The following is a 56,361-nucleotide window of genomic DNA, read 5'->3' on the forward strand; positions in this document are numbered from 1 at the left end:
ACTGCGTCCAGGACGCGAATGCGCAGATCGTGACTGTAGGCACGGGCCATGGCGATCTCCCTGACGAACCTTCAGGGATCAACGCTCACCTCGCCGCAACGACTCAGGGATCGTGGAAAACGCTCTAGCGCGCAACATCGAGGCCTTGCAGCAGCGGCGCGCGGCCGATGAGCGCCGGTCGAGCGCGGCGGACCGGATCGCTGAAACGATCACCCGCTTCACCGGCAGCATGCCCTTTGTCGTCTTGCACGTGGTGGTGTTCGGTCTCTGGACGCTGATCAACACCGGCCTCCTGCCGGTCCTACCGAGATGGGATGCGAGCTTCGTCATCCTCGGCACTTCCGCATCGGTGGAGGCGATCTTCCTCTCGACCTTCGTGCTGATCAGCCAGAACCGCATGGCGGCCGCAGCCGACAAGCGCGCCGACCTCGATCTGCATATCGGACTTCTGGCCGAGCATGAGGTCACGAAGCTGGTCACGCTGGTGTCGGCGATCACAGATCATCTCGGCATCGCCACGGAGGCGGACGCGGAGGTCGGCGAACTCAAGCAGGATGTCTCTCCCAACCTGGTCCTCGATACCATCGCGGAGACGCAGCCGGGCAGAACCTGATGTCCCGGCACCTCGTGGGTCGAGCCTTCAGACCAGGGCACCGGATTGCGCCGGCGCGGCCGCCCGGGCAGCGTCGGGCCCTGGAGTGGGCACTTCGACGGCGGGCGCCTGGACGACCTTAGCGCCCGCCTGCCGCTCGAGCGTCACGACGGTGCGGAAGGCAAGAACGATGCCGGCCAGACCGAACAGGACGGAGCCGGCACCGACCCCCGCGATCACGCCCTTTGGTCCGTAGTAATGCGCGCCGATCAGGGCCGGCGGCACGGTTCCCAACGTGGCGCGGCCCCAGTTCAGAGCGGTCGAATAGAACGGGAAACCGAGGTTGTTGAACGAGGCGTTCGCCAGGAACAGGAGCCCGGTAAAGAACCAGACACCGCCGCTCACGAGGCAGAAGAACCCGAACAGGTCGGCCGCGACGCCCTGAAGTTCGAAGAGCCTGATCAGAGGAGCCGCTCCCAGTGCCAAGGCGAGCCAGACCACCAGCACGTAAGCCGCCGTCACCAGGGTGCCGTCACGCAGAACGCCGCGCATCCGGTCGAAGCGTCCCGCGCCCCAGTTCTGGCCCAGGATCGGCCCGATCGACCCCGACATCGCGAACAAGCCACCGAAGGCCACCGGGGTCAGCCGGTCCACCACAACATTGCCGGCCACTGCGACGGCGCCGAACTGCGCCAGCGCATGGGCGATGAAGGCACTGGCCACGGAGGGCGCCAGGTTCGTCAAGACGGCGGGTAGGGCGATGCGCATGACGACGGGCGCATCCGCGATCACGTGGGCGAGGCGCGGCCGGGCGAGCATTCGATGCTGACGCACGCCCCAGAGGCCGATGATGGCGAAGGTCGCGCGCGCAAAGCAGGTCGTGATGGCCGCCCCGTCGACGCCGAGGCTCGCGCCAAAGATCAGCAGCGGGTCGAGGCCGGCGGTCACGATCGCCCCCCCGAGCGTGACGTACATGGCCTGACGCGCAGCGCCAACGGCGCGCAACAGGCCGGAAAACATCATGCCGGGTCCCATCAGCAGGTTCGACGGCAGCGTGATCCAGAGGAAGCGCGTCGCCACCGGCAGGGTCTCGGCATCGGCCCCGATCCAGCCCAGGAACATCGGCAGGAACGGCAGCATCCCGAGCACGAGAAGCCCCGACACGACGATGCCGTGGATGGTGCCAGAGGTCGCCAGCCGACGGGCGCCCTCTCCATCGTCGGCGCCGATTGCCCGTGAAACCAGGGCGCCGGCCGCAATCATCAGGCCGATATTGATGGCGATCGCGAAGAACTGGACGATGGTGGCAAAGCCGACGGCCGCCGTGAGGGTCGGATCACCGAGCTTGGAGACGTAGAGGAGAGACAGGAAGTCGACGACGAAGATTGCCATCAGTCCGACCGAACCGGTGGCGCTCATCGTCACGACATGGCGCAGGATCGAGCCTTCGACGAAGCGCGCCGAACCGCTTCGGGTCACTTCAGCCATCCGATCAGGCATCCGAGCGAACATCCTGGTGGACGTCGTGCACTTCGAGGGTGCGGGTGGCCGCCTCCCGCTTCTTCGAGCCGATGATATCGCGGGTCTCGGCGTTGAGCGCGCGTGACGGACGTTGAGGCTCGGTCAGCGGCTCCGGCTTGATCTCGGACACGCCGCGCGTCCAGATCGTCGTGTCCGGCAGGGTGCCGGCCTGTTGCAGCACGAGACGGGCGACGTCGCGCTTGCGAACATCCTCGGCCGTCGCGGCCGCAGCCTCGGCGCTGAGGCCGAGACCTTCCAGGGTCGCGCGTCCGAAGGCGAGAGCGGATTCGACCGTCTCACGCAGTTGGAAATCCACGTCTCGATTCATCAGTTCCACCGCATGCATGCGGTCATAGGCCCTGACGTAGGTCCGCACGGTCGCGAACTCCTCGTGGACGATGTCGATGATTTTCAGGGCCGCCTCGCCGTCGTCGACGCAGACGCAGAGGAGTTCGGCCCGGCCGATGCCGGCGGCACGCAGCACATCGAGGCGGGTTCCGTCGCCATAATAGATGCGGAAGCCGAAGCGCGATGCGCTGCGGATCTGTTCGACATCCTTGTCGATCACCGTGACGCTGATGCCCTCGGCCAGGAGAACCTGAGTCAGGATCTGACCGAACCGGCCGAAGCCCACGACGAGGACGCGGGCCTCGGTACTCTCGATGGCTTCCGGCATCGCCTCGGGGCCTTCGGGACGGCGGGCGAGCACGGTGTCGAGGGCCTTTGCGGCGACCGGACCGACCAGCATGGTGAGGGCGGCGAGCGCGACGGCGAAGCGCGTGCTGGCCGAATCGATCAGACCGAGTTCACCGCCTGCCGGGAGCAGCACGAAGGCGAATTCGCCCGCCGGCGCGAGGATCGCGCCCCCGCGCACAGCATCGAGCCAGGGTGAGCCGAACAGGCGGAACAGCCCCGCCACCAGCGCCACCTTCAGCAGAATCGCGCCGGCCGTCGCCCCGAGAAGGGTCGGCCATTCCGACTTCAACAGACCTCCGTCGATCGACATGCCCACGCTCATGAAGAACAGGCCGAGCAGCATGCCGCGGAACGGCTCGATGTCGGCCTCGAGCTGGTGCCGAAAATTCGACTCGGCGAGCAGCACGCCCGCCAGGAAGGCGCCCATCGCCATCGACAGCCCGACATGCTCCATCAGCATCGCGGTGCCGAGCACCACCAGGAGGGCCGCCGCCGTCATCACCTCGCGGGCGCCGCTGGCCGCCAGCAGGCCGAAGAACGGATTGAGGCCGTAGCGGCCGACCAGCACAACGGCGAGGATCGCAGCCCCGACGGTTCCGGTGGATTGCAGGGCCGAGAGGAGCCAACCATCGCCTCCGCCCATGCCCGAAGAGGCGAAGAGCGGCATCAGCGCCAGGATGGCGACGACCGAAATGTCCTGGAACAGCAGCACCGCGAAAGCGCGCCCACCATAGGGCGACCCCAGATCGCCTCGCTCCTCCAGCAATTGCAGCGCGACGGCCGTCGCCGACAGTGCGAGCGCGATGCCGATGAGCAGGCTGGCGGAGGGCTTCGCTCCCATGAGGATGCCGACACCTGCGAGCGCCGCCGAACAGACGAGCAGTTGCGTGGTGCCGAGCCCGAAGATGTCGCGGCGCATCGAGACGAGGCGCGAGATCTGCAGTTCGAGCCCGACGATGAAGAGCAGTAGCACGACGCCGAGTTCCGCAACGCTGGCGGCCGTCTCGGGCTCGGCAATGAGCGAGAAACCGAACGGGCCGATCACGACGCCGGCCACGAGGTAGCCCAGTACAGCGCTCTGCCCGATGAGGCGGAAGATCGGGACGCCGATGACCGCCGCCGACAGAAATGTCAGCACGGGTGGCAGGAAGCTGACATGGGTCGTGGCGCTTGCCATGGGAATCCGAGACTGGAGAAATCCGAGACTGGAGGAATCCAGGGCTGAAGGAGGCCAACCTCGATCAAACGTGATCCTGGAGTGCCGGGCAGGCCCGTCTTACCCACGGCCGGGCCATCCGTCACGTCCACGGGTATCCCGATGGCATCCGGGGCTGGGTCCAGCGGTGCGAATCATCACCTCACACCGTCCCGGCTGCTATGGGCAGAGTCGGTGCCACCACGCCTCTCAGCGATCGCGCGGAGACCGCGTCTCGAACGAAATGCGGCCACGGCCCCGTCGACGCTCCTCACGACGTCCGATCAGGAAGCTCGATGCATCACCTTCCAGCAGCAGCATTTCCGAATCCCACACGTCCTGGCGGATTAGGCCGATGTCCTTCAACTCTCGATCGGACATCACCGAGAGTTGTCGGACCACGCGGCGGTTGAGAGCGGCCCGTGACAGGCCCTCGGCGATGGCGGTCCTCAAACCAAGCACCCAAACCCTGCATCGCACCGCTGCCGCTCGGACCGCAGCTGAATGTCCGTAACGGATGATCGTCCCTTTCCTCTGGGTTGTGGTGATGGTGTCCATGATGCGCGTCCTCCTTGATGCGCGTGCAAAGCCGCCGCGCGTCAGTCGCGAGCGCCAATGCCGAACAGTGCGGCGACGGTCCTGGCGCCGACAGGGACAATCCAGTACAATCTGGTCAAATTGTCCGGGACAAGGAGCAGGACAGATGAAGGCCGTTCCGCAATCGGCACCGACGCTGGTCGAGACCGTCGCGGCCGTCATCACCGAGAGAATCGACGCGCGTCAGATCATGCCGGGGGCACGCCTCCCCTCCGTGCGAGCCTTCGCGGAAGCCATGGGTGTCTCCAAGTCCACGGTCGTCGAAGCCTATGACCGCCTCGGAGCCGAGGGGGCGATCGTCGCGCGTCGAGGCTCCGGTTTCTACGTGGCCGGAAAGTTGCGCCCGCTCTGCCTCAAGGCAGTGGGTCCGCAACTCGATCGTGCGGTCGACCCGCTGTGGATCACCCGGCAATCGATGCAGGCCGGCTCGGATCTGGTCATGCCGGGGTCGGGCTGGCTTCCCCCAGCCTGGATGCCTGATGAGGCAGTCCGTCGAGGCCTGCGACAGCTCGCACGCGGAGCCGAAACGAACCTCGTCGCACACGATCAGCCCCTCGGCTTTCCGCCCTTGCGCGCGCAGATCGCCCGGCGTCTGGCCGAGAAGGGGGTGGAGGCGGGCGCCGACCAGGTCGTGCTGGTCGATTCGGCAACGCAGGCCCTGGATCTGCTCTGCCGCTTCCTGCTTGAGCCGGGCGATACCGTGCTGGTCGATGACCCCTGCTACTTCAACTACCACGCCCTGCTTCGGGCACAGCGGGCGCGGATCCTGGGCGTGCCGCTGACGCCGAACGGCCCCGATTTGGCAGCCTTCGCGGCGCTGCTGGCCGAACACCGGCCGCGCTTCTACGTCATCAATTCCGCGCTCCAGAACCCCACCGGCTCGACCCTTTCCCCCGCTGTTGCGCACCGCATCCTCAAGCTTGCCGAAGCGCACGACACCCTCATCATCGAGGACGACATCTTCGGGGATTTCGAGAGTGAGCCGTCTCCGCGCCTTGCCGGGTTCGACGGGCTCGAGCGGGTGATCCAGATCGGCAGCTTCTCGAAGACCCTTTCCGCTGCCATCCGCTGCGGGTTCATCGCCCTGCGCGATGATTGGGTTGAGCCGCTCGTCGACCTGAAGCTCGCCATGAGCCTGGGCAACAGCCATCTGTCGGCGAGCCTGATGCATGGCCTCCTCACCGATGGGACCTATCGTCGGCACCTCGCAGACGTCCGGGAGAAGCTCGGACGGGCCATGGCGCCGGCCCTGCGGCAGCTGGAGGGCTGCGGCCTCAAGGCTTGGCTGGAGCCGTCAGGCGGGTTCTTCCTCTGGATGCGTCTGCCCGACGGCCTCGACTCGGCCGATGTCGCCCGGTGCGCCCTGGCACGCGGGCTCGTGCTCGCCCCGGGGGGAGCCTTCAGCCCGTCGTCGCTGAGCAACCGCTTCCTGCGCTTCAACGTGGCCCAGTGTGCCGATCCCCGGATGGTCCCCCTGCTGAAAGCAGCCTTGGCCGAATGCGCGGCCGTACGCCCCCTTCCGGCGACCCGAGGGCATGTTCCTGGCGCGTCCTCCGACGCTTGAACGCCATACGGACCCGCTTTCGTGGCACCGCAGGTGCCTGTCCGGGAGTTTTCCGCTATGACAGGTTGACAGGGGCGTCCCCGCCTCGCCACATCCCGGCTATCATGAGCGACGCGAATCTGACGACCTCCCCCGTTTCCGGCGAAGCGGTCAAGCCGCCCCTGGAGATCCTGCTTTGCGCACCACGTGGCTTCTGCGCCGGTGTGGTGCGGGCGATCGACGTGGTGGAGCGGGCGCTCGCCATATACGGACCTCCGGTCTACGTCCGTCATGAGATCGTCCACAACAAGTACGTGGTCGAGAGCCTGAAGCGGAAGGGCGCAGTGTTCGTGCGCGAGCTTGATGAGGTTCCCGACGGCTCCGCCCCGGTGATCTTTTCGGCCCATGGCGTGGCCAAGACCGTTCCTCACAACGCCGATTCCCGCGGTCTCACCACCATCGACGCGACCTGCCCGCTGGTGACCAAGGTCCACCGCGAGGCGGAAATCCATCACAAGCGCGGGCGCCATGTGCTGCTCGTCGGCCATTCCGGCCACCCCGAGGTCGTCGGGACCATGGGTCAGTTGCCGAAAGGCTCGATCACTCTGGTCGAGGATCTGGAGCAGATCGCGGCCCTCGAGCCGGAGAACCGCGACAACCTCGCCTGGGTGACGCAGACGACCCTGTCGGTTGACGACACCCATCACATCGTGGAAGCGCTCAAGAAGAAGTTCCCGACCATCACCGGGCCGCACAAGGACGACATCTGCTACGCGACCACCAATCGCCAGGAAGCGGTGAAGCAGGTGGCACCGCTGGTCGACGCCGTCATCGTGGTCGGTTCGTCGAACTCGTCGAACTCGCAGCGCCTGCGGGAGGTCGCCGAACGCGTCGGCTGCCCCATCACACGCCTGGTGTTGCGGGCCGAGGAGATCGACTGGCCTGCCTTCGAAGGCATTCGCAAGCTCGGCCTCACGGCTGGCGCTTCCGCACCAGAGGTGCTGGTCGAGGAAATCATCGACGCCTTCGCGGCCCGTTACACGGTCACGGTGGATACGGTGTCGACGGTCGTGGAGGACATGTCCTTCCCGCTGCCACGCGAGTTGCGCAGCGAAGCCGCCGAATAAGCCTCACGTCCATTTGGAAAATTGCCGTCAGCAAGGGCGCCATCTGGCGCCCTTGTCCTTTTCGTCCCTGAGAATTCAAGCGAAGCGCAGTGGCTGTCTACACAGAGGTCTCCGACGCGGCGCTGACCGCCTTCCTGGCCGCCTACGACATCGGCACCCTGCTGTCGTACAAGGGCATCGCCGAAGGAGTGGAGAACACCAACTACTTCCTACACACCACCGGCGGCACCTTCATTCTCACCCTCTACGAAAAGCGGGTGCGCGCCGACGATTTGCCGTTCTTCCTGAACCTGATGGAGCATCTCGCTGCGCGGGGCCTTGCCTGCCCGCAGCCGATCCGCGACCGGGCCGGGATCGCACTGGGAGAGCTTTGCGGCAAGCCGGCGGTGATCGTCACGTTTCTTGAGGGCGTATCGGTCAAGCGCCCCGGGATCGACCATTGCCGGGCCCTCGGCGGAGCGCTTGCGGGTCTGCACGCCGCCGGCGCCGACTTTGGCATGCGTCGCGCCAACAATCTCTCAGTGGAAGCCTGGGAGCCGCTGTTTCATCTGGCGGAGCCAGAGGCAGATAGAGTCTCGCCGGGCCTCGGCGAGCGCATCGCCGGCGACCTTGCCATCCTTGAGGCCGGCTGGCCCTCGGGACTGCCCTCCGGGGTGATCCATGCCGACTTGTTCACCGACAATGTCTTTTTCATCGGCGACGATCTGTCGGGCCTGATCGATTTCTATTTCGCCTGCACCGACGCGTTCGCGTACGATCTCGCGATCTGCCTGAATGCTTGGTGCTTCGACGCAGACGGCACGTTCCATCGCGAGATGGGCGCGGCGCTGATCGCGGGCTACGAGGCGGTGCGTCCGCTGACCCCCGCAGAGGTCGAAGCCTTGCCGATCCTGTGCCGGGGTGCCGCCCTGCGTTTCCTGCTCACCCGCCTCGTCGACTGGCTCAACGTGCCGCCGGGAGCCCTGGTTCAGCCGAAGGACCCGCTGGAATACGACCGCCGGCTGACCTTCCACCGGAGCATCACGCACGCGCGGGATTACGGTTGGGGCGGGGTGGCCTCGGCCTGACGACACCGACGGCTCACTGCCCCACCACCCTGAGCCCGCCACATGGGGCACAGGATGGTGCGGAATCGTCGGGCGTCAGAGAGGTGCCCGGAGGCGAAGGATCTTCAGATTACCTTGAGCAGGGCATCGACGCCCGAGATCTCGGTCTTGGCCGGGGAATCCTCCACGTTCAGGATGCGGACGACGCCGTCATCGACGAGCATGGCGTAGCGCTTCGAACGAGGCCCAAGGCCGAAACCGGCGCCATCCATGTCCAGGCCGATGGCCTTGGCGAACTCGGCGTTGCCGTCCGCGAGAAACTCGAGGCTCTCTGCACCGCTGGCCTTCTGCCAGGCGTCGAGAACGAACACGTCGTTGACGGAGGTGATTGCGATCGCGTCGATGCCCCGTGCCTTGATCTCCGCCTGCTTCTCGACAAAACCGGGCAGATGGTTGCGGTGACAGCTGGGCGTGAAGGCGCCCGGGACGCCGACGAGAACAACGCGGCGCCCCTTGAAGAGGTCATCGGTGGTCTTGGCTTCCGGTCCGTCCGTGCCGCTCACACGAAACGTCACCTGGGGGAGGTGGTCGCCAACCTGAATGGTCATCCGTCGTCTCCTGAAGATCGCTGGGGCACCCGAACCATCGGGACCCTGGTCGTGCCACGCATTCCGGCCGTGCGGAACCCGTTGCCCCGCCGCGCAGGCCCGCTTCGCACCGCGCTCGAGCCCCACGAAAAACCGTCTAGCTCGCAGGAGTTAGCGTGTCGAGGTGCAGATCTGTTGCGTCGAGTGCGGCCGGCCTCGGACGTGACCCGGTGGCCCATCCGACACGGCTGCGCCCTGGACAAAGCCGCCATGCGGCGTAGCATGCCGGCATGCAGACGCCTCGACCCCGTGCGGGTGATCCCGCCTATCTCGACGGTCAGTTCCTGGTAGCGATGCCGGGGCTTACGGACTCGCGGTTCGCGCGTTCGGTCATCTACCTGTGCGCCCATTCGGCCGATGGAGCGATGGGGATCATCCTGAACAAGGCGGTATCCGACCTCAATATGCCGGACCTGCTGATTCAGCTCGACATCGCCAGCGAAACCGACGCCATCCGCCTTCGTGAGCGCGTCGGGCACATGCCCGTCCTGATGGGTGGCCCGGTCGATGCCAAGCGCGGCTTCGTCCTCCACACCGATGATTTCCACATCGATCAATCGACATTGATCATCGATGACGGGATCTGCCTGACTGCGACCGTCGACATCTTGCGGGCGATCGCGGCGGGCGATGGTCCCGCAAGCGCGGTCCTGGCCCTCGGTTATGCCGGGTGGCAGGCTGGCCAACTGGAGGATGAGATCCTGGCCAACGGATGGCTGGTTTGCCCGGCCGATCCCGACATGATCTTCCATACGGCGCTCGACGCCAAATATGAGCGTACTCTTCGCAACAACGGCATCGACCTCGCGATGCTCTCCGTCAGCGCGGGCCATAGCTGAGCTAAGCCAAGTTTTATGGCTCGACGAAGGGTGCTCCACCGGAGTCGGGGTTCATGCCTTCCACCGGGGGCTTACGGCGCGGGCGGGGTGGGGCCGCCGAGGCGCTCGGTGCCGCCGTGCCGATCGTGACGCCAAGACGGGTGGCGAGGGCGAGCGCCCGCGCTTCGGTGAAGCGTAGATTGCAGAAACCGTGCGTGCCCTCTCGGGCGTACGTCCGGCACATCTGCTCGCGATCCGAGGAAAAGGCGGCCTGCTCCGTCACCACCGGACGCAGATCCGAGCCCCGGAGACGCTGGCTCATCAGCTTGTAGTTTTCTCGTACCGCCCGATCGGCTCCGCCGCGCGCAGCCTCGAACTCGCCGGCCCGTGGAAGCAAGGTCGCGGCGGCAGGCCCCCAGAGGCCGTTCGGGGTCGTGGCGCAATCGTCTGCCGCAAAGGTGCAATTCGGCCCGGAGAGCGACCGAACCAGCACGGCGCCGTCGAGCACCTCGAAGCGCAGGGGGCACTCCCCACCCGTTATTTCAAAGCGGCTGACACCCTCCGGACGTCCTTCGGAGGAGACCGCGATCGACGCGCCGCCGTTCAGGGGAACCTTACAGGTCTCGACCGGCTGCGAAATCTTGTTGCCGGGCAGGGTGATCCGGGCCGTCGTGCCACCGCCTGCCTTTTCCAGCCTGAGGCTTCCATTGAGGCCATTGAGCTGCAGGTCCTGACCCATCACGCTCTCCTCCGATGGAGCCTTGAGCACCACGGGCTGCCGCGGCGCCGGAGGGGCACGAGGGATATCGGCGGCTGGCGGCGGCGCTTCGCCCGGCGCTCCCGGCGGCGGAGCCCCGGGTGCGGTGGGAACCCCACGCGGCGGTACCGGAGGCTTGGCAGCACGCCCGATACCGAACAACTCCTCGAAGAACGACTGAGCGGATGTCGGTTGAGGCATCAACGCCAGCACCGGCAGAAGGAGAAGCACGCGGGTCAGACGCATCGAGACTTTCGGGCCTATGGCAGGGGAGGTACAGGACTGCGCAGCCAAGCATGTTTACCTCATGCTTACCATGCGTGAACCGCCCAGCCACGGCGGCGACGACACTTTAGCACTGAGCGGATCCTAGTCTGAAGCCGTGGCACGATCCGATCCGCAGCGTGAGCGAACGGCAGACACGACACCTTGGAAACTCCAAGGCGCTGAGACGGGTAACGCGTTTTGCCGGGATCGGATGCACCTCGTCGCGGCACTTCGCCTTGCGGCCCTGAGGCACCCTTCTTATATCGGCCGAGACGCGGGATTAAGACCCGGCTCCGCACCGTTCCGGGGCGCGAACCGGTGCCCGAACCCGTTCTCATACATTCAGTTTCGCACAGCCATGGGCCGAGCTGCTTCGGGGCTCGGCGGTCTGCTTGACCAAACGACAACAGAGGGATCCCACCATGGGTAAGGTTATCGGTATCGACCTCGGCACCACCAATTCCTGCGTGGCCGTCATGGAGGGCACGCAGCCCAAGGTCGTCGAGAATTCGGAAGGTGCGCGGACCACGCCGTCCATCGTTGCCTTCACCGACGAGGGCGAGCGACTCGTCGGCCAGCCGGCCAAGCGCCAGGCGGTTACGAACCCCGAGCGCACCTTCTTCGCCATCAAGCGTCTCGTCGGTCGTACGTATGACGACCCGATGACGCAGAAGGACAAGGGCCTGGTTCCCTACTCGATCGTGCGCGGCGACAACGGCGACGCCTGGGTCGAGGCGGACGGCAAGAAATACTCGCCGTCGCAGATCTCGGCCTTCACCCTTCAGAAGATGAAGGAGACGGCAGAGGCACACCTCGGGCAGCCCGTGACCCAGGCCGTGATCACCGTACCGGCCTACTTCAACGATGCCCAGCGTCAGGCCACCAAGGATGCCGGCAAGATCGCTGGTCTCGAAGTGCTGCGTATCATCAACGAGCCCACCGCGGCGGCCCTTGCGTACGGCCTGGACAAGAAGAAGGCCGGCACCATCGCGGTCTACGATCTGGGCGGTGGCACCTTCGACGTCTCGATCCTTGAGATCGGCGACGGCGTGTTCGAGGTGAAGTCCACCAATGGCGACACCTTCCTCGGCGGAGAAGACTTCGACAACCGCGTGGTCGAGTACCTGTCGGCGGAGTTCAAGCGTGAACAGGGCATTGACCTGACCAAGGACAAGCTCGCGCTTCAGCGCCTGAAGGAGGCGGCCGAAAAGGCGAAGATCGAGTTGTCTTCGGCGACGCAAACCGAGATCAACCTGCCCTACATCACGGCCGACGCTTCGGGACCGAAGCATCTCGCGCTGAAGCTCAGCCGCGCCAAGTTCGAGTCGCTCGTGGACGATCTCGTCCAGCGGACGATCGAACCGTGCCGCAAGGCGCTGAAGGATGCGGGTGTTTCGGCGTCCGAGATCGATGAAGTCGTTCTCGTCGGCGGCATGATCCGCATGCCGAAGATCCAGGAAGTCGTGAAGTCGTTCTTTGGCAAGGAGCCCCACAAGGGCGTCAATCCGGACGAGGTCGTGGCGATCGGTGCTGCCGTCCAGGCCGGCGTGCTTCAGGGCGACGTCAAGGATGTGCTGCTCCTCGATGTCACGCCGCTGTCGCTCGGCATCGAGACCCTTGGCGGCGTCTTCACCCGCCTGATCGACCGCAACACCACGATCCCGACGAAGAAGTCCCAGACCTTCTCGACGGCCGAGGACAATCAGAACGCGGTCACGATCCGGGTCTTCCAGGGCGAGCGCGAGATGGCGGCCGACAACAAACTGCTCGGCCAGTTCGACCTGATGGGCATTCCCCCGGCGCCGCGCGGCATGCCGCAAATCGAGGTGACATTCGACATCGACGCCAACGGCATCGTCAACGTGACGGCCAAGGACAAGGCGACGAACAAGGAGCATCAGATCCGGATCCAGGCCTCGGGCGGCCTGTCGGATGCCGACATCGAGCGGATGGTGAAGGACGCCGAAGCAAACGCCGAGGCCGACAAGAAGCGCCGAGAACTGGTTGAGGTGAAGAACCAGGGTGAGAGCCTCGTCCATGCCACCGAGAAATCGGTGAAAGAATATGGCGACAAGGTCTCGTCCGACGACAAGGGTGCCATCGAGACTGCGATCACCGCTTTGCGGACCGCTCTTGAGGGCGAGGACGTCGAGGTCATCAAGGCGCGAACCACCGATGTGATGCAGGCTTCGATGAAGCTCGGCGAGGCAATGTACGCCGCCAACCAGGCCGGTGAGGCGGGTGCCGCACCGGGCGCCGACGAGGCGAAGAAGGACGACGTCATCGATGCCGACTTCCAAGAAGTCGATGACAAGGACCAGAAGAAGCGGGCATAACGCCTGCATCTGAAAGCGGGGCCGGAGCGATCCGGCCCCGTGTCATGTCTGGGTCCCTTCCACGTGTGCGATGGGGTCGGGACAGCGCTCCTGCAATCATGAAGACGGCGCGGTCCCGTTGGATCGGCGCGCCGGGGGACTTTGAGGACGGGAATGTCGAAGCGGGACTATTACGAGATTCTGGGCGTCTCCAAGACCGCAACCGACGGCGAGATGAAGATCGCCTTCCGTAAACTTGCCATGACCTACCACCCGGACCGCAATCCCGGGAATTCGGAGGCCGAGCTCAAGTTCAAGGAACTCAACGAAGCCTATCAGTGCCTTTCGGACGGCCAAAAACGCGCAGCCTACGACCGTTTCGGCCATGCGGCTTTCCAGCAGGGCGGCGGGGGAGGACCCGGGTTCGGCAACGAATTCGGCGACTTCATGTCGGATATCTTCGACAATTTCTTCGGCGACGGTCGCGCGGCTCCGGGAGCTGGACGTGGCGGCACACGCAGTGGCCCCGCCCGGGAGCGGGGCGCCGATCTTCGGTACAATCTCGAGATTTCCTTGGAGGAAGCCTTCAGCGGCAAGGCCGAGACCATCAAGATGGCGACGTCGGTCACCTGTGAGGTCTGCTCCGGGTCCGGTGCCAAGGCGGGCTCGAAGCCGCGCCCCTGTCAGACCTGTGGTGGATACGGCCGCGTGCGCGCGGCGCAAGGCTTCTTCGCGATCGAACGCACCTGTCCGAATTGCCATGGGCGCGGCGAGGTGATCGACGATCCCTGCACGGCCTGCAGTGGGGCGGGTCGCGTCACACGGGAGCGCACGCTCTCTATCAATGTGCCGGCTGGTGTCGATGATGGACTGCGGATCCGCCTTGCCGGGGAGGGCGAGACCGGCCTGCGAGGCGGACCGGCAGGCGACCTTTACGTTTTCCTGTCGATCAAGCCGCACGAGTTCTTCCAGCGGGATGGGGCGGACCTGTTCTGCCGCGTGCCGATCTCGATGGTGACCGCCGCCCTTTCCGGCGAGATCACCGTTCCGGTGATCGACGGCTCGCAGACGCAGGTTCGGATCCCGGCGGGTACCCAGACGGCGAAGCAGTTCCGCATCAAGGCTAAGGGCATGCCGGTGCTTCGCTCACGCGATGTTGGAGATCTCTACATTCAGGTTTTTGTCGAGACGCCGCAGAACCTCTCCAAGCGCCAGCGTGAACTTCTCCAGGAATTCGATCAAACTGCGTCGGATGAGAACCATCCGGAGAGTGCAGGCTTCTTTTCGAAGGTTAAGGACTTTTTCGACGGACTTGGCGGTACTGCCCGTACTTGAGTCATCACAAACCTGCGGATCAAATTGACGCGGCCCCGGTTATCGGATGTGGCGTGCCGGCATCGCCACCCCAATCGTTGTGTGCGCCGGGGCCTGTTCCATGGATGCGAGCTTGACTGCCGAAGAGCTTCGTCGTCTAGCCTTTCCCTCCCACCCGTGATCTGAGGACATAGGGTCTTGCCGCCGCTACGCCGCCCCAGCGCAAAAGCCGACCTCGCCTCCGGTGCCAACCGTACGCGACGGGACCCGCTGGAGGACGAGGCGCGATTTCTACGCTCCTGGTTCGAGCGACCGCTCGTCACCGGAGCCGTGACCCCCTCGGGCAAGATGCTCGCGCGGACCATGGCGTCCTATGTCGACCCGCGCGTTACCGGTCCGGTAATCGAACTCGGTCCCGGTACGGGTCCGGTGACGGAAGCCCTGATCCGCCGCGGCATCGAACAGGAGCGTCTGATCCTGGTCGAGTACAATCCCGATTTCTGCAAGCTTCTCCAGAAACGCTTCCCGCGCGCGACGATCGTCCGTGGTGACGCTTACAACATCCGCGAGACCCTCGGCGCGATGCTGTCGGACAAAGCTGCAGCGATGGTCTCAAGCCTGCCGCTGTTCACAAAACCCCTGGAGCAACGCCTCGATCTGCTCAACGCTGCTCACGCGATGATGCACGCCAGTGCGCCGTTCGTACAATTCACCTACGCTGTGGTGCCGCCCATCCCGGCACGCTGCGATGCCGGCACCTACACGGCGAGCCGATCGAATCGGGTCTGGCTCAACCTGCCGCCTGCCCGCGTCTGGGTCTACCGCCGCCCCTGACCCATACGCCCGGAAGATCAAATCCGAACGGGAGCTGAAGGGCGAGCTGGGGCTGGGTTCAGGGCTTTCCCTCTATCTCCGAGGTGAGAGCGGGAGGCGCCCGCTCGTTCGAGATAGGATCCGACCATGACCACATCCCCCATGGGATCGATGCGGGCCGTCAAGGCCTCAATCGTGGTGGCTGCCCTCGCGTGCGGCCTCGCGGCCGGAAGTCCGGCCACCGCCATGCCTGCGTTCGCACCCCCTGCCGCTTCGGAGCCGGCTGCGATCACCACCGTTCAGTACTGGGGTGGGCATGGTGGATGGGGACATCACCGTCACCATGATCGCTACGATGGCGGTCACGAGCGGGGACGCCATCGCGGATGGGGGCACCGCCGTCATGGCTGGGATCATCACGGTGGCTGGGATGAGCGCCGCGGCTGGCATGAGCGCCGGCACCACCGTCGTGGGCATGGCCGTTACGAGTACTAAAAGCGGCGATACCAGCTCCCGACGACTGTGCCTCGTAGAAATCCGGACGTCGTCATTCGGCGATCCGCTCGAGGATGGCGTCGGGCCCTGACCTCGGGGCCGGATCGATGCGGTAGGCTGCGGACACGGCGATTTCTGACCGGTCCGCGGCGGTCGCATCGGGCGCATGGATCATTGCGAGCACCTCGCCCCGCTCCACTCGCGCACCGACCCGAGGAAGCCGGGTCAGACCGACCCGAGGGTCGATATCATCCTGGGGGCGAGTTCGCCCCCCCCCGAGCCCGATGACGGCCAGCCCCAACTCGCGGGTGGCCACCGCGGTCACAAACCCACTCGTAGGCGCCGCGATGGTCCGGATGACAGGAGCCACCGGCAGATGGCGCCCCGGACTCTCGATAAGATCGCTCGGGCCTCCAAGCGCGGCGACCATCCGACCGAAGGTTTCGGTCGCACGGCCGGAAGCCAGGGCTTTCTCCAGGGCCGTTACGGCGTCTTTGATATCAGCACGCAGTCCGCCGATCACCAGCATTTCGGCGGCCAGTGCCATGGTGACAGCGTGGAACGTAGGCTCCCGTGATTGTCCGGTGAGATACTCCAGGATGTAGGCGACCTCCAGGGCATTTCCGGCGGAGGAGGCGAGGGGCGAATCCATATCGGTGATCAGCGCCACCGTGGGCAGGCCGGCGCCGTTGGCGACGGCGACGATGCTGCGCGCGAGTCCTTGTGCCTCGGAACGCTGAGCCATGAAGGCTCCCGAGCCGGTCTTCACATCCATCACCAGACCATCGAGGCCAGCCGCAAGCTTCTTCGAAAGGATGGAGGCGGTGATGAGGTCGAGGGACTCGACCGTGCCGGTGACGTCGCGGATGGCGTAGAGCCGACGATCCGCGGGAGCCAGGTCGGCGGTCTGCCCGATGATGGCGCAGCCGACCTCCGCGGTGACACGCCGAAAGCGGTCGAGATCGGGCGTCACATCGTAGCCCGGGATGCTCGCGAGCTTGTCGAGGGTGCCACCGGTGTGGCCGAGACCGCGACCTGAGATCATGGGCACATAGCCGCCGCAAGCCGCCACCATCGGCGCAAGCGCGAGGCTGACGGCATCCCCGACGCCCCCAGACGAGTGCTTGTCGAGAACGGGTCCGGGCAGCTTCCAGTGCAGAACCGTGCCCGAGCGGGTCATGGCTTGGGTCAGGGCGACGCGCTCCGCCCGCGAAAGCCCCCGGAAAAACACCGCCATGGCGAAGGCCGCCGCCTGTCCCTCGGTGACCCGCCCGTCGGTCAGGCCGGCGATGAAGTCGGCAATGTCTTCGGACGGGAGTTCGCCACCATCGCGCTTCGCCCGGATCAGTTCCTGCGGCAGCCTCATCGGGCCGGCTCTCCGCACGCCGACATCAGTGCGGCGTGCAGACTGCTGGCGCCGAGACGGACAGTGCGGGGCGAGACCCAGGCGGGCCCCATGATACGATCGGCGAGCGCGAGATAGCGACCGGCATCGGCGACGCTGCGCAATCCGCCCGAGACCTTGAGCCCGACAGAGCGCCCATCTGCCCGGTCCCGGATGGCGAGAAGCATCGCTTCGGCCGCTTCGGGTGTCGCAGATATCGGGCACTTACCTGTTGATGTCTTGAGGAAATCCGCGCCGGACTCGATGGCGAGGCGACTGGCTGCGGAGATCGCCGTCGATGTCGCCAGCTCGCCGCTCTCGAGGATCACCTTGAGCAGTCGGTCGCCATCGCAGACCTCGCGGATGGCGCCGAGCATCGACCGGCATATCCCGGTCTCGCCAGCGAGGAAGCTGCGATAGGGCAGCACGAGGTCGATCTCGTGCGCGCCGTCCGCCAGGGCCTCCGTCGTGTCGTCCACCGCCCGCTCGATATCGTCGCCACCGGCGGGAAAGTTGATGACGGTGGCGATCCGCACCGGGCTGCCGGCGAGAAGCCGGGCGGCCCGGCTCACGTAATGCGGCCAGACGCAGATGGCGGCGACCCGGCTCGCGCGAGCGTCTCGGCAGAGCGTGTCGATGGCGGCTTCGGAGCAGGACTCGCTGAGATCGGTGAGGTCGAGCAGCGGCAGGGCTCGCCGGGCGATGGCGGCATCGTCGGTCATGAGGGCGTCCTTGCGGGCAGGCGGGCCACGAAGGCCGCGACGAGGCGGGCGAGGTCGTCGCCGGCATCAGCGGCGACCGCCTTGGTCTCGGCATGGTGGGGATTGCCGGCGCCGATGCCGGCGCCGAGGTTGGTCACCACCGAAACGGCGGCGACGGGCAGACCGTAGAAGCGGGCCAGAATGACCTCCGGCGCCGTCGACATGCCGACGAGATCGGCGCCGAGGCGCCCGGCCATGCGGATTTCGGCTGGCGTCTCGAAGCTCGGGCCGGAGAACCAGGCGTAGATCCCGGTGTGGAGTACCAGGCCGGATTCTGCTGCTGCGGCAAGGAGATGGCTCCGGAGCGACGCGTCGTAGGCCTCGACCATGGGCACGAAGCGGCCGTCGCTCGGCTCGCCGATGAGGGGGTTGAGGCCCGACAGATTGATGTGGTCGGTGAGCGCGACGAGGCTGCCGGGACCGACCTCGGGCCGCAGCGAACCGGCCGCGTTGGTGAGAAGAAGGGCTTCTGCGCCAAGCAGTTGGGCGACGGCGAGGGGCACCCGCATGATGGCGGCGTCACCCGCCTCGTAGGCGTGCGCGCGGCCCTCGAAGACCAGAACCCGGCGGCCGGCGAGGCGGCCGGCATGCAGGCGGCCGCCGTGGCCGCTCACCCCGAGCGCCGGAAAGCCCGGAATCTGCGCGTAGGATACCGAGAGTGTTTCGTCGAGGTCACACACCCAGGCACCGAGTCCGGTCCCGGTCACGATCGCACAGGCGAACGGACCGCCGAACCCCTGGGCGCGAAGCAGGCCGGCGGCGGCCTCGACGGTCGGCTCGGGCTCACCCATGATCGAGACTCTCGGCAGAGACGAGATTTTCGGGCGAGACAGGATTCTCGGGTGAGGCGAGATTCTCGGGTGAAGCGAGGTTCTCGGGTGAAGCGAGATTCTGGGGTGAGACGAGATTCTTGGGTGAGCCAAGATTCTCGGGGCCAAACGATTCGGGCAGCAGCGTCCCGAGGGTGAAGGCCGCGCGGATACCCTCGGCATCGGCGACGTGGACCAGAACCGCCGGTCCGGCGAATTCGCGGATGCGCTGGCGGCAGGCGCCGCAGGGTGTCACGAGGCCGGGGCCCGGACCGAGCACCAGGAGTTCGGCGATGGCGCGACCGCCCGCTGCCACCATGGCGGCAATGGCGCCGGCCTCGGCGCAGGTCCCGACCGGATAGGCGGCGTTCTCGACGTTGCAGCCGACATGGACGGCGCCCGAGTCGTCGCGCAGGGCCGCACCGACGGGGAAGCGCGAGTAGGGCGCGTAGGCCCTGGCCTGCGCGGCCCGGGCGGCGTCGAACAGGCGGGCGAGATCCGGGTTCATGAGAGCAGGACGCGGAGCGGCATCCTGAGACTTAAGGCACCAAGTCGCGGGTCTGTCGAGGGTCGGGCGTCATCGACACCGGGCCGCCGCGCTCCTAAGACGGGGCCAGTGGGCGAATGGGCCGGGAGGCGGCAGGATCATGTTGGGACGTTTCGAGCGCGGAGCCTCCGGCGAGGCGGTGGTGGAGTACGGCGACGGCACCATGCGGGTGGTCAAGCCCGGCAGCTTCGTGCGCTGCGCGGTGACCGGCGAGCCGATCGCCCTCGACGCTCTGCGCTACTGGAGCGCCACCCTGCAGGAGGCCTATGCCAGCCCCGAGGCCGCGATGAAGCGCCTCGCCCAGACCGGGCGGCCGGCTTGACGGCGCGGTCGCCTTCGGCCCGCCAGCGGGTGCGGGGGTGACCGATTCGCCCGGTTGCCGAGCCCCAGCAACCCCGTGATCACGGACGGTCTGCGTCGAGCCCCCATCGCTTCAGGCGGATGGCGTGTGAAGCTCGGCCGCGACGAGGTCGATGAACCGCCGCACCTTGGAGGCCAGATGGCGGCGGCTGGGGTAGAGGGCACAGATCGGGATGGGTGGGGCGGCATAGTCTGAGAGAACGACGCGCAGGCGGTCGTTCGCGATGTCCTCGTCGACGACGTAGCTCGGCAGGTAGGCGAGGCCGGCTCCGGACAAAGCGGCATCGCGCAAGGCCTCGCCGCTATCGAGCGCGAGCCGCGCACGGGGCCGGATCGCGATCGTCTTGCCCTCGGCGACGAAACGCCAGGCCCGGTGCCGCCCGGCGCTGAGATAGCTCAGGCAGGTCTGCTCGGTCAGGTCGTCCGGGTGCCGGGGCAGCGGCCGCGTGGACAGGTAGCCCGGGCTTGCCACGACGAGGTCCTGCTGACGCGTCAACGTCCTGGCGATCAGGGTCTTGGCGATCAGGCTGCCGTTCTCGCGCGGATCACCGATCCGGATCGCCAGATCGTAGCCGTCGTCGATGATGTCGTTGACCCGGTCGGTGAGACTGACCTCCGCACGCAGCTTCGGCCACGCCGCCAGGAACCGGTTGAGCACGGGCAGAACCACCACCCGTCCGAAGGTCTCCGGGGCCGTGAGGCGGAGGATGCCCTGCGGTTCGCCGCCCCCCTCGGCCAGCGACAGTTCCGCATCCTCGAGATCCGAGAGGATCTGCGTACACCGATCGAGGAAGAGGCGGCCGTCGTCCGTCAGGGCGAGGCTTCGCGTCGTGCGATGGAACAGCCGCACGCCGAGGCGGCTTTCGAGGCGCCCGACGCTCTTGGCGATCCCGGATCGCGTCATCGACCGGAGGCGCGCCGCGGCGACGAAGCTTCCGGCCTCGGCCGCGGCGACGAAAGCTGCGATGTCGCCGACATGCCCGAATGACATCCGCGCCGTTCCATCCCCGCAGTGTTGACGCCCATTCGCCAATCGCCGGCGTATACCGGCCATTCGACGCAATTGACAGCACTTGCGACAAGACTTGCAACAGCACTGGACGGGTGTCTCATGGCCTTCAACGATCTCGTGACCCATCGGCTCGCACAATGGGCCGGCAGCCTGCAGGACCTTGGACCGGTCATCCTCGGCGAGACCCGGGGCGCGACGCTGGAGGAGATCCGTCGCGCCTACATCGACACGATGGCGCAGCATCCGACGCCCGAGGGCGTTCGGATCGAACCCGTCGATATGGGCGGCGTCCCGGGCACCCTGGTAACGCCGGACGACGTCGTCGGCGACCGCGTGCTGTTCTACATCCACGGCGGGGCCTACATCGTCGGAGGACCGGGCGGATATCACGGCCTGGCCGGCGCCTTCGCCAAGGCGATGAAGGCCCGCGTCTACCTGCCGGATTACCGGCTGGCTCCCGAGCATCCCTTCCCGACCCCGATCGACGATACCTTCTCGGCCTATCGCTGGCTGATCGACCAGGGCCAGGACCCGCGTTCGGTCACCGTCGCGGGAGATTCGGCGGGTGGCGCCATGGTGGTCACCGTGATGGTCATGGCGCGCAACGCGGGCGTGCCGTTGCCGGCTGGCGGGGCCGCCCTCTCCCCATGGGCGAACCTGGAGCATACCGGCGCCTCGATGTTCAACCGCGAGGGCCTCGATCCGCTGAACACCAAGGCGGGTCTCGACCTGATGGCACGGACCTTCCTCGGCGGGGCCTTGCCGAACAGCCCGGAGGCTTCGCCGGTCTTCGCCGACGTTCGCGGATTACCACCGATCCTGGTGCAGATCGGCGAGGCCGAACTGATGCTCAGCGACGCCATCCGGCTCGCCAACCATCTCGGCGAGAACCGCGTCCGGGTCTCCCTGGAGATCTGGCCGAACATGTTCCACGTCTGGCACATGTTCCAGGCCGAGCTGGCCGAGGGCCGGGCAGCGATCGGGAACGCCGCCACCTTCCTCGAACAGGCGATCGCCTCGGCGCAGGCCGGATCGTGACCTGACGGTCGAAGGGGCGGGATCGCGTGCCCGCTTCTCTCGCGGGTCGAAGGGCCTAATCTTCGATCGGTCGTGAAGACGCGGATCGACCGTGAACCGTCCCCGAATCTGGCGTTTTGCTTTGTCGGGTCGGGATAACGAGTTTCCGCCGATCCCCGACACATTCTAGCCCGAGGCTCGGCCGAGCAGCGAGCGCAGCTGCGCGAGGAGCGGCGCTTCGTCGGCGAAGGCGAGGGTGACGGGCAGGATGGCGACGCGGGCGGCGAACGGGGCCTCGAGGCGGACGTGGTCCTTCTCGGTGGTGACGAGGTCGGCGCCGAGGCGTCGCGCCTCCGCCGTCAGCGCCGCCGCGTCGGCAGCGGCGTAGGGGTGGTGATCCGCAAAGGCGCGCCGGCCGACGAGGGTGGCGCCGGCCTCGGCGAGGCTCGAAAAGAACTTGCCGGGGCGCCCGATGCCCGCGAAGGCGAGGACGCGCCGACCCGCGAAATCGGCCCCCGGGATCAGGCGGGCGCGGTGGACCGGCAGCCCGCGCGCCCGCGCCGCCTCGGCCACGACCGCGCCGCGCGGGCCGTCGCCGATCAGCACGATCCCGTGGACGTGGCGCCACTGGCGCGACAACGGAACCCGCAGGGGGCCGGCCGGGAAAGGCCGGCCGTTGCCGAGCCCGGCTCCGGCATCGACCACGGCGAGCGACAGGGTCTTGGCCAGGCTCGGGTTCTGGAGGCCGTCATCCATCACGATGACGTCGGCGCCCTCCGCCACGCACAGGCGGGCGCCGGCCGGGCGATCGCGCGACAGGATGGTGGGAGCGGACCGCGCCAGCAGGCGAGGCTCGTCACCGGTCTCGGCCACGGTCTGCATCGTCGGATCGACCCGGATGGGACCGGCGAGGCGTCCGCCATAGCCTCGGGTCAGGAAGGCCGGGCGGGCGCCGAGGTCGCGCAGCAGGGTCGCCAGCGCCAGCGCGGTCGGCGTCTTGCCGGCGCCCCCCAGAGTGAAGTTGCCGATGCACAGGACGGGGCAGGGCGCGGCGGCACCGGGGCGATCCATGCGGGCGGCGGTGTGGCGGCCGTAGAGGGCGCCGAGGGGCGCCAGCAGACGGGCCGCCGGGTGGCCGGGCCGCGCGTCCCAGAAGGCGGGGGGCCGCATCAGTCCGGGCTCACGAGGCGGTCATCGCCGTCAGGGTCATCTGGGCGATGAAGGGGTCGAGCACCGACAGGGTGCGGGCGACCGCGCCCTCGAAGGGCTGGAGTGCGGCGGCGCCGGCCTGGTTCAGCGCCGCAATACGGGGCCGGTCGCCCAGCAGGTCGTCCAGGGTGACGGCGAGGTCGTCGGCATCCAGCACCAGCAGGGCGCCGCCGGCGCCGTCGAGGGCGCGGTAGACCTGGGTGAAGTTGTGGACGTGCGGCCCATGCAGCACAGCGGCACACAGGCGGGTCGGCTCGATCGGGTTCTGCCCGCCATGCGGCACCAGGGAGCCGCCGAGATAGACGATGCGGCTGAGCCGATAGAACAGGCCGAGTTCGCCCAGCGTGTCGGCGACGTAGAGGTCGACGCCCCCGTGCGGGCGCCCGCCCTGCGAGCGCCGGGCGCTGCGCAGACCTTCGGCGCCGGCGCAATCGGCCACGTCGCCGCCACGGTGGGGATGGCGCGGCACGACGATGGTGAGGAGACGGGGCCAGCGCGCCCGCAGGCGGGCATGGGCGCGGGCCGCCATCGCGTCCTCGCCCGGATGGGTGCTGGCCGCGACCCAGACGGGCCGGTCGCCGATGAGATCGCGCAGGTGGGCGAGTTGCTGCCCGTCCGCCGGGGGCACCTCGGAATCGTATTTGAGATTGCCGGCGATCTCGACCCGCGGGGCACCGAGGCGGCGGAAGCGGTCGGCATCCTCGTCGGTCTGGGCGAGGCAGATCGCGATGCGGGCCAGGAGCGCCTCGGCGGTGCGCGGCGTGCGCGCCCAACCCTGGAACGAGCGCTCCGACAGCCGCGCATTGACCAGAAGCAGCGGGATGCCGCGCCGGTGCAGGGATAGGATGGTGTTCGGCCAGATCTCGGATTCGGCGATCAGCGCCAGATCGGGGCGCCAATGGGCGAGGAAGCGCTCGACCCAGCGCGGCGCATCGAGGGGCATGTACTGGTGTACGGCCCCGGCCGGCAGGCGGCGCCCGATCAGGTCGGCCGCGCTGCGCGTGCCCGTCGTGACCAGGACCGAGAAGCCGCGCGCGATCATGCCGTCGACGAGGCCGACCAGGGACAACGCCTCGCCGACGCTCGCCCCGTGCATCCAGACCAGACGCCCGAGGGGGCGGGCCCGGCCCGGCAGGCCGCGCCGCTCGGCGAGGCGGCCGCCATCCTCCTTGCCCCGGCGGGCGCGCCAGCCGAGCAGGCCCACCAGCGCCGGCTCGCCGAGATAGAGGCCGTAGCGGTAGGCCCCGAGGAGCGCCGTGAGGGGCGGGGCCTTCGCCATCGCCTTCATGCGGGCGTCCCGGCGCGGGGTTCGGCCGCGCCCCGGTCCGGATGGGTGACGCGGTCCAGATGGGTCACGCGATCATGGGGTCCGACGCGGTCGGGGCGGCCGACCAGGGTGTAGGCGCGGTCATGAACCCGGTTCATCTCGGCCTCCAGCTGCCGGCGCAGTGTTTCGAGGACATCGGGCGCGACGTCGCGGGGCACGACGATCGGGTCTCCGAACACCATCGCGCCGCGGCCCAAGGGCAGGCCGAGGCAGGCCCGGTCCCAGCTGTTGAAGCGCCAGTGCCGGCTCGTCACCACCGCCACGGGAATGATCGGCCGGCCGGAGAAGCGCGCCAGGGTGAGGATGCCGGCATCGGCGCGGCGCGAGACCTTCGGCACGTCGGCGCTGAAGGCGACCGATTCGCCGTCCTTCAAGGCCCGCAGCATGGCGCGCAGGCCCTCGGCCCCGCCCTTCGCCTTGGCGTCCCGCAGCACGCGGCCGCGCGCGCCCGAGGCCCGGATGACCCGCACGCCCATCCGGGTGAGCGCGATGGCGTTGATGTTGCCGTCGGCCGACCGGGAAATGATGGTGGCGATCCGGTCGTGCGGCCGGCGCATGAACGAGATCATCGTGTGCTGGCCGTGCCACATGCCGGCGATGAAGGGGCTGTGCCCGTCGAGCCAGGCATCGGGGCCGGCCGGCTCCACGGTGAAGCGGTTGGTGCGGCGGACCAGGCGCAGGTAGCCGCCGGCGAGGATGCCGAGGGCCTGCTGAACCGCCGGCGCGCGGCCGATGCGTTTGACGAGGCTCATCACTTCGCTTTCGCGGCGCCGAGGGGCCGGTCGCGGAGCCGTCCCGCGCCTTGCGGCGACGACCGGGACGGACGGGCAGCCGGCTGTCTAGCTCCGATCGCCGGACCGGTGCAACGCCGCGGGAAGGCCGAAACCTCCGCTTCGGGTGACAGAAAGGGGCATCCGGCGCTTGTTTGGAGCCGTTCCAATCCATAGATTGGAATCGATCTAAACAGGTCGCGAGGCCGGAGAGGATGCACGCGATGACGATGTCACAGGCCCACGGAGTCGCGGGATCGGCGGCGCCGCTCGACCCCGCAGCGGCCGAAGCGCACCGGGCTTTCGTGCTGCGCTACGTCCAGCCGGGCCTCGCCGGGCTGATCGACGGCTCGGTCTCGACCCTGGCGCCGATCTTCGCCGCCGCCTTCGCGACCCACAGCAACGGGGCGACCTTCCTGGTGGGGCTCGCCGCCTCGATCGGGGCCGGCATCAGCATGGGCTTCACCGAGGCGCTCTCGGATGACGGGCAGATCACCGGGCGGGGCACGCCGTGGATGCGCGGCCTCGTCTGCGGGGTGATGACCACGCTCGGCGGTCTCGGCCACACGCTGCCCTACGCGATCCCGGACCGGTGGCCGAACGCCTTCGGCTTCGCCACCGCCCTGGCGATCGTCGTGGTGGTGGTGGAGCTGCTGGCGATCGCGGCCATCCGCACCCGCTACATGGCGACGCCGTTCTGGCGCGCGGCGATGCAGGTGGTTCTCGGCGGCGCCCTGGTGCTGCTGACTGGGATCGCCATCGGCAGCGCGTGAGCGTTGGGGCGAGAGCCTTGGGGGCAAGAGTCTCGGGGGCGAGCAAAGCCGTGAGCCCCGGGGGCGGGTGGCGAATCGCCCCGCGAGGGTTGACCCTCGGGGTCGGATGAGGCGATGCGGAACCCCGAAATCCCGATCATCGATCGTGCACCGGGGGATGATGTTCCGCCTCGCCCACCTGACCGACCCCCATGTGGGGCCGCTGACGCGCCCGCGCCTGCGCCAGCTCCTCAGCAAGCGCGCCACCGGCTACGTGAACTGGCAGCGCGGCCGCAAGGACGCGCACGACATGGAGGTGCTGGCCGCCCTGGTGGCCGACCTCCAGGCTCAGGCGCACGACCACATCGCCTGCACCGGCGACCTGTGCAACATCGGTCTGCCGAGCGAATGGTCGACCGCCAAGGTCTTCCTCGAGGCGCTCGGCACGCCGGACGCGGTGAGCTTCGTGCCGGGCAACCACGACGCCTACGTGCGCGGCTCCCTCGAAGGGCTGCTCCTCGCCTGCGGGGCCTGGACCACGGGCGACGACGGCACGCATGGGCATTTCCCCTACCTGCGCCGGCGCGGGCCTGTCGCGCTGATCGGATTGTCCTCGGCGGTTCCGACCAAGCCCCTGATGGCGAGCGGGCGCCTCGGGCCGCAGCAGATCGCCGCGACCGAGGCCCTGCTTCGGGCGCTCGGGGCCGAGCCCGAGCCCCCCTTTCGCGTGGTGATGATCCACCATCCGTCGCATCCCGGCGGCACCTCGTCCGGGCGGGAATTGAAGGATGCGGGCGCGTTCACCGCCATGGTGGCACATGCGGGGGCGGAGTTGATCCTGCACGGGCACAACCACGTCCGCAGCGTGGCGTTCGTGGCGGGGCCGGGGGGCCGGTCGATCCCGGTGGTGGGCGCCGCCTCGGCCTCGGCTCGGGGCGATGCGCGGCACCACCGCGCGAGCTACCACCTCTATACGATTACCCGCGCGGCGGCGGGCTACACCGTCGCCGGCATGGAGCGGGGCCTGACCGAGGCCGGCACCATCGCGGATCTCGGACCCCTGGCACTGGCCCGGGCCTGAGGCGCCCGGTGCCGGGTCGAGGGGGCGTCAGGCGTCTTCCAGCACCGGCTCCTCGGCCAGATTCTCCCGGTAGCGCTCCGCCTGGAGGAGCGTCAGACCGCTCACCAGCACGGCCTCGCCGCGATAGACCGTGTAGGTGCCGTCATGGGTCGGCTTCACGCGAATCACGTTGGACATGGCTGTCACCTTGTCGAAGGAGGTTAATCGCGAGTTGATTTGGAACGAGCCGGAACCTTAATCCGCCGTTCAGACTACGCAAGTGATTGGCCGGAGATATTCAGTATTTCGATCCCGCATCGCAGCGACGACGCCTGGGGAAAGTCATCCGCGGGCGAAAACCGCAACGTCCTCAACGAACCGCTACGCTTGCACCGCAGCACCGATGGCGGGGGATGACGGACTCGCCGATCGTGCGGCTGGCTCTGCCCGGGTTGCGTGGGTCCGGAAGCGATTCGCGGATCCGCCTCGTCGACGGAGGAACCGCCTCTACCGGCCGAGGGTGGATTCGAGGAAGTCGCTGATCTTGCGCAGGTAGGCCTGGAGCCCTTCGACCTCCGCCTCGGCCTTGCGCACTTGGCGCCGGGCCTCGTGGGCGGCCTGTTCGGCCTCGCGGCGCGCCATCTCGGCCTCGCGCGCCCGAAGCTGGGCCTCGCGCGCCAGCAGCTCCGATTCCATGGCCTGACGCCGCCACTCGGCCGCCTCGGCGCGGGCCTGGGTCAATTCGACCTCCCGTTCGGCCCGCTCCCGGTGGGTGAGGGCGATCAGGTCCCGGGCCTGGGCCGAGATGCTGTCCACGCGCCGATGCAGGAGCCGGATGGTCTCCATGCTGCGCTCGACCAGCCGCAGGGTGGTGGCGCCGAGAACCGAGCTTGGGGGCGCCGCCTCGTAGGGCACCAGCGCCTGCGAGCGCGACAAGTCCCGAACGCCCTCGCGCGCGGCCTCCTGCGCGAGCGCAGGGGCCAGGGCAGGAGCGAGAGACTGGGCGTCGGCGTCCTGAAGGACGACCATCGGGGCGAGCACGGTGCCCATCAGCGGCGATCGAGCAGGGGAGGCGGCTGCGGACATGGTGGCACGGACCCGTTTTCGGGAGGGTCGAGCGCGCGGGGCGGGGTGGCCTGGCGCGGTTCAACGGGAGCCGGTCGGGACCGGACCGGGGCGAACAGGATCAGGCGGCGGAACTCGTGGCCTGCGCCGCCGGCGGGGCGGCCTTTCGGGTGAAGCCCTCCACCACGGCATCGTGCAGGCGCGCCAGCCATTCCTCGGCCTCCTCGGCCCGGCGCTCCGCCTGCTCGGCCCGGGATTGGGCGGCGGCGACCTGCGCTTCGAGAGCCGAGGCCCGCTCCAGGGCGCGCGCCACGGTGCGCTCGAGCTCCTGTTCCAGTTCGGCCGCCCGCTCCTCGCTGATGCGGATCGCGGCCGTCGCCTCGTGGATGAGATCGAGGGAGGCGGACCAGTCCCGTCGCGGGCCAGCCTCGGCGCCGGGCGTCACGTCCCGCATCGCACCGGGCTTCGCCGGCTCCGTGGGCTGAGCCGGTTCGGGCGTGCCGGCCGGACGATGCGGCGTCGGCAGGCTGCGCATCAGCCAGGCCCCGGCGGAAGACGTCTCTCGGTCGCGTAGCGCGGTCTCGGACATGGCTGCTTTCCTGCGCGGGGTGTGCTCGCGCGGCATCGCGGTGGGGTGGAGGAACGGGTCGAGCGGGAGATCCGCCCGGCCGATCGACCGGCGGGCTTACTTCTCGGACGGGGGCGTGAACGGTCGGACGTTGCTGACCTCGGCGGGGGCAGAGGCTTGGGTTTGCGCCTGAGTTTGGGCAGGCGCCGATTCGGATCGCGCCCCGGCCTCCTCTCCGGCGAAGTTGCGGGCGGAGCGCCGCAGGGCCTCGTGCTGCTTCTGAAGCGAGACCCGGCTCTCGCGGGCGATGTCGAGCGCGCCCTGGGCCAGCTTCCGCTCGGAGCGCTCGTGCTGCAGCTCCTCGATGAGACGATGATTGACGGTCTCGAAATCGGCCCGCTCGACCTCCTGGCGATGGACCAGATGGTCGATCCGGTCGGACAGGCTGGAGACGCGGCCGAGCGCCTGTTCGAGGGCCGCATCCTTGGCCGCCATCGCCTTGGTCAGCATCTCGCAGCGATGCTCGAATTCCGAGCGGGCGCGCTGCATCTCGAGGAAGCGCTCGGTCTGGCGGGCGAGATCCGCCTGGGCGCTCTCCAGGCGGCGGTCGAGGGTCACCCGCTCGATCAGGGCCTCCTTGAGCCCGCGCTCGGCCGAGCGGCCGGCCTCGTCGCGCTCGCGCAGCTGGTTGCGCAGCTGCGCCAGCATCTGCTCGGTGCTGGCGAGGCGGCTCGTGCTCGCCTCCGCCCGCATGGCGAGGCTCGCGCGCTCGGTGCGATGATTGGCGACCTCGGCCTCGTACTGGGCCTCGGCTTTCTGCGCGGCGGTGACCTCGGCGGCGAGCTGCTGCTCGACGTTGCGCAGGGCGATGCGGCCGGCTTCGGCCTGCGTCTCGAAGTCCTGCGCTCGTGCGGTCAGCTCGGCCAGCTGGGCGGCCTGGGCCTCGCTGAGGGTCTGGAGCCGCAGATTGTCCCGATCGAGGGCGTGGCGGCTTTCGCGCAGGTCCTGCAACTCGCTGTCCGAGCGGGCCAGCGCCTGATCGAGGGCCTTGGCCTCGCCTCGCAAGGCCTTGCTCTCGCCCTGGAGGGCGCGGGTCTGCTCGGTCTCGGCAAACAGGCGCCGCTCCAGGTTCTCGACCTGCAGGGTCTTGTCGCGCAGGGCGAGGCGCACTTCCTCCGCCGCGGCGTCGCGGGCCTGGAGGCTGGTTTCGAGGTGGTGCAGCTGGATCTTGGCGGCCGACACGTCGTTCGTGGCCACGGCGAGCCGGCCCGTCGCATCGGCGAGGTCGCGCCGCAGGGTCGCGGCATTGGCCTGCTCGACGCCCAGCAGCGTCTCCAGCTCGGCCGTCCGGACCTTGGCCCGGGGCAATTCCTCGGTGATCGCCACGATCGGCACCAGGAGGGCCGAGAAATCCGATTGCAGCGACTTCAGGTCGTCGAGCCGCTCGGACATCTCCGCCACGCGGAAACGCAGGCTCTCGTTGTGCTGTCCCAACGAATCCAGCGAAAGGTCCTCGACATGAGGTTCAGGCTCTGAATTGTCGACTTCCTCACCGACCCGCAGAAAGGGTGTCGTGAGTATTGGAGCGCGCAACATCGCATCCGTCTGCTCGGGAGACTGCGTCTTGGTCTCACCGGCGGTAAACTTACGGAGCGAGATCCAGCTCATTTCTGTCGTCCATCCCCATCGCGGATCTGCCACGACATAAGGTGATCAAAGTTGTAATTTGCCAGCGCTGTCAATCACGTCAAACCGGATGCGTTAGCAAAATTTTAACGTATGGCTTTTGTGGCGCATGAGGCGCTCGAAGCGCGAACGCTCGGATCGACTTCGTCGATACCAGCGCGAATCTGCCACCCCGCGGGCGAATGCGCAGCGCGGGCGTCGAACATCCAGCGGCGCGCGACGGTGCGGGGCTGGGTCCAGGGCTGGGTCCGGGGCCGGGTCCGCCGCGACGGCGGGGCAGGATTTCGACCCGTCCCCGGCGTCATCGATGGGGCCGGGATCACGCAAGCGTGATGCGTCCACGGGGTGACCCGGGGCGGCCGCAGCGCAGGCCCGGCGGGCACACCGGGTCAGGCTTCGTCGGACTCGGGGTCGGTCGGGCCTGGGAGCGGGGCTGCAAGGCGGCTGAAGTCTCCCCAGGCCTCGCGTGCCGCACGCCAGTCGTTCAGGTTGTCGAGGGGCAGTCGGACCTCCACCACGAGGTCGTCGTCCAGCAGACCCGGAACGATGTCGGTGGTGGCGCCCGGGAAGGTGGCGACGACGATGGCCTGGATACGCCCGAGGCGCGCCATCTGGTCCGCCGTCGGCTCGACGATGATGTGTTTGATGACCCGGATCATGCCCGCTCATCGCACGAGGGAGACGAGGCCGTCAGCCGGACAGCTTGTCCTAGTGGCCGGACGTCTGCTTCGCCGCGTGCCGGCGCAGGTCGAGCCTCATCGCGGCGCGGACGACAAGAGAACCATCAGGGGAAAGTTGTTGGCGCGCCCACGGGGAATCGAACCCCGGTCTGATCCGTGAGAGGGACCTGTCCTAACCGCTAGACGATGGGCGCGGATCGGAGGGAGGGGCGCGGTCATCGCTGCTGCGATCCGTGCTTCCCGGCCGATGGGCGATCGTATAGCGAGGGTCGCGCGACGCCACAAGGGCCGAAATCGCCTCCGCGTCGCCCAAGCGACATTTTGAACCTCGGAAACGCCGCTTGTCGGGAAAGGAACACCTCGTGTCGGGACAGGAACACCTCGGGCCGGGACAGGACCCGGTTTCGGGACAGGACGTGCTGGATCTCGAAGCCGAGGATCTGGATCACGACGCCCTCGATCAGGACTCCCTCGATCAGGACGCAACCGGCGAGCGCCGCGCGACGATCGCGGAACGCCGCGCGACGATCGGGGAGGAGGCCGCGACCGAGCGCCTCGACCGCGCCCTGGCGCGGATCTTCCCCGACGTCTCGCGCTCGCGCCTGCAGGATCTCGTCAAGGCCGGGCAGGTCCGCCGCAACGGCGCCGTCAGCCTGGACCCGTCCGTCAAGGTCGGCCCCGGCACCGAACTCGCCGTGACCATCCCCGAGGCGGTGGCGCCGGAGCCGCGCGCCGAATCCCTCGACCTCGTCATCGTGTACGAGGACGACGACCTCATCGTCATCGACAAGCCGGCGGGCCTCGTCGTCCACCCGGCGCCCGGCCATGAATCCGGGACCCTGGTGAACGGGCTCATCGCCCATTGCGGCGACAGCCTGTCGGGCATCGGCGGCGTGCGCCGGCCGGGCATCGTCCATCGCCTCGACAAGGACACCAGCGGCCTGCTGGTGGTGGCCAAGAACGACCTCGCCCATGCGGGGCTGACGGCGCAGTTCGCCGATCACGGCCGCACCGGCCCGCTCGAGCGGGCCTATCTGGCCCTGGCCTGGGGCGTGCCCGAGCCGCGCGTCGGGACCATCGAGTCGAATCTCGCCCGCAGCGTCCGCAATCGCGAGAAGATCGCGGTGGTGCGCGGGGAGGGCGGTCGCCACGCCATCACGCATTACCGGGTGGAGACGGTTCTGGGCACCGAGGCCCCGGTGGCGCTGGTGCGCTGCATGCTGGAGACGGGGCGCACCCATCAGATCCGCGTGCATCTGAGCCACCGGGGCCATCCGCTCCTGGGCGATACGGTCTATGGGGGTGCCTTCAAGACCAAGGCGAGCCGGCTCACGCCGGAGGCGCGCCTGGCCCTCGACACTCTGGGCCGGCAGGCCCTGCATGCCAGCGTGCTGGGATTCGCCCATCCGCGCACCGGCGAGACCCTGCATTTCGAGAGCCCGCTGCCGCCCGACATGACCGACCTGATCGCGCAATTGAGCGCAAAACGCTGAGCTTCGGCCCGTAGCGGCATGGCCACAGTCAAGCCGGTGCGGGCGTGCGCCAGGACACGGCGGGCTGCGGCCATTCGTGTCATCACAGACCCAACCGAGGTCCCGCGCGTTAAAGACGAACTCGCCCTGCGCGTCGCCTTCCCGAATCCCCCGGTTTCCCGCTAGACTAGGGAATCGGACGGTCGGCTCAAGGGAGCGGCGGTTCGCCCGGACCGCCCCGCTGGGGGTCCTTTCAAGGAGGTAAGATCATGGCCGGCGCATTGCCAGTGCTCGCCACCGAGGGTGGCCTCTCCCGCTACCTCGACGAGATCCGCAAGTTCCCGATGCTCGAGCCGAACGAGGAGTTCACGCTCGCCAAGAACTGGCGCGAGAAGGGCGACCGGAACGCCGCGCATCGTCTGGTGACGTCCCATCTCCGCCTCGTGGCCAAGATCGCCATGGGCTATCGCGGCTACGGGCTGCCGATCGGCGAAGTCGTGTCCGAGGGCAATGTCGGCCTGATGCAGGCGGTCAAGCGCTTCGAGCCCGACAAGGGCTTCCGTCTGGCCACCTACGCCATGTGGTGGATCAAGGCGGCGATCCAGGAATACATCCTGCGCTCGTGGTCGCTCGTGAAGATGGGCACCACCGCCAACCAGAAGAAGCTGTTCTTCAACCTGCGCAAGGCCAAGGGCCGCATCTCGGCGCTCGACGAGGGTGACCTCAAGCCGGATCAGGTCGCCCAGATCGCCGTCAAGCTCGGTGTGCCCGAGCAGGAGGTGATCGACATGAACCGGCGCCTGTCGGGCGACACCTCCCTCAACGCGCCCCTGCGCGAGGAGGGCGAGGGCGAGTGGCAGGACTGGCTGGTGGATAACAGCCCGAGCCAGGAGACCGTGCTGGCGCGCGAGGAGGAGGGGCAGAACCGCCTCTCGGCCCTGCGCGACGCGCTCTCGGTGCTCAACCCGCGGGAGCGCCGGATCTTCGAGGCCCGTCGCCTCGCCGACGATCCGATCACCCTGGAGGACCTGTCCGGCGAGTTCGGCGTCTCGCGCGAGCGCGTCCGCCAGATCGAGGTCCGGGCTTTCGAGAAGATTCAGGAAGCGGTCAAGCGCAACCTGGCGACCCGCGAAGCTCCCCGGGCCGAGTTGCACGCCTGAGGCGGTCCCCGCCGTCGCATGGACTTCGAAAAAGGCCCCCGTCAGCGATGCCGGGGGCCTTTCTCAATTCCAACGGTTGATGGAGCGGCATCAGGCTCCGCGCCCGGCCAACCCTAGCGCCACTGGTCGAAGGCGTTCTGCAGCACCTGGGTGCCGGCGGTCCCCTTCTCGAAGGCCACGATCCCGCGCGGACCGGAGGCGAACTTGAGGGTGATGTCGAACCAGTTCTTGTGCAGCAGGATGTCGGTGTTGCGCTCGATGTCGTTGGGCAGCGACGAGAGCCCGATCAGGAACAGGTTTTCGCGGACCCGGACCGGCAGACCAGAGACCGGGGAGCCGCGCGTACCCTCCTCGTCCTTGCCCTGGAGCAGGCCGATATCCTGCACGTTGTGGCGCGCGCCGGCCGGGCCGCTCGGCGTGAAGGCGAGTTCGATGGTGTGGGAGGCCGGCAGGGTCGCGTCGAGGTTGCGCCGCAGGGTCATCGCCAGGGTGAGGCCCGCATCCGGAAACTCGGCCGTGGCCCTCACGACGGTCTCCAACGGCTGGCCCTGCTCGCCCGGCACGGTGTCGAGGCGCCAGACCACCCGGCCCTGGGTCGCGTTGGGCGCCGCATTGGCGCCGCCGCCGACATTCTCCTCGTAGAGCACCGCCCGCTGGGTCACCGCGAGGTCCGGCTGGGCCTGCGACGGGGCGGCGGGCGTCGGTGCCGTGGGAACGGTCGCCGGGCGACGGGCCGGCGCGGCGCGCTCGGCCGGCGCCGCATCGCCGCCGACGCGGTCGGCGAACTTGGAATCCGCGCCGTCCTGGGCCCCGTCCTGCTGCTCGGTGGCGATCGGCTGGAGGTCGGCCGGCTTGTCGCGCAGGAGGAAGGCGGCGACCGCGATGAGACCGATCACCGCGATCAGGATGCTGCCCACCAGCACGTTGCGCAGGAGGCGGGAGCGGCCGGTGCGCGGACCGATCACCGCGATGCGGGGCCGCTGGCGCTGGCCGTTCCCGTCGACCATCAGGGTGTCGGCGGAGGCCTCCTCGGAACCGGGCGTCGGCTCGGTCCCCTCGGTGTCGGCGTCAGGCCCCAGGAAGGGCGGCGTCTTGGACTTGCGCGGCTGGATGCGGACGGGGGGCGGCACCACGTCCGGCGCGGCCGATCCCGCGCCGGGCGGCGGCGCGGGCAGGAGCGGCTCCGGCGGGGAACTCGGCGCGACCTCGGGGGACGGTTCCGGTGCGCGCGCGGCTGGCGGGCTCAAGGGCAGGCCGAGATTCGGCGGCGGAGCGGGCGGCAGGGTCGCCGCCGGCGGCGCCGGCTCGGAAGATCTTACCTGAGAAGGCCTTGCCTGGGGAGGACGTGGCTCCGGCGGGGACGCTTCCGGCAACGACGCTTCCGGGAGATCGCTCGCATCGTTGGCCGGGCTCGGCAGGAAGGGCTCCGGTTCCGGGGTCGGCGGTTCCGGCTCGGGCGGTGCCGACGCGACGCCGCCATGGTCGCGCTCCAGCCGCAGGATCGCCGCCTCAAGGGCATTGCGCTCCAGGTCGATGTCGTCCTCGGACAGGGGCGGATCGAGGGAGCGGAGCTGCCCGATCAGGGCCCCGCGCGCCCGCTCGTAAACCGCCTGGCGCAGGGCCAGGGAGCGGTCGGGCATGGCGTCAAGCGCCCGTGCGAGCAGTGGATAATAGTCGGCCATCGTGCCTCAGATCCGCCTTCTCGCCGGCGGCCGGCCGGCCGCGTCGTCCGGCTCTCCCCCGATCGGAGGGACGCCGCGCGGCCGAACGGCCATCGAGACCGCATCATCCCCACGCGATCGCCCGTGCATCAAGCGGAAACCGCCTCAATCCTCGAAGGGGTTGTGCATGAGGATGGTGTCGTTGCGCTCCGGCGAGGTCGAGAGCAGCGCCACCGGTGCGCCGATCAGCTCCTCGATCCGGCGCACGTACTTGATTGCCTGGGCCGGCAGGTCGGCCCAGGAGCGGGCGCCGGCCGTGGTGCCCGACCAGCCCTCGATGGTCTCGTAGATCGGCTCGACCTTGGCCTGGGCCGCCTGGTTGGCGGGGAGATGGTCGACCACCTGCCCGTCGAGGCAGTAGCCGGTGCAGACCTTGATGGTCTCGAACCCGTCGAGGATGTCGAGCTTGGTCAGGGCGATGCCGTCGATGCCGGAGGTCCGCACGGTCTGGCGCACCAGCACCGCATCGAACCAGCCGCAGCGCCGCTTGCGTCCGGTGTTGACGCCGAACTCGCGGCCCTTAGCGCCGATGGTCTCGCCGATCTCGTCGAAGAGCTCGGTGGGGAAGGGGCCTTCGCCGACGCGGGTGGTGTAGGCCTTGGCGATGCCCAGCACGTAGCCGATGGCCGAGGGACCCATGCCGGAGCCCGTCGCGGCCTGGGCGGCGACGATGTTCGACGAGGTCACGAACGGATAGGTGCCGTGGTCGACATCCAGGAGGGCGCCCTGGGCGCCCTCGAACAGGATGCGCTTGCCGGCACGGCGCTCGTCGTCGAGGAGCTTCCACACCGTGTCGGCGTAGGGCAGGATCGTCGGCGCGATCGCCTTCAGCTCGGAGAGCAGCGCGCCCGCATCGACCTCGGCGATGCCGAGGCCCCGGCGCAGGGCGTTGTGGTGGGTCAGCACCCGCTCGATCTTGGCCTCGAGGGTGTGCTCGTCGGCGAGATCGACCACCCGGATGGCCCGGCGGCCGACCTTGTCCTCGTAGGCGGGGCCGATGCCGCGCTTCGTGGTGCCGATCTTGAGACCCGCGTTGGAGGTCTCGCGGAAATGGTCGAGCTCGCGGTGCAGCGGCAGGATCAGGGTGGCGTTGTCGGCGATGCGCAGGGTGCGGGGCGAGATCTCGACGCCCTGGGCCTGGAGCCGGGCGATCTCGTCCACGAGGTGCCAGGGATCGACCACGACGCCGTTGCCGATCACCGAGAGCTTGCCGCCGCGGACCACGCCGGAAGGCAGCAGCGCCAGCTTGTAGGTCACACCGTCGACCACGAGGGTGTGGCCGGCATTGTGACCGCCCTGGAAGCGGACCACCACGTCGGCCTGCTCGGAGAGCCAGTCGACGATCTTGCCCTTGCCTTCGTCACCCCACTGGGCGCCTACGACGACGACGTTTGCCATTCACTCAAGACCTGTGCGTGCCCGCGCGAAAGCGGCCCGACCTGTCGGGCGGACCGTTTTCGCTGTCCTCGGGTCTTTCCGCGATCCGTGGGCGGAAATCAAGCAAGCCGCCCGTTCCTGCTTGGATAGGCGGGCTTAAATAGGCGGCTCGGATAGGCGGCTGGGACGGACGGGTATGACCGCTCAGCGCGCCTCGGTGCCGGGCTGGCGGCCCGGCAGGTCACCGGGCTTGATCACCGGCATGCCGCCGGGATTCGGATCGGGCGGCGTCACCACCATGCCGGGGGCCGCGTTGCCGGGCGGCTTGATCACGCCGTCGCTCTTCTCGAGGCGATCGCTGAGGGTGCCCTTGTCCCCCGACCCGTTGGTGCCGGGGGCGTTCTGCCCCGAGGACTCATCGGATGGCCGGATCTTGTCCGGGATGGTCTGGTTTGGCGGCGGCAGGGCCGGGTCGGTGTCGCGGCCCTTCAGGGGCGCGTCGGGGGACTGGGCGAAGGCAGCGCCGGCGATCAGGCCGAAGCCGACCGCGAGGGTGAGGATCGAGCGCATAGGATCTCCCTGTCTCGGATGCGAGGTTCGAGGGAGAACAGAGCCGGGCACGGAAGCGTTCCTGCCGTATCGGTCCTGTGATGGGAGGATGATCCTGTGCGGAGGCGAATGCCTCTCGGAGCCGATGCAAAGGTTCGAACGATCATCCGCGTCCCTCTCGCCGCTGCGGGAGAGGGTGGCCCGCGAAGCGGGTTGGGTGCGGGGAAGCACCGGATCCGGAGAGGTCGCCCCCTCTCCCGGTCGCTCCGCGACCACCCTCCCTCGCATTGGGGGAGGGCCCCGACCACGCCTCGAAGGGAACGGTCAGGCGCTCTCGCGCGCCATGGCGAGATAGAGTTCGCGCAGGCGCCGGGTGTGCGGGCCGGGGCGGCCCTCGCCGACCGCGTGGCCATCGATCGAGACCACCGGCATCACGAAGGCCGAGGCGCTGGTATAGAAGGCTTCTGCCGCCGACAGGGCCTCGGAGACGCTGAACAGGCGTTCCTCCAGGGCGAGGCCGGCCTCCTCGGCGAGCCGCAGCACCGCCTTGCGGGTGATGCCGGGCAGGAGTGCGGTGGAGAGCGGGCGGGTGACCAGGGCGCCGCCCTTGGTGACGATGAAGGCCGTCGAGGACGAGCCCTCGGTGACGGCGTCGTCCTCGACCATCCAGGCCTCGGCGACCCCGGCGGCGGCGGCCTGCTGCTTGGCCAGCACCTGGGCCAGCAGGGCCACCGACTTGATGTCGCGGCGCTTCCAGCGCAGGTCCGGCACCGTGATGATCTTGGCGCCGGTCTCGGCCAGGGGGTTGGCCGCCACGGTCTTGGCCTGCGTGAACATCATCACGGTGGGCGCGGTGCCGGCCGGCGGATAGGCGAAGTCGCGCTCGTACACGCCGCGCGTCACCTGCATGTAGACCAGCCCCTCGGCGAGGCCGTTGCGGGCGACGAGATCGGTCTGCAGGCCGATCCATTCGGCCATCGTGTGCGGGTTGGCGATGTCGATCTCACCCAACGAGCGGTCGAGGCGGGCCAGATGCGCCTCGTTGTCGACGAGGCGCCCGTCGAGCACCGCCGAGACCTCGTAGATTCCATCGGCGAAGAGGAAGCCCCGGTCCATGATCGGCACGCGCGCCTCGGCGAAGGGCAGGAAGGCGCCGTTGAGGTAGACGATGCGGGCTTGGGACACGGGCTGACCTCTTCTGACCGGAACTACGGGTCTTCGTTGGGACGCACGAACCGTGCGCGGGCGGGGATCAGGCGGCCCCGAACACCCGCGAAAAGATCGTGTCCACGTGCTTGAAGTGATAGCCGAGATCGAAGCATTCCTCGATCTGCTGCTGGGTCAGCGCCGCGGTGACGTCGGCATCGGCCTTGAGGAGCGTGAGAAAGTCGCCCTCGCCGCGCCAGACCGGCATCGCGTTGCGCTGCACCAGGCGGTAGGCATCCTCGCGCGAGACCCCGGCCTGGGTCAGGGCCAGCAGCACCCGCTGCGAGTGGACGAGGCCGCCGAGCTTGTCGAGGTTGCGCTGCATGGTCTCGGGGTAGATCAGCAGCTTGTCGATGACGCCGGTGAGGCGCGCCAGCGCGAAATCGAGGGTCACGGTGGCGTCCGGGCCGATCATGCGCTCCACCGAGGAGTGCGAGATGTCGCGCTCGTGCCAGAGGGCGACGTTCTCCATGGCGGGCAGGGCGTAGCTGCGCACCATGCGGGCCAGACCCGTGAGGTTTTCAGTGAGCACCGGGTTGCGCTTGTGCGGCATCGCCGAGGAGCCCTTCTGCCCCTCCGAGAAGAACTCCTCCGCTTCCAGAACCTCGGTGCGCTGGAGATGGCGGACCTCGATCGACAGACGCTCCACCGAGGAGGCGACGACGCCCAGGATGGCGAAGAACATGGCGTGGCGGTCGCGCGGAATGACCTGGGTCGAGACCGGCTCCGGCGTCAGGCCCATGGCCTTGGCGACGTATTCCTCCACGCGCGGGTCGATGTTGGCGAAGGTGCCGACGGCGCCCGAGATGGCGCAGGTGGCGATTTCCTCCCGCGCGGCGACGAGGCGGGCGCGGTTGCGCTCGAACTCGGCGTAGGCCTGGGCCAGCTTGAGACCGAAGGTGACCGGCTCGGCGTGGATACCGTGCGAGCGGCCGATGGTCGGTGTCATCCGGTGCTCGAAAGCCCGGCGCTTCAGGGCGGCGAGCAGGGCATCGACGTCCTTGATCAGCAGGTCGGCGGCGCGCACGAGCTGCACGTTGAGGCAGGTGTCGAGCACGTCCGACGAGGTCATGCCCTGGTGGACGAAGCGCGCCTCGGGTCCGACGATCTCGGCCAGATGCGTCAGGAACGCGATGACGTCGTGCTTGGTCACCGCCTCGATGGCGTCGATGCGGGCCACGTCGAAGACCGCGTCGCGGCCCTTCTCCCAGATGGTGTCGGCGGCCTCCTTCGGAACCACGCCGAGTTCGGCCAGCGCCGTGGTGGCGTGGGCCTCGATCTCGAACCAGATCCGGAAACGCGATTCGGGCGACCAGATCGCGGTCATCTCGGGGCGGCTGTAGCGGGGGATCATGCGGGCGCCTCGGTCAACGCGTCGGAACCGGCCGTGTGACGGGCCGTGTGAAGGGCAACGGGATCAGGCGCGCCTAGCATGGGCGGCGACCGCGCTCAACGCACGCCCCCGGCCGGCGCCGACGCCGTCCCGCACGAAGCGCAACGCCTGCGACCTACCGCAGTGCAGCATTTTGGCATCAGGCGGCGGCTTTCGGGACGGAGCTGGACTCACTCCAGGAACCTGATCCTAGAGGTATTTGTCTTTTGTTGCACGCGCTTACGCGGAAGATCCCGACACCACTCTGGACCAACTCCAGACTATACCAGTCTCATACGACTGGTGAGCGTCGGTTCGTTGCAATACAGAATCGTACAGAACCAATACAAGCCCGTCCCGCGGCGGACGTTGCTTGTCTTGATTCGTATCGCTCCTGCACCGACGAGACCGCCCATGCCGCGCACATCCGATGGCTTCCGCCGCATCGCCGTCTGGCGCGCGGTGCTTCTCGGCGCCGTGGCCTTGGACAACACCGCCCTCGGCACGGCGGCGCTGGCACAGGAACACGCCGTCGCTCTCGACCAGATCCACGTCGAGGGGAGCCCCGGCACCACCGTCAGTTACCTGACCACCCGGATGCGGACCGCGACGAAGACCGACACGCCCCTGCTCGATACCCCGCAATCGGTCACGGTCGTCACCCAGCAGCAGATCCGCGACCAGGGCATCCAGAGCATCGCGGATGCGATCCGCTACGTCCCGGGGGTGGTGGCGCACCAGGGCGAGGGCAACCGCGACGACGTGGTGATCCGGGGGCAACGCTCGAATGCCGATTTCTTCGTCAACGGCATCCGCGACGACGCCCAGTATTTCCGCGATCTCTACAACGTTCAGCGCATCGAGGTGCTGAAGGGTCCCAACGCCATGATCTTCGGGCGCGGCGGCGGCGGCGGCGTGATCAACCGGGTGCTCAAGGAGGCGGACGGGGTGCCGCTCCGCGAGGTCGTGGCCCTGGGGGGCGCCTACGGCACCAAGCGGGTCGCCGTCGATCTGGGCGACCGCGTCGGCGAGAGCGACAGCGTGTTCTTCCGCCTCAACGCGATGTTCGAGGACAGCGGCACCTATCGCGACTTCGTCGACCTGCGCCGCTATGGCATCAACCCGACCCTGACCGTCCTGCTCGGTCCGGCCACGACCCTGAAGCTGTCCTACGAGTACTTCCACGACGACCGGACGGCGGATCGGGGCATCCCCTCCCAGTTCGGCCGGCCCTATCGCTACCGCCAGAACATCGCGACGTTCTTCGGCAATCCCGACCTCAGCTATGCCCGGGTCGATGCCCACATCGCCACCGCGACCCTCGATCACGCCTTCGAGTCCGGCGTCACGATGCAGAGCAAGCTGCGCTTCGCCGATTATGCGAAGTTCTACCAGAACGTCTATCCGAACATCGGCCGTGCCGGCGCCGTCAATGCCGTCGGTACGGCCCTGACCCTGGCAGCCTACAACACCGACTCACCCCGGACGAACTCTTTCAGCCAGACCGACTTCACCTACCGCTTCGAGACTGGGCTCCTGAAGCACACGCTGCTCGGGGGTTTCGAACTCGGCTACCAGGAGGGACTGACCTTCCGCCAGGACGGCTTCTTCGCCACCACCGGCACCCAGGCCCTGGTGGTGAATCCGCTCTCGCCGGTGAGCCGCGTACCCGTCACATTCCGCAACATCGCGAGCGGGGCCGATACCCGCTACGACCTCGGCCTCGCGGCAATCTATGCCCAGGACCAGATCGAGATCGGGCCGCACCTGCAGCTCATCGGCGGGCTGCGCTACGATCATTTCGACTTCGCAGCCACGGACCGGCGCTCCACCGTCACCAATGCCCGCGTCGACGACCTGCTGTCGCCCCGGCTCGGGCTCGTCCTGAAGCCCGTCGATACGCTCGCCTTCTATGCCAGCTACAGCATCTCCTACCTGCCGTCCTCGGGCGACCAGTTCAACGCCCTGACTCCCGGTCTGGCGATCGCCAAGCCGGAGCGCTTCGAGAACACCGAGGTGGGCGTGAAGGTCGACGTCGCGCCGACGCTCCAGCTCACCGGCGCGCTCTACAATCTCGATCGCATCAACCAGCGCCTCGCCGACCCGAACAATGCCGGCTTCTTCATCACCAGCGGCCAGACCAGCACGCAGGGGGCGGAGATCGGCGCCAACGGCTTCGTCACCGAGTGGTGGCAGATCGCCGGCGGCTACGCCTTCACCGATGCCCGCATCGTCAAGGGCTTCAACATCGGCGGGACCTCCGTCAGGGCCGGCAACCAAGTGGGCCTGGTTCCCTTCAACGCCTTCACCCTGTGGAACAAGTTCGACGTGACGCGGGACTTCGGCATCGGCATCGGCTTCGTCCACCAGACGCACAGCTTCGCAGCCTCCGACGACACCGTGCGGCTGCCGGGCTACACCCGATTCGACCTCGGGCTGTTCTATCAGGTCACCGACGGCGTGCGGGCGCAGCTCAACATCGAGAACCTGTTCGATCGCGGCTACATCGCCACCGCCGACGGCAACAACAACATCAGCCCAGGCGCGCCGCGCCTGATCCGCGCGCAGGTCGTGGCCCGCTTCTGAAACGGCCGACCAGCGCAGCGTTGCATTCATGCAACAAGTCTTGCCAGATCGTCCCACTCTGGAATATTTCCAGGACTAAAATCCGAAGGGACTTTGCCAAATGTTGCAAAGGCCTTGGCAGACTGTTTCGAGTGCTTCTTAGAAGCTCTGTAAAACAAAGACCCGGAAAGGCCACCGGGCTCGCTTGATCCTGTCTTAGAGCCCCTTCAAAGGGTGCGCCGCGCCCATCGACTGATTTCGGGGGCGAAAAATCAACAAGACACGGTCTCTCGAGCGGGCAGTACGATCATGAACATTGGAGCAGCATCGCGGTTCCTCGCAACCCTCCTGTGCGGGACGGCGCTGGCGACGGTGGCCCGGGCGCAGCCGGCGCTCCTGCCCGAGGGCACGGCCGTGACCCTGGACCAGCTCAGCATCGAGGGCGTGCGCGGCAACACCGTCGGCTACGTCACCCGTGCCACCCGCAGCGCGACGAAGACCGACACACCGCTCCTCGACACGCCGCAATCGATCACCGTCGTGAGCCGCCAGCAGATCCGGGACCAGAACGTCCAGAACCTCACCGAGCAGCTGCGCTACGTGCCGGGCGTGATCCCGGCCCAGGGCGAGAACAACCGCGATGAGGTGATCATCCGCGGGCAGAAGACCAACGCGGACTTCTTCGTCAACGGCATGCGCGACGACGTCCAGTACTTCCGCGATCTCTACAACATCGAGCGCATCGAGGTGCTGAAAGGACCGGATTCGCTGATCTTCGGGCGCGGCGGCGGCGGCGGCGTGATCAACCGCGTCCTGAAGGAAGCCGACGGCCTGCGGGTGCGCGAGATCGTGGCCGGCGGCGGCCAGTTCAACCAGAAGCGGGTGGCGCTCGATGTGGGCGACCGCATCAGCGACAGCGTGTTCTTCCGCCTCAACGGCATGTTCGAAGACAGCCAGACCTACCGGCAGTTCGGCGACCTGCAGCGCTACGGCATCAATCCGACGATGACCTTCCTGCTCGGCCCGGCCACCACCCTGAAGCTCTCGTACGAGTTCTTCCACGACGACCGCTTCCCGGATCGCGGCATCCCTTCGCAGAACGGCCGGCCGTACAATTACCGGAACAACACCCGCACGTTCTTCGGCAACCCGGACGTCAACACCACCCGGGTCGACGCCAACATCGCCACGGCGACCCTCGACCACACCTTCGAGTCCGGCGTGCAGATGCGCAACCAGCTGCGCTTTGCCGATTACAACCGCTTCTACGCCAACACCCTGCCGGGGGCGCCGGTCAACGCCGCGGGCACGCAGGTGCCGATCACCGGCTACCGCAACGAGACCGACCGGACCAACTACTTCAGCCAGAACGACTTCACCTACAAGTTCCTCACCGGCACGGTGAAGCACACCCTGCTGGCCGGCTTCGAGCTCGGCTACCAGGAGGGTCTCGCCTTCCGGCAGACCGCGTTCTTCAACACCGGCAACAGCCTCGTGACCAGCGTGGTGGTGAACCCACTCGCGCCGATCACCCGGGCACCGGTGACGTTCCGCAACAACGGCACCACGGACGCCAATGTCCGCTACGATCTCGGTCTGGCCGCGGTCTATGCCCAGGACCAGATCGACCTCAACGAGTACGTCCAGATCGTCGGCGGCCTGCGCTACGACTACTTCGATTTCTCCTCGCAGGGCCGCGCCACCGGCCTGACCAACGAGCGGGTCGACAACCTCGTCTCGCCGCGCGCCGGCCTGGTGATCAAGCCGCTGGAGAACCTCGCCTTCTACGGCAGCTACAGCGTGTCCTACCTGCCGTCCTCGGGCGACCAGATCGGCGCGTTCACGCCGGGTCTCGTCATCGCCAGGCCGGAGGGCTTCCAGAACCTCGAGGTGGGCGTGAAATATGACGTCACCCCGACCTTCCAGGTCACCGGCGCGCTCTACAACCTCGACCGCACCAACCAGCGCCTCAACGACCCGAACAACGCGGGCTTCTTCATCCTCTCGGGCAGGACCAACACCCAGGGAGCCGAGATCGGCGCCAACGGCTACGTCACCGATTGGTGGCAGATCGCCGGCGGCTATGCCTTCACCGATGCCCGCATCGACAGCAACGTCTCGACGACCATCGTGAAGGGCAACACCGTCGGGCTGGTGCCGTTCAACAGCATCTCGCTGTGGAACAAGTTCGACATCACCCGCGAACTCGGCATCGGCATCGGGGTGATCCACCAGACCCACACCTTCGCCACCTCCGACGATTCCGTGCGGCTGCCAAGCTACACCCGCTTCGATCTCGGACTGTTCTACAACATCACCGAATCGGTCCGCGCGCAGGTGAACATCGAGAACCTGTTCGACCGGCGCTACATCTACACGGCCGACAACAACCAGAACCTCACGCCGGGCGCGCCGCGCACCATCCGGGCGCAGATCGTCGCGCGGTTCTGACGGTCACGCGGCGGGTGGACTACTCCACCCGCTGCCAGCCCGGCCCCATCAGCCGCTCCTGCGGGGTGAAGCGGGCCTTGTAATCCATCTTGCGGGAGCCCTCGACCCAGTAGCCGAGGTAGAGATAGGGCAGGCCGAGATCGGCCGCGCGGCGGATGTGATCGAGGATCATGTAGGTGCCGAGCGAGCGGTTCGCCTCGGCCGGATCGTAGAACGAGTAGACCATCGACAGGCCGTCGGCGAGAACGTCGGTCAGGCACAGGGCCACGGTCGGGCCCGTGCCGCGCCCGTTGATCGCGGTGTCGGGTCCGCGCCGGCGATACGTCACCAGATGGGTGTCGACGTGGCTGTCCTCGATCATCATGGCGTAGTCGAGCACGGTCATGTCGACCATGCCGCCGTCGCCGTGGCGGGCATCGAGATAGCGCCGGAACAGCGCGTACTGCTCGGAGGCCGGCCGATTGGGCTCCGGCGTGCCGACAAGGTCGGCGTTGCGCTGGAGGATGCGGCGCTGGCTGCCCGAGGGCTGGAAATCGGCCACCACCACCCGCACCGAGATGCAGGCGCGACAGGATTCGCAGGCCGGCCGGTAGGCGATGGTCTGCGAGCGGCGGAAGCCCCCCTGCGTCAGGATCTCGTTGAGGTCCCGGGCCCGGCGGCCGACGAGATGGGTGAAGACCTTGCGCTCCTCCTGACCCGGCAGGTACGGGCACGGCGAGGGCGCCGTCAGGTAGAATTGCGGGGTGTCCCGGGAATGGCTCGTCACGCTTGTCTGTCGCTCGCCGCGCGAGGGGGCGCCGCGGCCCCCAAGACTTGAGTGTATCCGCAACGCGGGCGGGCTCAACACCCCCCTGAGGCGTCCGCGACGATTTCGTATGAAACCCGTCGGATCTCGCGATCCGACGCTGTCCCGGAGGGGGTCAGCCGGCCCGCACCACGGCGAGCCCGAGAAGCAGGTCGTGCCCGAGGCGCCGGTCGGCCCGCACGAGGCCGATGCCGACATCCAGCATCCACAGCAGGAAGGCCGAGGCCACCGCCACGTAGAACAGCAGGGCGTGGATCGCCGCCGTGAGGTAGTCCACCCGGGTGCCGCTCTCGGGAGCCACGACGCGCAGTCCCATCATGCGCATGCCCCAGGTGCTCTGGGCCGCGCCCCCCACCGTGATCGCGCTGTAGAGGATGCCGCTCGCCGGCAGGACGGCGAACAGGGTCCAACCGAGGCCGAAGGTGAGCACGCCGATCACCGTGATCGCCAGGGTCAGGAGGGCGGTGAAGCCGAAGATGAACAGGATGTCGAGGAGGTAGGCGACGAAGCGCGCGCCGAGGCTGCCCCGGACATAGGGGATCGGGAATTGGGGGGCGTAGCCGGTCTGGACGCGATCGGCGTAGGGGCTTTGCGTCTCGCGCATGGGGCGCTCCTGGGTGTCGCCCCCGAGCGGGGGCGGCGGACATCTCAGGCGAGAGATGGGCGTGGCCTGCGCAACTCTCAAGATCGGCGTTTCCAGGGCGCCGCGCGGCCGGCCGGCGAGGCCCGCGCCCCCGGATCGGCGACGGCGGCCTCCGGGGTGTCGAGGTAGTAGTGGCGCAGGAGAAAGAGGCGGGCACCGTTGACCGGGCCGGTCTCCGTGGCGAGGCCGAGCAGTTCGGCTCCGGACCCGAAGCTGCAGGTGACCCAGCGCTGGCGCGCCGCCTGACCGGGCCGGCCCGCCACCGCGTAGTCGACCCGCACGTCGTCCAGAGTCGCGCCCGTGCCGATGCGGAGCAGCTTCACCTCGGTCTCGGGGGGCGCCAAAGCGGGCACGACGCGCCGGCAGATCTGAGCGCGCTGGCGATCGACCGAACTCTCGCAGGCACCGAGGCTCACGAGCAGCGCAAGCCCCAGCGCGAGAACGCATGGCCTCACGTGCATGGCCTCACGTGCATGGCCTCACGCGCCCGGCCTCACGCGCCGGCGCGCAGCCGCTCGGCGACCCGCAGCGCGTAGTAGGTGAGGACGCCGTCGGCGCCGGCGCGCTTGAAGGCCAGCAGGCTCTCGACCATGGCGCGGTCGCCGTCGAGCCAGCCGTTGCGGGCGGCGGCCTCGATCATCGCGTACTCACCCGACACCTGGTAGGCGAAGGTCGGCACGGCGAATTCGTCCTTCACCCGGCGGATGATATCGAGATAGGGCAGGCCGGGCTTCACCATCACCGAATCGGCGCCTTCGGCGAGGTCGAGGGCGACCTCCCGGATGGCCTCGTCAGAATTGCCCGGGTCCATCTGATAGGTGCGCTTGTCGCCGACCAGCGCCGCCTGGGTGCCGATCGCATCCCGGAACGGACCGTAGAAGGCGCTGGCGTACTTGGCCGCGTAGGCCATGATCTGGACATCGCGAAATCCGGCCCGGTCGAGCCCGGCCCGGATGGCGCCGACGCGCCCATCCATCATGTCGGAGGGCGCGATGATGTCGGTGCCGGCCTCCGCCTGGATCAGGCTCTGCTCCACCAGCAGGGCGACGGTCTCGTCGTTGAGGATGGCGCCATCCTCGAGGAGGCCGTCATGGCCGTGGCTGGTATAGGGATCGAGGGCGACGTCGGTCATCAGGCCGAGTTCCGGCACCGCCGCCTTCACCGCCCGCACCGCCCGGCAGACGAGGTTGTCGCGATTGAGCGATTCCGAGCCGGTGGGATCGCGCAGGCCGGGCTCGGTGTAGGGAAAGAACGAGATCGCGGGAATGCCGAGGCGGGCCGCCCGCTCGGCGTCGCGCACCACCTCGTCGACGCTGAGGCGCTCGACCCCCGGCATCGAGGCGATGGGCTCGCGCCGGCCGGTCCCCTCGATGACGAAGAGCGGCCAGATCAGATCGTCCACCGTCAGCGTATGCTCGCGCACGAGGCGGCGCGACCACTCGGCCTTCCGGTTGCGGCGCGGGCGCTGGGTGATGCCGAGGCCCGGCGCGCGGGCGGATTCCTGTGCCGTCTCGACCGCCAGGGGACGCGGGGTCGCTGGTGCGTGGGTCATCGTGCTCGAACTCGATGGGGCCGGGCCACGGCCCGGGCGGAGGGCCACGGGCCTATCACATCCCGAAAAGCCTTCGAAACCCGCATTGCCGACGCAGGGATGCGGGGGCAAGCCCATGGAGGACCGCATCGTGCACAAGCGTGGCCCGAACCCCGCCGAGCCTGCCAAAGGGGCGCAACGCCCGGCCCTAATCCTGCAGGTCCAGCTTGCGGCTCCAGTCGCGATATTGCTTGCGCCAGGTTTCGGGGGGAGTCTCGGCCATTCGCTGCAACAACGCGACGCGGGATCGGGACCACTGCCGAACCCGAAAAATCCCGCGAACCCGAAAAATCCCGAGCACGAAGGACGCAAGCATCCCGCCGATCCCCCCCGCGACGAATTTCGCGACATCCCAGCGCAAAACAAATTCGTTCGCCTCGGGACCATGGGTCACCATCATCCCGCAAGCGACGACGAGGCAGAAGACCAGGAGACGGATGGAATCGTTTGCGATCAGGGTGCAGAGCGTGAGCGAACTGTATTTCATCGCAAGACTCGCGCGAGAGGACCGGCAACGTCAGGCGTGAGCATATCGCTCATGGGTGAGAGATTTCCGACCGGAACCGGTCCCATCCACCGTCCCGCCGCAGGAGTCGGCAGTTCGCATGCCCTGCCGCCTTCGTCACGTCGCCCGCGCCCAGGGGCAGCAATTGACGTCGCGCGCCAAAACCTCGTCTAAACAGGCCCTCCCGTGAGGGGGACGATGGCGGCCGAGCCACCGGACAGTCCGGGACAGGCGGCCCGGCCCGGACCGACCCGGGCGAGGCGAAACGGCCCTGAGCCAACCCGCAACGGAGCGTTCGAGCGATGAGACGACCGATGAGACGAGGCTTCGCGTGCGCGGCTTGACCAAGATTCCCGGCCCCCGCGAAATCCGCGGCCGCAACGTCGAGGGCGGCGGCGACCGGATCGAGCGGTCCTCGCAATTGCCCCGCACCGGCTGGGACGTGGTGCTGATCTGGTTCATGCGCGCCGTCGCCCTGTGCTGGCTGACGAAGGCCGTGGTCACCTGGGCCAGCATCCTCGACGTCATTCCGGGTTTCAGGCCCTTCGAATCGGAGTCGATCGGGCGCCAGAGCGTGATCGTCTATTTCGCGGTGCTCGACCCGATGGCGGCGGTCGGCCTCTGGCTCACCAGCGCCTGGGGCGGCGTGGTCTGGCTGCTGGCCGCCACCAGTGGGTTGACGCTCGCAGTCCTGACTCCGCAACTGCTGCCGGTCGCGACACCATACTTGGCAATACAAGCGGGAATTATTGCGGTGTATTTTATCTTTTCCTTCCTGGCGGCGCGAGAAATCCGGTAAACGACCGGTTACGGGATTGGTTTCATCTTGTATTTACCCAGAGAGGTAAATCGCAAATTCATCCTATCGCTTAAACCGTCTTTCACCTGCGGCGCTCTAGGTTGGCTTCATGAGCGGTGGCAAAGAACACCGGCCCTGAAGCATCGATACCTGATGAGGCCCATGATGAAGTCCCAGGCTGCGAAGGTTAGCAAGACCAACACCGCTCCCGAGACCGCCCCGGCACACGGCTCGTATCTGGAGGCCCTGCACCTCGTCGAGCGCCTGCATCGCCGCCTCCTCGACGTGATCAAGGACGAGTTCGAGCGCCGCGAGCGCGAGGACGTCAACAGCGTCCAGGCCCTGCTCCTCTACAACATCGGCGACAAGGAGCTGACCGCGAGCGAGCTGCGCACCAAGGGTTACTATCTCGGCTCGAACGTCTCCTACAACGTCAAGAAGCTAGTCGAGGCCGGCTACCTGCACCATGCCCGCTCGAAGACCGACCGCCGCTCGGTCCGCATCAGCCTCACCGACAAGGGCCGCCAGGTCCACGACATCATCCAGACCCTGTACGACAAGCACGCCCGCACCATCCAGCCGATCGGCGGCATCTCGGACGACGATTTCGGCCGCCTCAACACCGCGCTCACCCGCCTGGAGCGCTTCTGGACCGACCAGATCCGCTACCGCCTCTAGGCGCCGGCCTGTTCGTGGGTCTCCTCGCCGGCGGGCTTGCCGTCGTCGCGGGCGCGGTGGAGCATGAAGATCGCCAGCACCATGGTGAGGATCAGTCCGGCGAGAACGCCGAGCTCGATCATCGAGGCCTGGAACAAGGCCTGCTTCTCGGGCGACCAGTCCTTGGCGTGGGTGATCTCCGACGATTGCAGGGTGATCACCAGCACCCGCCGGATCGACGCGATCAGCCCGACGATCAGGAACGGCTCGCAGGTCAGCTTGCCCGAGCGCATCGACACCCGCACCGTGTGCAGGATCTCGATGAGCATCAGCAGGAACAGCAGACGGTCCACCACCTCCAGGATCTGATCGGCACCGCCGAGGCTGCGCAGCGCGCTCCAGGTCAGCTGGGCGGCATCGATCAGGGCGACGAGGGCGGTGAGGGCGAGGAGCGCGCCGAGCGCCGCGTAGATCGCGTGCTCGGTGTGGAGGAAGATGAAGCTCGCCGCGCGCGTCAGCCGGCCCTGATCGTCCCGCTCGTCGGACATGGCGCGCTCTCCCCCGCGTGATTGTCCCGATCAGACAGGATCGGCGTCCGGGCGTCCAGGGTGCTCCCCGGTGAGAATCGGCCCGCCACGGGCCATGAATCCGGTCGCTCCGGTCACGAAGGCGTGGGGCAGGCCGGGGGCCGGCCGGCGCCCACGTCACGCGTCCCGGTCACAGCATATCCTCCACCCGGATCGGCAGGGCGCGGATGCGCCGGCCGGTGGCGTGGAACACCGCGTTGGCGATGGCCGCGTTGACGCCGATGATGCCGAGTTCGCCGAGCCCCTTGAGTCCGAGGGGATTCACGGTGTCGTCGGGGTCGGGCACGAACAGCGCCTCGATCTCGGGCGCATCGGCAGCGGTGGCGACGAGGTACTCGGCGAGGTCGGCGTTGCGGTAATGGCCCCGGTCGAGGATGGTCTCCTCCAGCAGCGCCGAGCCGAGGCCCCAGATCATGCCGCCGGTGAGCTGGCTCCGGGCGGTGAGGGGGTTGAGCACGCGCCCGGCCGCGAAGGCGCCGAGGAGGCGCTCCACCCGGATCTCGCCCGTCTCGGCATGAACCTGCACCTGCGCGAACTGTGCCCCGAAGGCCCAGGATACGGCTTGGCTGCCCGCACCGGTGCCCAGCGCCATCCGACCCGATTCGATCGCCTCCAGGGCTTCGGGACCGGAGCCCTCGGGGGTGAAGGCCGCAACGGTCTCGATCCCGCCCGGGTGGAGGCCGGCGACGAGCATGTCCAGCGGGCAGGCGCGCCCGTCCGGCGCCGCGAGGCGGCCGGACTCGAGGCGAAGGCTGGCGGGATCGGCTCCGGCCAGCGGCCCGGCCACGGCGGCTTCGGCGAGGCGGACCCGCAGCGATTCGCAGCCCTGCGCCAGGGTGTGGAGCAGGCTCGTGGTGGTGGACGAGCCGCCCGACAGGCCGGCAGCCGGCAGGTCGGTGTCGCCGAGGCGGACCGTCACGGCCTCGGGCAGGAGGCCGAGCCAATCGGCGGCGCCGAGCGCCAGGAGAGTGGTGATGCCATTGCCGATCTCATGGTGGGCGCTGGCCACGGTGGCGCGTCCGTCGGGTCCGAGGCCGATCCGCATCGTCGCGGGGGCGATCTTCACCGGGCGCACCGAGGCGGCGCAGCCGAGGCCGATGCGCCAGGGGCCGTCCCGCATCCGTCCGGGTTCCGGGTCGCGCTCGGCCCAGCCGAAGGCTTCGGCGCCGGCTTCGAAGCAGGCCATCAGGGGGCGTGAGGAGAACGGCTTGCCGGAGATCGGATCGGTCAGCGTGTCGTTGCGCCGGCGCAGCGCGATGGGATCGAGCTTGAGCGCATGCGCCATCTCGTCGACCGCGCTCTCCAGGGCGAACAGGTAGGGCACCTCCGGGGGCGCCCGCATCGGCCCCGGCGTGTTGCGGTCGACCCGGGCGGCGCGCTCGTCGGTGCGGACATTGGGGCAGGCATAGAGGCTCGCGGTGACGTCGGTGCCCTCCATGGCGAAGGGGTCGAAGCGCGAGGCGATCACCTCGGCCTCGTGCACCAGGGCGGTGAAGCGCCCGTCACGGGTGGCGCCGAGGCGGATGTCGTGCCGGGTCTCGGGCCGGTAATTGGCGATGGTGAAGCAATCGCGCCGGCTGGGCACCAGGGAGACCGGCCGGCCCAGGGCGCGGGCCGCGAGAGCGACCGGCGCGGTGTATTGGGCCAGGGCGAACTTCGCGCCGAAATGCCCGCCGATCAGTCCCGCCACCACGCGGATGTCGGCGGGGTCGAGGCCGAGCTGGGCGGCGAGCCCGTGCCGGACCGCGCCGATGTAGCGCGAGGGTTCGTAGACGGTGAGGCGCGGGCCGTCCCAGGCGCAGGTGGTGGTGAACAGCTCGATCGGGTTGTGGTGCTGGATCGGCGTCTCGTAGCGCGCGGCGACCGTGACCTCGGCCGCAACCAGGGCCGAGTCGGCGTCGCCGCGGCGCGGGTCGTGGTGCTTCGGCTTGAGATCCGCGAGCCGCACCGTCTCGGAGCCCGGTGCATCGAAGCCGTCGGCGAAATCGTCGCGTCGATAATGCACGACCGCGCGGTCGGCCGCCTCGCGGGCGGCCTCGACGGTGTCCGCCACCACCAGGGCGACGATCTGGCCCGCATACGCGACGGCATCCGAGTCCAGCGGCCGATGCCCGCTATTGGCATGGCCGCCCGCCATCAGGTGCTTCACCGGGCGGATCGCGCCGGCGAAATCCCGGTGGGTGAAGATGCGCAGGCAGCCCGGGACCGCCTCGGCGGCGGCCAGATCGAAGCCGGTGATCCGCCCGCGCGGGATGGTGCTGGTGACCAGGGCCGCGTGGGCGAGGCGCGGCAGCCGCGTGTCGGAGGCGTAGAGCGCGACCCCGGTGACCTTGGCGGAGCCCTCGACGCGCGGATGGGGCCGGCCGAGCGGGGAGGGACGGTCGCGCGCGTCGGTCGGTCTCCCCATCGGGTTCTCGCTTCCCATCGGGTTCTCGCTTCCCATCGGGTTTTCCTCGCCTGCCGCGAGGAGAACCGGCGGGGGCACCGCCGCGGTCCAGGGCGCGACCCCGAGTCGCTCAGACATCGATCGCTCAGACCGAAGTCGCCCGGACCGAAGTCGCTCCGGCAGATGTCGCCCGGACAGAAATCGCCCGAGGCGCGTGTCCCGCCGGCTCAGCCCTTCCAGTTCTTCAAGGCCCCGAAGGGGCTGAGCGCGGGATCGGCAGCCGGCGGATTGAGCACCGGTTCGACCTGCGCGATGGCGTCCGCCAGGGAGAAGGCCGAGCCGCTGGTCAGCTTGCCGCCGGCCGCATCCTTGTGGCCGCCGCCGCGGAAGCGCCGGGCGCCGTCGAGGGCGGTCTCGTTGTTCGAGCGGAACGACATGGTGCCCGCCCGCTGCACGTTGAGGACGCGCTTGGCCCGGCCGCTCTCCATGATGAGGTCGGAGACGCGCTGGAAGGTGCCGGAATCGAGCCCGAAGGACATCAGCGTGCCGTCCGACAGGGGGTGGAACAGGTCCGAACGGGCCAGCACCCGGGCGATTCGCATGCGGGTGGTGAGGCTGCGGTCGTCGTCGGGCGCATCGGCCAGATAGGCGTCGAGGATGGCCTTGCGCAGGGCGGGCACCTGCCCCTCGATGACGGCCGGGGTGGCGCCGTCGCCGAGGAGGCGCGCCACCCCGAGGAGGAGGTCGCCGACGAAGCGGTCGTGCCAGGGATGGCCGATCGGCACCAGGTTCGAGACGTTGTCCCAGAACACCTCGTCGAGGCTGAGGCCGATGCGGAACTCGGGACGGTCCTTGCGCCAGAGATCGACGGCATCGACCGCCGTCACCAGCGCGCCGAGGATCGGGTCCTCGCCGGTCTCGCGGGCCGCGTAGAGCGCCCGGTGCTCGTAGGCCATGCGGGTGGCGCAGCGGGTCTCGTCGATCAGCACAACGACGTCGGGGTCTTCGAGATCGAAGCGCAGTAGGCCCGGCACCTCGGCATCGGCCTGCGGCGCGAGATCCTGCGCCCGCATCTGGTCGACCGACGAGGCGTGGTGATCGAGCACGATCAGCTTGTGGCGGGCCTCCGGCTCGCGGCGACGGTTGAGGGCGGCGAAGTTGCGGATGAAGGTGACGGCCACCGCCTCGAGGCCGAGGTCGGTCATCAGGATCATCTCCGGCACCGCCACCTTGCCGAGGCGCTTCAGCTCGGTCTCGACCACGGGGCCGACATCGGAATAGCGCGGCACGTGGACGATGCGGGCGACGTCGACGAACTGGCCCGCGACGGTCGAGGCACCGTAGCCGTCGAGGTCGTGGTGGGTGATCTGGGTGATGTTCAAGAACCTGTCCTCGGGCGAATCGCGAAGCCGGCGCTTCGGCTGTCCTGGCCGCCCTTATGCGGCAGCCCTCGGCCGGCGGCGAGCCCCCGCAGGCGCTGCGTCGGTTACGCCGTGGATCGGAACGCCACCGGGCTTGATTCCGGCGCCGAGACCGGGATTCTGCGAACAGACCACGAACACGGGCGAAACGATCGGGAGGGGCGTCCGCGATGGACCCGGGCGAGGCGGGCGCGATCCGCAAGATCATCCACATCGACATGGACGCGTTCTACGCCTCCGTGGAACAGCGTGACGATCCCGCCCTGCGAGGACGCCCGGTGGCGGTGGGGGGATCGCGCGAGCGCGGCGTGGTGGCGGCGGCGAGCTACGAGGCGCGGGCCTTCGGGGTACGCTCGGCCATGCCCTCGGTGACGGCGCGCCGGCTCTGTCCCGACCTCGTCTTCGTCAAGCCGCGCTTCGAGGTCTACCGCGGTATCTCGGAGCAGATCCGGGCGGTCTTTGCCGAGCATACCGACCTGATCGAGCCGGTCGCCCTCGACGAGGCCTATCTCGACGTGACGCGAAACCGGCAGGGGCTGCCCACCGCCACCGCGGTGGCTCGCGCGATCCGGGCCTCGATCCGCGCCCAGACCGGGCTCGTCGCCTCGGCGGGCGTCTCCTACAACAAGTTCCTGGCCAAGGTGGCGTCCGACTTCCGCAAGCCCGATGCCCTCTTCGTCATCACCCCCGCGATGGGGCCCGGCTTCGTCGAGGACCTGGCCATCGGGCGCTTCCACGGGATCGGCCCGGTCACCGAGGCGCGCATGAAGGCGCTCGGCATCCTGACCGGGCGAGACCTCCGCGCCCTGAGCCTCGACGCCCTGACGACGCGGTTCGGCGCCGCCGCCCCCTATTACTACGGCGTCTCGCGCGGGATCGACGAACGGCCCGTGCGGGTGAACCGGGTGCGCAAATCGATCGGGGCGGAGAACACCTTTTCGGAGGATTCGGCGGATTACGACGTGCTCGCGGGCCGCCTCGTCCCCCTGCTCGACAAGGTCTGGGGGGCGGCCGCCGCCAAGGAGGTCCGCGCCCGTACCGTGACCCTGAAGGTGAAGTTCGCGGATTTCGAGCAGATCACCCGCGCCCGCTCGCTGGCGGGCTTCGTCGCCGACCGCGCCTCGTTGGAAGAGATCGTGCGGGTGCTCCTGCGCGACCTGTTTCCGCTCCGGCGCAGCGTCCGCCTGCTCGGCGTCTCGCTCTCGGCCCTGGAGCACGGACCGGCTCCGGAGCCGCGACAGCTCGGGCTCGGCCTCTGAGGCGTGCGTCGGCAGGCCGGCTTCACGGGCAGGCCGTCGCCACGGCGATGCGCCGGCCGCGCCGCAGGACGACGATCAGCGCGAGGCCGAGCGCCGCCATCGCGGCTCCCGCGACCGAGACCGCCGGATAGCCCCAGCCGAGATCGATCACGCCGCCGCCGAGGGCCGCACCGATCGCGTTGCCGAGATTGAAGGCGCCGATGTTCAGCGCCGAGGCGAGGTTGGGGGCGCGATCCGCCTCGGCCATCACCCGCATCTGCAGGGGCGGCACCAGGGCGAAGCTCGCGATGCCCCACAGGAAGATCAGCGGCGCCGCGCTCAGCCGCGAGGTCATGCCGGGCGCGAACAGCAGGAGCAGGACAATCAGCGCCAGCAGCGACGCCATGATGGTGCCGTCCACAGAGCGGTCGGCCAGACGGCCGCCGGCCCAGTTCCCGACCGTCAGTCCGACGCCGTAGATCACCAGCATGGCGCTGACGAAGGCGGCACCCGCCCCCGCCTCGATGCGCAGGATCGGGACGATGTAGGTGAAGACCGTGAACATCGCGCTCGACCCCAGCACCGTGAGGGCCAGGGCGGCGAGGACCGGGGCGCGGGCGACGACGCGCAGTTCCGAACCCATGTCGGGCGCGTCCGCGACGGGCAGCGGCGGCAGGGCCAGCCGCAGCGACACCATCGCGATCACGCCGATGCCGGCGATGCCCCAGAAGGCCGCGCGCCAGCCCAGTGCCTCGCCGACCCAGGCGGCGAGCGGCACGCCCCCGATGGTCGCGATGGTCAGGCCTGAGAACATCGCCGCGACGGCGGCCGCGCGACGCTCGGGCGGCACGAGGCCGGCCGCCACCACCGAGCCGATGCCGAAGAAGGCTCCATGATTGAACGAGGTGACGATCCGGGCGCCGAGCAGCATCGTGTAGCTGTCGGCGAGCGCCGAGAGCAGGTTGCCCAGGGTGAAGATCCCCATGAGGCCGACCAGAAGGGCGCGTCGCGGCATCCGGGCGAAGCCCAGGGTCATCAGCGGTGCCCCGATCAGGACGCCGAGCGCATAGGCGCTGACCAGCAGCCCCGCCGTCGGGATCGAGACC

The 56,361-nt window shown here is 68.5% G+C and carries 50 protein-coding genes, 1 tRNA gene and 2 pseudogenes (1 of these 53 only partly in view); 20 read left to right on the plus strand and 33 right to left on the minus strand.

Going from position 1 to position 56,361, the window contains the following annotated elements; all coding sequences use genetic code 11:
* Positions 1–112: 112 nt before the first annotated feature.
* Positions 113–613 carry a DUF1003 domain-containing protein gene (locus J7U37_RS13195; RefSeq protein WP_247636013.1) on the plus strand — a complete coding sequence of 167 codons (501 nt, stop codon included), beginning with the start codon at positions 113–115 and terminating at the stop codon, positions 611–613.
* Positions 614–640: 27 nt separating this feature from the next.
* Here J7U37_RS13195 and J7U37_RS13200 read toward each other — a convergent pair whose 3' ends face one another.
* The 3 genes from J7U37_RS13200 to J7U37_RS13210 form a co-directional block, all read right to left on the minus strand.
* Positions 641–2,080 (minus strand): MATE family efflux transporter, encoded by a 1,440-nt coding sequence (locus J7U37_RS13200; RefSeq protein WP_247636014.1) that lies wholly within the window; start codon positions 2,078–2,080, stop codon positions 641–643.
* 4 nt (positions 2,081–2,084) lie between these two features.
* Positions 2,085–3,986: a monovalent cation:proton antiporter-2 (CPA2) family protein gene (locus J7U37_RS13205; protein WP_056480314.1), complete on the minus strand. Its 1,902-nt coding sequence runs from the start codon at positions 3,984–3,986 to the stop codon at positions 2,085–2,087.
* A gap of 228 nt (positions 3,987–4,214) precedes the next feature.
* On the minus strand, positions 4,215–4,562 hold the full coding sequence (locus J7U37_RS13210; protein WP_247636015.1) for a DUF1127 domain-containing protein: 348 nt from the start codon (positions 4,560–4,562) through the stop codon (positions 4,215–4,217).
* A gap of 145 nt (positions 4,563–4,707) precedes the next feature.
* Here J7U37_RS13210 and J7U37_RS13215 point away from each other — a divergent pair, with 145 nt between their 5' ends.
* From J7U37_RS13215 to thrB, 3 genes are all read left to right on the plus strand, one after another.
* On the plus strand, positions 4,708–6,165 hold the full coding sequence (locus tag J7U37_RS13215) for a PLP-dependent aminotransferase family protein (RefSeq protein ID WP_247636016.1): 1,458 nt from the start codon (positions 4,708–4,710) through the stop codon (positions 6,163–6,165).
* A gap of 104 nt (positions 6,166–6,269) precedes the next feature.
* The gene (ispH, locus tag J7U37_RS13220; RefSeq protein WP_056182755.1) at positions 6,270–7,271 is read left to right on the plus strand and encodes a 4-hydroxy-3-methylbut-2-enyl diphosphate reductase; all 1,002 of its coding nucleotides are present in this window, start codon (positions 6,270–6,272) and stop codon (positions 7,269–7,271) included.
* Between the two features lie 89 nt (positions 7,272–7,360).
* Positions 7,361–8,338, plus strand: coding sequence for a homoserine kinase (gene thrB / locus J7U37_RS13225; RefSeq protein ID WP_247636017.1), 978 nt, complete (start codon positions 7,361–7,363; stop codon positions 8,336–8,338).
* A gap of 104 nt (positions 8,339–8,442) precedes the next feature.
* Here the strand turns inward: thrB and J7U37_RS13230 are convergent, their stop codons facing one another.
* The gene (locus J7U37_RS13230; RefSeq protein ID WP_056182759.1) at positions 8,443–8,925 is read right to left on the minus strand and encodes a peroxiredoxin; all 483 of its coding nucleotides are present in this window, start codon (positions 8,923–8,925) and stop codon (positions 8,443–8,445) included.
* 269 nt (positions 8,926–9,194) lie between these two features.
* Between J7U37_RS13230 and J7U37_RS13235 the strand changes: the two genes are divergently transcribed.
* Positions 9,195–9,803, plus strand: coding sequence for a YqgE/AlgH family protein (locus J7U37_RS13235; RefSeq protein WP_247636018.1), 609 nt, complete (start codon positions 9,195–9,197; stop codon positions 9,801–9,803).
* Between the two features lie 13 nt (positions 9,804–9,816).
* On the opposite strand, the gene J7U37_RS13240 is transcribed toward J7U37_RS13235, so the two are convergent.
* A complete protein-coding gene (locus J7U37_RS13240) occupies positions 9,817–10,785 on the minus strand; it encodes a hypothetical protein (RefSeq protein ID WP_247636019.1) in 969 nt (322 codons plus the stop codon).
* Between the two features lie 443 nt (positions 10,786–11,228).
* Between J7U37_RS13240 and dnaK the strand changes: the two genes are divergently transcribed.
* The 4 genes from dnaK to J7U37_RS13260 all read left to right on the plus strand — a co-directional run bounded on the left by dnaK (position 11,229) and on the right by J7U37_RS13260 (position 15,743).
* A complete protein-coding gene (gene dnaK / locus J7U37_RS13245) occupies positions 11,229–13,142 on the plus strand; it encodes a molecular chaperone DnaK (RefSeq protein WP_247636020.1) in 1,914 nt (637 codons plus the stop codon).
* Between the two features lie 153 nt (positions 13,143–13,295).
* Complete coding sequence (dnaJ, locus tag J7U37_RS13250) at positions 13,296–14,456, plus strand: molecular chaperone DnaJ (RefSeq protein WP_247636021.1); 1,161 nt, start codon at positions 13,296–13,298, stop codon at positions 14,454–14,456.
* Between the two features lie 177 nt (positions 14,457–14,633).
* Positions 14,634–15,269, plus strand: a complete 636-nt coding sequence (locus tag J7U37_RS13255) for an rRNA adenine N-6-methyltransferase family protein (protein ID WP_056182774.1) — start codon at positions 14,634–14,636, stop codon at positions 15,267–15,269.
* Positions 15,270–15,395: 126 nt separating this feature from the next.
* Complete coding sequence (locus J7U37_RS13260; protein ID WP_247636022.1) at positions 15,396–15,743, plus strand: hypothetical protein; 348 nt, start codon at positions 15,396–15,398, stop codon at positions 15,741–15,743.
* Positions 15,744–15,795: 52 nt separating this feature from the next.
* Here the strand turns inward: J7U37_RS13260 and deoA are convergent, their stop codons facing one another.
* The 4 genes and pseudogenes from deoA to J7U37_RS13280 form a co-directional block, all read right to left on the minus strand.
* Positions 15,796–17,109, minus strand: a complete 1,314-nt coding sequence (gene deoA / locus J7U37_RS13265; protein ID WP_247636023.1) for a thymidine phosphorylase — start codon at positions 17,107–17,109, stop codon at positions 15,796–15,798.
* Positions 17,106–17,849: a deoxyribose-phosphate aldolase gene (gene deoC / locus J7U37_RS13270; RefSeq protein ID WP_247636024.1), complete on the minus strand. Its 744-nt coding sequence runs from the start codon at positions 17,847–17,849 to the stop codon at positions 17,106–17,108. The genes deoA and deoC overlap by 4 nt, the downstream gene beginning before the upstream one ends.
* Positions 17,846–18,679: a purine-nucleoside phosphorylase gene (locus J7U37_RS13275; protein WP_247636025.1), complete on the minus strand. Its 834-nt coding sequence runs from the start codon at positions 18,677–18,679 to the stop codon at positions 17,846–17,848. Before J7U37_RS13275 ends, deoC begins: the two co-directional genes overlap by 4 nt.
* A gap of 127 nt (positions 18,680–18,806) precedes the next feature.
* Positions 18,807–19,205, minus strand: a pseudogene (locus tag J7U37_RS13280) (cytidine deaminase); the annotation flags it as partial.
* A 139-nt stretch (positions 19,206–19,344) separates the two neighbouring features.
* Here J7U37_RS13280 and J7U37_RS13285 point away from each other — a divergent pair.
* A complete protein-coding gene (locus J7U37_RS13285) occupies positions 19,345–19,566 on the plus strand; it encodes a DUF2093 domain-containing protein (protein ID WP_056480352.1) in 222 nt (73 codons plus the stop codon).
* A 111-nt stretch (positions 19,567–19,677) separates the two neighbouring features.
* Here the strand turns inward: J7U37_RS13285 and J7U37_RS13290 are convergent, their stop codons facing one another.
* Positions 19,678–20,595 carry a LysR family transcriptional regulator gene (locus tag J7U37_RS13290; RefSeq protein WP_247636026.1) on the minus strand — a complete coding sequence of 306 codons (918 nt, stop codon included), beginning with the start codon at positions 20,593–20,595 and terminating at the stop codon, positions 19,678–19,680.
* A gap of 120 nt (positions 20,596–20,715) precedes the next feature.
* Here J7U37_RS13290 and J7U37_RS13295 point away from each other — a divergent pair, with 120 nt between their 5' ends.
* Positions 20,716–21,654 (plus strand): alpha/beta hydrolase, encoded by a 939-nt coding sequence (locus J7U37_RS13295; RefSeq protein WP_247636027.1) that lies wholly within the window; start codon positions 20,716–20,718, stop codon positions 21,652–21,654.
* Positions 21,655–21,819: 165 nt separating this feature from the next.
* Here the strand turns inward: J7U37_RS13295 and lpxK are convergent, their stop codons facing one another.
* Genes lpxK through J7U37_RS13310 form a run of 3 tightly spaced genes read right to left on the minus strand, consistent with a single transcriptional unit; the run spans position 21,820 to position 24,921 of the window.
* Complete coding sequence (lpxK, locus tag J7U37_RS13300) at positions 21,820–22,803, minus strand: tetraacyldisaccharide 4'-kinase (RefSeq protein ID WP_247636028.1); 984 nt, start codon at positions 22,801–22,803, stop codon at positions 21,820–21,822.
* A gap of 10 nt (positions 22,804–22,813) precedes the next feature.
* A complete protein-coding gene (locus J7U37_RS13305; protein ID WP_247636029.1) occupies positions 22,814–24,130 on the minus strand; it encodes a 3-deoxy-D-manno-octulosonic acid transferase in 1,317 nt (438 codons plus the stop codon).
* Complete coding sequence (locus J7U37_RS13310) at positions 24,127–24,921, minus strand: lysophospholipid acyltransferase family protein (RefSeq protein WP_247636030.1); 795 nt, start codon at positions 24,919–24,921, stop codon at positions 24,127–24,129. The genes J7U37_RS13305 and J7U37_RS13310 overlap by 4 nt, the downstream gene beginning before the upstream one ends.
* Positions 24,922–25,220: 299 nt before the next feature.
* Between J7U37_RS13310 and J7U37_RS13315 the strand changes: the two are divergent.
* Both J7U37_RS13315 and J7U37_RS13320 read left to right on the plus strand, forming a co-directional pair.
* Positions 25,221–25,712 (plus strand): annotated as a pseudogene (locus J7U37_RS13315) (VIT1/CCC1 transporter family protein); the annotation flags it as partial.
* Between the two features lie 160 nt (positions 25,713–25,872).
* Positions 25,873–26,772: a metallophosphoesterase gene (locus tag J7U37_RS13320; RefSeq protein ID WP_247636060.1), complete on the plus strand. Its 900-nt coding sequence runs from the start codon at positions 25,873–25,875 to the stop codon at positions 26,770–26,772.
* Between the two features lie 27 nt (positions 26,773–26,799).
* Here J7U37_RS13320 and J7U37_RS13325 read toward each other — a convergent pair whose 3' ends face one another.
* From J7U37_RS13325 to J7U37_RS13350, 6 genes are all read right to left on the minus strand, one after another.
* A complete protein-coding gene (locus tag J7U37_RS13325) occupies positions 26,800–26,949 on the minus strand; it encodes a hypothetical protein (protein ID WP_200935808.1) in 150 nt (49 codons plus the stop codon).
* A gap of 309 nt (positions 26,950–27,258) precedes the next feature.
* A complete protein-coding gene (locus J7U37_RS13330; RefSeq protein ID WP_247636031.1) occupies positions 27,259–27,837 on the minus strand; it encodes a hypothetical protein in 579 nt (192 codons plus the stop codon).
* A gap of 100 nt (positions 27,838–27,937) precedes the next feature.
* Positions 27,938–28,405 (minus strand): hypothetical protein, encoded by a 468-nt coding sequence (locus tag J7U37_RS13335; RefSeq protein WP_056480370.1) that lies wholly within the window; start codon positions 28,403–28,405, stop codon positions 27,938–27,940.
* 96 nt (positions 28,406–28,501) lie between these two features.
* Positions 28,502–29,878, minus strand: coding sequence for a chromosome partitioning protein ParA (locus J7U37_RS13340; protein ID WP_247636032.1), 1,377 nt, complete (start codon positions 29,876–29,878; stop codon positions 28,502–28,504).
* Positions 29,879–30,459: 581 nt separating this feature from the next.
* Entirely contained in the window at positions 30,460–30,729 is a 270-nt protein-coding gene (locus J7U37_RS13345; protein ID WP_056182816.1) for a hypothetical protein, read from the minus strand.
* A 140-nt stretch (positions 30,730–30,869) separates the two neighbouring features.
* Positions 30,870–30,944 (minus strand) — tRNA-Glu (locus J7U37_RS13350).
* 312 nt (positions 30,945–31,256) lie between these two features.
* Here J7U37_RS13350 and J7U37_RS13355 point away from each other — a divergent pair.
* Together J7U37_RS13355 and rpoH are read left to right on the plus strand one after the other, a co-directional pair.
* Positions 31,257–32,243, plus strand: coding sequence for an RluA family pseudouridine synthase (locus tag J7U37_RS13355; protein ID WP_247636061.1), 987 nt, complete (start codon positions 31,257–31,259; stop codon positions 32,241–32,243).
* A gap of 248 nt (positions 32,244–32,491) precedes the next feature.
* Positions 32,492–33,382, plus strand: a complete 891-nt coding sequence (gene rpoH, locus J7U37_RS13360; RefSeq protein WP_056182819.1) for an RNA polymerase sigma factor RpoH — start codon at positions 32,492–32,494, stop codon at positions 33,380–33,382.
* Positions 33,383–33,495: 113 nt separating this feature from the next.
* Here the strand turns inward: rpoH and J7U37_RS13365 are convergent, their stop codons facing one another.
* The 5 genes from J7U37_RS13365 to purB form a co-directional block, all read right to left on the minus strand.
* Positions 33,496–35,064, minus strand: a complete 1,569-nt coding sequence (locus J7U37_RS13365) for a histidine kinase (protein ID WP_247636033.1) — start codon at positions 35,062–35,064, stop codon at positions 33,496–33,498.
* Positions 35,065–35,208: 144 nt separating this feature from the next.
* Positions 35,209–36,501, minus strand: a complete 1,293-nt coding sequence (locus J7U37_RS13370; RefSeq protein WP_247636034.1) for an adenylosuccinate synthase — start codon at positions 36,499–36,501, stop codon at positions 35,209–35,211.
* Between the two features lie 183 nt (positions 36,502–36,684).
* A complete protein-coding gene (locus J7U37_RS13375; protein ID WP_056480383.1) occupies positions 36,685–37,050 on the minus strand; it encodes a hypothetical protein in 366 nt (121 codons plus the stop codon).
* A gap of 303 nt (positions 37,051–37,353) precedes the next feature.
* Positions 37,354–38,214, minus strand: a complete 861-nt coding sequence (locus J7U37_RS13380; protein WP_056480386.1) for a D-amino-acid transaminase — start codon at positions 38,212–38,214, stop codon at positions 37,354–37,356.
* Between the two features lie 67 nt (positions 38,215–38,281).
* Complete coding sequence (gene purB / locus J7U37_RS13385) at positions 38,282–39,589, minus strand: adenylosuccinate lyase (RefSeq protein WP_247636035.1); 1,308 nt, start codon at positions 39,587–39,589, stop codon at positions 38,282–38,284.
* A 432-nt stretch (positions 39,590–40,021) separates the two neighbouring features.
* Here purB and J7U37_RS13390 point away from each other — a divergent pair, with 432 nt between their 5' ends.
* Both J7U37_RS13390 and J7U37_RS13395 read left to right on the plus strand, forming a co-directional pair.
* Positions 40,022–42,193, plus strand: coding sequence for a TonB-dependent siderophore receptor (locus tag J7U37_RS13390; RefSeq protein WP_247636036.1), 2,172 nt, complete (start codon positions 40,022–40,024; stop codon positions 42,191–42,193).
* Between the two features lie 288 nt (positions 42,194–42,481).
* Positions 42,482–44,623: a TonB-dependent siderophore receptor gene (locus tag J7U37_RS13395; protein ID WP_247636037.1), complete on the plus strand. Its 2,142-nt coding sequence runs from the start codon at positions 42,482–42,484 to the stop codon at positions 44,621–44,623.
* Positions 44,624–44,642: 19 nt separating this feature from the next.
* On the opposite strand, the gene J7U37_RS13400 is transcribed toward J7U37_RS13395, so the two are convergent.
* From J7U37_RS13400 to J7U37_RS13420, 5 genes are all read right to left on the minus strand, one after another.
* Positions 44,643–45,389, minus strand: coding sequence for an arginyltransferase (locus J7U37_RS13400; protein ID WP_056182845.1), 747 nt, complete (start codon positions 45,387–45,389; stop codon positions 44,643–44,645).
* A gap of 154 nt (positions 45,390–45,543) precedes the next feature.
* Entirely contained in the window at positions 45,544–46,032 is a 489-nt protein-coding gene (locus J7U37_RS13405) for an RDD family protein (RefSeq protein ID WP_056182987.1), read from the minus strand.
* 77 nt (positions 46,033–46,109) lie between these two features.
* A complete protein-coding gene (locus J7U37_RS13410; protein WP_247636038.1) occupies positions 46,110–46,526 on the minus strand; it encodes a hypothetical protein in 417 nt (138 codons plus the stop codon).
* A 38-nt stretch (positions 46,527–46,564) separates the two neighbouring features.
* The gene (hemB, locus tag J7U37_RS13415; RefSeq protein ID WP_056182851.1) at positions 46,565–47,623 is read right to left on the minus strand and encodes a porphobilinogen synthase; all 1,059 of its coding nucleotides are present in this window, start codon (positions 47,621–47,623) and stop codon (positions 46,565–46,567) included.
* A gap of 187 nt (positions 47,624–47,810) precedes the next feature.
* On the minus strand, positions 47,811–48,149 hold the full coding sequence (locus tag J7U37_RS13420; protein WP_056182853.1) for a hypothetical protein: 339 nt from the start codon (positions 48,147–48,149) through the stop codon (positions 47,811–47,813).
* A 349-nt stretch (positions 48,150–48,498) separates the two neighbouring features.
* Here J7U37_RS13420 and J7U37_RS13425 point away from each other — a divergent pair, with 349 nt between their 5' ends.
* Both J7U37_RS13425 and J7U37_RS13430 read left to right on the plus strand, forming a co-directional pair.
* Complete coding sequence (locus J7U37_RS13425) at positions 48,499–48,966, plus strand: DUF6163 family protein (RefSeq protein WP_247636039.1); 468 nt, start codon at positions 48,499–48,501, stop codon at positions 48,964–48,966.
* Between the two features lie 165 nt (positions 48,967–49,131).
* Positions 49,132–49,644, plus strand: coding sequence for a winged helix DNA-binding protein (locus tag J7U37_RS13430; protein WP_056182990.1), 513 nt, complete (start codon positions 49,132–49,134; stop codon positions 49,642–49,644).
* Here J7U37_RS13430 and J7U37_RS13435 read toward each other — a convergent pair.
* The 3 genes from J7U37_RS13435 to J7U37_RS13445 all read right to left on the minus strand — a co-directional run bounded on the left by J7U37_RS13435 (position 49,641) and on the right by J7U37_RS13445 (position 53,978).
* Positions 49,641–50,171, minus strand: coding sequence for a phosphate-starvation-inducible PsiE family protein (locus J7U37_RS13435; RefSeq protein ID WP_056182859.1), 531 nt, complete (start codon positions 50,169–50,171; stop codon positions 49,641–49,643). The two genes, J7U37_RS13430 and J7U37_RS13435, sit on opposite strands and share 4 nt — an antisense overlap.
* Before the next feature lie 169 nt (positions 50,172–50,340).
* Positions 50,341–52,734: a xanthine dehydrogenase family protein molybdopterin-binding subunit gene (locus tag J7U37_RS13440; protein ID WP_247636040.1), complete on the minus strand. Its 2,394-nt coding sequence runs from the start codon at positions 52,732–52,734 to the stop codon at positions 50,341–50,343.
* Positions 52,735–52,823: 89 nt separating this feature from the next.
* Positions 52,824–53,978, minus strand: coding sequence for a dimethylmenaquinone methyltransferase (locus J7U37_RS13445; protein WP_247636041.1), 1,155 nt, complete (start codon positions 53,976–53,978; stop codon positions 52,824–52,826).
* A gap of 209 nt (positions 53,979–54,187) precedes the next feature.
* Here J7U37_RS13445 and dinB point away from each other — a divergent pair, with 209 nt between their 5' ends.
* Positions 54,188–55,276 carry a DNA polymerase IV gene (gene dinB / locus J7U37_RS13450; protein WP_247636042.1) on the plus strand — a complete coding sequence of 363 codons (1,089 nt, stop codon included), beginning with the start codon at positions 54,188–54,190 and terminating at the stop codon, positions 55,274–55,276.
* Between the two features lie 22 nt (positions 55,277–55,298).
* Here dinB and J7U37_RS13455 read toward each other — a convergent pair whose 3' ends face one another.
* Positions 55,299–56,361, minus strand: partial view of an MFS transporter gene (locus J7U37_RS13455; protein ID WP_056182866.1) — the 3' portion only. Its footprint extends 107 nt past the window's final position; 1,063 of the gene's 1,170 nt are visible here — the last part of the coding sequence; its start codon lies beyond the right edge, outside the window; its stop codon occupies positions 55,299–55,301.

The organism is Methylobacterium sp. 37f, assembly GCF_023093475.1.
Lineage (GTDB): Bacteria > Pseudomonadota > Alphaproteobacteria > Rhizobiales > Beijerinckiaceae > Methylobacterium.

Excerpts from the sequence above, each read along its gene's own strand:
- J7U37_RS13200 (WP_247636014.1), bottom strand. The coding sequence starts at position 2,080 with ATGGCTGAAGTGACCCGAAGCGGTTCGGCGCGCTTCGTCGAAGGCTCG.
- J7U37_RS13210 (WP_247636015.1), bottom strand. The coding sequence starts at position 4,562 with ATGGACACCATCACCACAACCCAGAGGAAAGGGACGATCATCCGTTAC.
- J7U37_RS13375 (WP_056480383.1), bottom strand. The coding sequence starts at position 37,050 with ATGCGCTCGATCCTCACCCTCGCGGTCGGCTTCGGCCTGATCGCCGGC.
- J7U37_RS13305 (WP_247636029.1), bottom strand. The coding sequence starts at position 24,130 with ATGAAGGCGATGGCGAAGGCCCCGCCCCTCACGGCGCTCCTCGGGGCC.
- purB (WP_247636035.1), bottom strand. The coding sequence starts at position 39,589 with ATGATCCCCCGCTACAGCCGCCCCGAGATGACCGCGATCTGGTCGCCC.
- deoC (WP_247636024.1), bottom strand. The coding sequence starts at position 17,849 with ATGACCGACGATGCCGCCATCGCCCGGCGAGCCCTGCCGCTGCTCGAC.
- J7U37_RS13205 (WP_056480314.1), bottom strand. The coding sequence starts at position 3,986 with ATGGCAAGCGCCACGACCCATGTCAGCTTCCTGCCACCCGTGCTGACA.
- hemB (WP_056182851.1), bottom strand. The coding sequence starts at position 47,623 with ATGACCCACGCACCAGCGACCCCGCGTCCCCTGGCGGTCGAGACGGCA.
- J7U37_RS13290 (WP_247636026.1), bottom strand. The coding sequence starts at position 20,595 with ATGTCATTCGGGCATGTCGGCGACATCGCAGCTTTCGTCGCCGCGGCC.
- dnaJ (WP_247636021.1), top strand. The coding sequence starts at position 13,296 with ATGTCGAAGCGGGACTATTACGAGATTCTGGGCGTCTCCAAGACCGCA.
- J7U37_RS13235 (WP_247636018.1), top strand. The coding sequence starts at position 9,195 with ATGCAGACGCCTCGACCCCGTGCGGGTGATCCCGCCTATCTCGACGGT.
- J7U37_RS13240 (WP_247636019.1), bottom strand. The coding sequence starts at position 10,785 with ATGCGTCTGACCCGCGTGCTTCTCCTTCTGCCGGTGCTGGCGTTGATG.
- deoA (WP_247636023.1), bottom strand. The coding sequence starts at position 17,109 with ATGAGGCTGCCGCAGGAACTGATCCGGGCGAAGCGCGATGGTGGCGAA.
- J7U37_RS13420 (WP_056182853.1), bottom strand. The coding sequence starts at position 48,149 with ATGAAATACAGTTCGCTCACGCTCTGCACCCTGATCGCAAACGATTCC.
- J7U37_RS13230 (WP_056182759.1), bottom strand. The coding sequence starts at position 8,925 with ATGACCATTCAGGTTGGCGACCACCTCCCCCAGGTGACGTTTCGTGTG.
- J7U37_RS13430 (WP_056182990.1), top strand. The coding sequence starts at position 49,132 with ATGAAGTCCCAGGCTGCGAAGGTTAGCAAGACCAACACCGCTCCCGAG.
- J7U37_RS13335 (WP_056480370.1), bottom strand. The coding sequence starts at position 28,405 with ATGTCCGAGACCGCGCTACGCGACCGAGAGACGTCTTCCGCCGGGGCC.
- J7U37_RS13285 (WP_056480352.1), top strand. The coding sequence starts at position 19,345 with ATGTTGGGACGTTTCGAGCGCGGAGCCTCCGGCGAGGCGGTGGTGGAG.
- J7U37_RS13345 (WP_056182816.1), bottom strand. The coding sequence starts at position 30,729 with ATGATCCGGGTCATCAAACACATCATCGTCGAGCCGACGGCGGACCAG.
- J7U37_RS13275 (WP_247636025.1), bottom strand. The coding sequence starts at position 18,679 with ATGGGTGAGCCCGAGCCGACCGTCGAGGCCGCCGCCGGCCTGCTTCGC.
- J7U37_RS13440 (WP_247636040.1), bottom strand. The coding sequence starts at position 52,734 with ATGTCTGAGCGACTCGGGGTCGCGCCCTGGACCGCGGCGGTGCCCCCG.
- J7U37_RS13325 (WP_200935808.1), bottom strand. The coding sequence starts at position 26,949 with ATGTCCAACGTGATTCGCGTGAAGCCGACCCATGACGGCACCTACACG.
- J7U37_RS13330 (WP_247636031.1), bottom strand. The coding sequence starts at position 27,837 with ATGTCCGCAGCCGCCTCCCCTGCTCGATCGCCGCTGATGGGCACCGTG.
- lpxK (WP_247636028.1), bottom strand. The coding sequence starts at position 22,803 with ATGCGGCCCCCCGCCTTCTGGGACGCGCGGCCCGGCCACCCGGCGGCC.
- rpoH (WP_056182819.1), top strand. The coding sequence starts at position 32,492 with ATGGCCGGCGCATTGCCAGTGCTCGCCACCGAGGGTGGCCTCTCCCGC.
- J7U37_RS13310 (WP_247636030.1), bottom strand. The coding sequence starts at position 24,921 with ATGAGCCTCGTCAAACGCATCGGCCGCGCGCCGGCGGTTCAGCAGGCC.
- J7U37_RS13295 (WP_247636027.1), top strand. The coding sequence starts at position 20,716 with ATGGCCTTCAACGATCTCGTGACCCATCGGCTCGCACAATGGGCCGGC.
- J7U37_RS13435 (WP_056182859.1), bottom strand. The coding sequence starts at position 50,171 with ATGTCCGACGAGCGGGACGATCAGGGCCGGCTGACGCGCGCGGCGAGC.
- J7U37_RS13215 (WP_247636016.1), top strand. The coding sequence starts at position 4,708 with ATGAAGGCCGTTCCGCAATCGGCACCGACGCTGGTCGAGACCGTCGCG.
- ispH (WP_056182755.1), top strand. The coding sequence starts at position 6,270 with ATGAGCGACGCGAATCTGACGACCTCCCCCGTTTCCGGCGAAGCGGTC.
- J7U37_RS13405 (WP_056182987.1), bottom strand. The coding sequence starts at position 46,032 with ATGCGCGAGACGCAAAGCCCCTACGCCGATCGCGTCCAGACCGGCTAC.
- J7U37_RS13395 (WP_247636037.1), top strand. The coding sequence starts at position 42,482 with ATGAACATTGGAGCAGCATCGCGGTTCCTCGCAACCCTCCTGTGCGGG.
- J7U37_RS13390 (WP_247636036.1), top strand. The coding sequence starts at position 40,022 with ATGCCGCGCACATCCGATGGCTTCCGCCGCATCGCCGTCTGGCGCGCG.
- J7U37_RS13370 (WP_247636034.1), bottom strand. The coding sequence starts at position 36,501 with ATGGCAAACGTCGTCGTCGTAGGCGCCCAGTGGGGTGACGAAGGCAAG.
- J7U37_RS13320 (WP_247636060.1), top strand. The coding sequence starts at position 25,873 with ATGTTCCGCCTCGCCCACCTGACCGACCCCCATGTGGGGCCGCTGACG.
- J7U37_RS13260 (WP_247636022.1), top strand. The coding sequence starts at position 15,396 with ATGACCACATCCCCCATGGGATCGATGCGGGCCGTCAAGGCCTCAATC.
- dinB (WP_247636042.1), top strand. The coding sequence starts at position 54,188 with ATGGACCCGGGCGAGGCGGGCGCGATCCGCAAGATCATCCACATCGAC.
- J7U37_RS13365 (WP_247636033.1), bottom strand. The coding sequence starts at position 35,064 with ATGGCCGACTATTATCCACTGCTCGCACGGGCGCTTGACGCCATGCCC.
- dnaK (WP_247636020.1), top strand. The coding sequence starts at position 11,229 with ATGGGTAAGGTTATCGGTATCGACCTCGGCACCACCAATTCCTGCGTG.